The 45,503-nt window shown below is 40.9% G+C and carries 40 protein-coding genes and 1 riboswitch (1 of these 41 running past the window's edge); of the genes, 19 read left to right on the forward strand and 21 right to left on the reverse strand.

Annotated elements, in window-relative coordinates; translation table 11 throughout:
• The 4 genes from JG30_RS07805 to JG30_RS08705 form a co-directional block, all read left to right on the forward strand.
• Positions 1 to 603 carry the 3' portion of a ribulose-phosphate 3-epimerase gene (locus JG30_RS07805; protein ID WP_245626311.1) on the forward strand. 57 nt of this gene lie to the left of the window's left edge, so 603 of the gene's 660 nt are visible here — the last part of the coding sequence; the start codon falls outside the window, past its left edge; its stop codon occupies positions 601 to 603.
• A gap of 19 nt (positions 604 to 622) precedes the next feature.
• Complete coding sequence (locus tag JG30_RS07810; RefSeq protein WP_046317870.1) at positions 623 to 1,084, forward strand: RpiB/LacA/LacB family sugar-phosphate isomerase; 462 nt, start codon at positions 623 to 625, stop codon at positions 1,082 to 1,084.
• Positions 1,085 to 1,249: 165 nt separating this feature from the next.
• Positions 1,250 to 2,458 carry a bifunctional phosphopantothenoylcysteine decarboxylase/phosphopantothenate--cysteine ligase CoaBC gene (coaBC, locus tag JG30_RS07815; RefSeq protein WP_046317872.1) on the forward strand — a complete coding sequence of 403 codons (1,209 nt, stop codon included), beginning with the start codon at positions 1,250 to 1,252 and terminating at the stop codon, positions 2,456 to 2,458.
• A gap of 105 nt (positions 2,459 to 2,563) precedes the next feature.
• On the forward strand, positions 2,564 to 2,851 hold the full coding sequence (locus tag JG30_RS08705; protein ID WP_052725270.1) for a nuclear transport factor 2 family protein: 288 nt from the start codon (positions 2,564 to 2,566) through the stop codon (positions 2,849 to 2,851).
• Positions 2,852 to 3,185: 334 nt separating this feature from the next.
• On the opposite strand, the gene JG30_RS07825 is transcribed toward JG30_RS08705, so the two are convergent.
• The 7 genes from JG30_RS07825 to rsmG are packed head-to-tail and all read right to left on the reverse strand — an operon-like array spanning position 3,186 to position 8,507.
• A complete protein-coding gene (locus tag JG30_RS07825; RefSeq protein ID WP_046317874.1) occupies positions 3,186 to 3,938 on the reverse strand; it encodes a DUF1129 family protein in 753 nt (250 codons plus the stop codon).
• Between the two features lie 16 nt (positions 3,939 to 3,954).
• A complete protein-coding gene (gene ychF, locus JG30_RS07830) occupies positions 3,955 to 5,055 on the reverse strand; it encodes a redox-regulated ATPase YchF (protein ID WP_046317876.1) in 1,101 nt (366 codons plus the stop codon).
• Positions 5,056 to 5,066: 11 nt separating this feature from the next.
• Entirely contained in the window at positions 5,067 to 5,318 is a 252-nt protein-coding gene (locus JG30_RS07835) for a DUF951 domain-containing protein (RefSeq protein ID WP_046317877.1), read from the reverse strand.
• 10 nt (positions 5,319 to 5,328) lie between these two features.
• On the reverse strand, positions 5,329 to 6,192 hold the full coding sequence (locus tag JG30_RS07840; RefSeq protein ID WP_046317879.1) for a ParB/RepB/Spo0J family partition protein: 864 nt from the start codon (positions 6,190 to 6,192) through the stop codon (positions 5,329 to 5,331).
• The gene (locus tag JG30_RS07845) at positions 6,185 to 6,949 is read right to left on the reverse strand and encodes a ParA family protein (RefSeq protein ID WP_046317881.1); all 765 of its coding nucleotides are present in this window, start codon (positions 6,947 to 6,949) and stop codon (positions 6,185 to 6,187) included. The genes JG30_RS07840 and JG30_RS07845 overlap by 8 nt, the downstream gene beginning before the upstream one ends.
• Positions 6,942 to 7,778, reverse strand: coding sequence for a ParB/RepB/Spo0J family partition protein (locus JG30_RS07850; RefSeq protein ID WP_046317883.1), 837 nt, complete (start codon positions 7,776 to 7,778; stop codon positions 6,942 to 6,944). The genes JG30_RS07845 and JG30_RS07850 overlap by 8 nt, the downstream gene beginning before the upstream one ends.
• 12 nt (positions 7,779 to 7,790) lie before the next feature.
• Positions 7,791 to 8,507 carry a 16S rRNA (guanine(527)-N(7))-methyltransferase RsmG gene (gene rsmG / locus JG30_RS07855; protein WP_046317885.1) on the reverse strand — a complete coding sequence of 239 codons (717 nt, stop codon included), beginning with the start codon at positions 8,505 to 8,507 and terminating at the stop codon, positions 7,791 to 7,793.
• Positions 8,508 to 8,722: 215 nt separating this feature from the next.
• Between rsmG and JG30_RS07860 the strand changes: the two genes are divergently transcribed.
• The 3 genes from JG30_RS07860 (at position 8,723) to JG30_RS07870 (ending at position 11,605) form a co-directional block, all read left to right on the forward strand.
• Positions 8,723 to 9,247, forward strand: coding sequence for a GNAT family N-acetyltransferase (locus tag JG30_RS07860; protein ID WP_046317887.1), 525 nt, complete (start codon positions 8,723 to 8,725; stop codon positions 9,245 to 9,247).
• Positions 9,248 to 9,366: 119 nt separating this feature from the next.
• Entirely contained in the window at positions 9,367 to 10,032 is a 666-nt protein-coding gene (locus JG30_RS07865) for a type 1 glutamine amidotransferase (RefSeq protein WP_046317888.1), read from the forward strand.
• A 139-nt stretch (positions 10,033 to 10,171) separates the two neighbouring features.
• Entirely contained in the window at positions 10,172 to 11,605 is a 1,434-nt protein-coding gene (locus tag JG30_RS07870; protein ID WP_046317891.1) for an MFS transporter, read from the forward strand.
• A gap of 51 nt (positions 11,606 to 11,656) precedes the next feature.
• Here JG30_RS07870 and JG30_RS07875 read toward each other — a convergent pair whose 3' ends face one another.
• Together JG30_RS07875 and JG30_RS07880 are read right to left on the reverse strand one after the other, a co-directional pair.
• Positions 11,657 to 13,621 carry a cation:proton antiporter gene (locus JG30_RS07875; RefSeq protein WP_046317893.1) on the reverse strand — a complete coding sequence of 655 codons (1,965 nt, stop codon included), beginning with the start codon at positions 13,619 to 13,621 and terminating at the stop codon, positions 11,657 to 11,659.
• A gap of 28 nt (positions 13,622 to 13,649) precedes the next feature.
• Positions 13,650 to 14,243 carry an ECF transporter S component gene (locus tag JG30_RS07880; RefSeq protein ID WP_046317896.1) on the reverse strand — a complete coding sequence of 198 codons (594 nt, stop codon included), beginning with the start codon at positions 14,241 to 14,243 and terminating at the stop codon, positions 13,650 to 13,652.
• A 196-nt stretch (positions 14,244 to 14,439) separates the two neighbouring features.
• A riboswitch (Lysine riboswitch) is annotated at positions 14,440 to 14,619 on the forward strand.
• A gap of 82 nt (positions 14,620 to 14,701) precedes the next feature.
• On the opposite strand from JG30_RS07880, the gene JG30_RS07885 reads away from it, so the two are divergent.
• A complete protein-coding gene (locus JG30_RS07885; RefSeq protein ID WP_046317898.1) occupies positions 14,702 to 16,135 on the forward strand; it encodes an amino acid permease in 1,434 nt (477 codons plus the stop codon).
• A 374-nt stretch (positions 16,136 to 16,509) separates the two neighbouring features.
• Here the strand turns inward: JG30_RS07885 and JG30_RS07895 are convergent, their stop codons facing one another.
• The 3 genes from JG30_RS07895 to JG30_RS07905 all read right to left on the reverse strand — a co-directional run bounded on the left by JG30_RS07895 (position 16,510) and on the right by JG30_RS07905 (position 20,266).
• Positions 16,510 to 17,250 (reverse strand): amino acid ABC transporter ATP-binding protein, encoded by a 741-nt coding sequence (locus JG30_RS07895; protein ID WP_046317902.1) that lies wholly within the window; start codon positions 17,248 to 17,250, stop codon positions 16,510 to 16,512.
• Positions 17,247 to 18,740 (reverse strand): amino acid ABC transporter substrate-binding protein/permease, encoded by a 1,494-nt coding sequence (locus tag JG30_RS07900; protein WP_046317904.1) that lies wholly within the window; start codon positions 18,738 to 18,740, stop codon positions 17,247 to 17,249. The genes JG30_RS07895 and JG30_RS07900 overlap by 4 nt, the downstream gene beginning before the upstream one ends.
• Before the next feature lie 293 nt (positions 18,741 to 19,033).
• Complete coding sequence (locus tag JG30_RS07905) at positions 19,034 to 20,266, reverse strand: D-alanyl-D-alanine carboxypeptidase family protein (RefSeq protein ID WP_046317906.1); 1,233 nt, start codon at positions 20,264 to 20,266, stop codon at positions 19,034 to 19,036.
• A gap of 602 nt (positions 20,267 to 20,868) precedes the next feature.
• Between JG30_RS07905 and JG30_RS07910 the strand changes: the two genes are divergently transcribed.
• The 4 genes from JG30_RS07910 (at position 20,869) to JG30_RS07925 (ending at position 26,330) form a co-directional block, all read left to right on the forward strand.
• Positions 20,869 to 21,564, forward strand: a complete 696-nt coding sequence (locus tag JG30_RS07910; protein ID WP_046317908.1) for a Bax inhibitor-1/YccA family protein — start codon at positions 20,869 to 20,871, stop codon at positions 21,562 to 21,564.
• 49 nt (positions 21,565 to 21,613) lie between these two features.
• Positions 21,614 to 22,843: an MFS transporter gene (locus JG30_RS07915; RefSeq protein WP_046317909.1), complete on the forward strand. Its 1,230-nt coding sequence runs from the start codon at positions 21,614 to 21,616 to the stop codon at positions 22,841 to 22,843.
• Positions 22,844 to 22,846: 3 nt separating this feature from the next.
• Positions 22,847 to 23,710, forward strand: coding sequence for an NAD(P)-dependent oxidoreductase (locus tag JG30_RS07920; RefSeq protein WP_046317911.1), 864 nt, complete (start codon positions 22,847 to 22,849; stop codon positions 23,708 to 23,710).
• A 286-nt stretch (positions 23,711 to 23,996) separates the two neighbouring features.
• Positions 23,997 to 26,330, forward strand: coding sequence for an ABC transporter ATP-binding protein/permease (locus JG30_RS07925; RefSeq protein ID WP_046317913.1), 2,334 nt, complete (start codon positions 23,997 to 23,999; stop codon positions 26,328 to 26,330).
• A gap of 67 nt (positions 26,331 to 26,397) precedes the next feature.
• Here the strand turns inward: JG30_RS07925 and proC are convergent, their stop codons facing one another.
• Positions 26,398 to 27,168, reverse strand: coding sequence for a pyrroline-5-carboxylate reductase (gene proC / locus JG30_RS07930; protein ID WP_046317915.1), 771 nt, complete (start codon positions 27,166 to 27,168; stop codon positions 26,398 to 26,400).
• 187 nt (positions 27,169 to 27,355) lie between these two features.
• Here proC and JG30_RS07935 point away from each other — a divergent pair, with 187 nt between their 5' ends.
• From JG30_RS07935 to cydC, 5 genes are all read left to right on the forward strand, one after another.
• A complete protein-coding gene (locus tag JG30_RS07935) occupies positions 27,356 to 28,483 on the forward strand; it encodes a hypothetical protein (RefSeq protein ID WP_046317917.1) in 1,128 nt (375 codons plus the stop codon).
• Positions 28,484 to 28,738: 255 nt separating this feature from the next.
• Positions 28,739 to 30,205: a cytochrome ubiquinol oxidase subunit I gene (locus JG30_RS07940; RefSeq protein ID WP_046317920.1), complete on the forward strand. Its 1,467-nt coding sequence runs from the start codon at positions 28,739 to 28,741 to the stop codon at positions 30,203 to 30,205.
• Positions 30,205 to 31,224 (forward strand): cytochrome d ubiquinol oxidase subunit II, encoded by a 1,020-nt coding sequence (gene cydB / locus JG30_RS07945; RefSeq protein WP_046317924.1) that lies wholly within the window; start codon positions 30,205 to 30,207, stop codon positions 31,222 to 31,224. The genes JG30_RS07940 and cydB overlap by 1 nt, the downstream gene beginning before the upstream one ends.
• Complete coding sequence (cydD, locus tag JG30_RS07950) at positions 31,221 to 32,951, forward strand: thiol reductant ABC exporter subunit CydD (RefSeq protein ID WP_046317929.1); 1,731 nt, start codon at positions 31,221 to 31,223, stop codon at positions 32,949 to 32,951. The genes cydB and cydD overlap by 4 nt, the downstream gene beginning before the upstream one ends.
• Positions 32,951 to 34,681, forward strand: coding sequence for a thiol reductant ABC exporter subunit CydC (gene cydC, locus JG30_RS07955; RefSeq protein ID WP_046317930.1), 1,731 nt, complete (start codon positions 32,951 to 32,953; stop codon positions 34,679 to 34,681). Before cydD ends, cydC begins: the two co-directional genes overlap by 1 nt.
• A 72-nt stretch (positions 34,682 to 34,753) precedes the next feature.
• Here the strand turns inward: cydC and JG30_RS07960 are convergent, their stop codons facing one another.
• The gene (locus JG30_RS07960; RefSeq protein WP_046317932.1) at positions 34,754 to 35,731 is read right to left on the reverse strand and encodes a polyprenyl synthetase family protein; all 978 of its coding nucleotides are present in this window, start codon (positions 35,729 to 35,731) and stop codon (positions 34,754 to 34,756) included.
• Between the two features lie 70 nt (positions 35,732 to 35,801).
• On the opposite strand from JG30_RS07960, the gene JG30_RS07965 reads away from it, so the two are divergent.
• Positions 35,802 to 36,701, forward strand: coding sequence for a 1,4-dihydroxy-2-naphthoate polyprenyltransferase (locus JG30_RS07965; protein WP_046317934.1), 900 nt, complete (start codon positions 35,802 to 35,804; stop codon positions 36,699 to 36,701).
• A 63-nt stretch (positions 36,702 to 36,764) separates the two neighbouring features.
• Here the strand turns inward: JG30_RS07965 and JG30_RS07970 are convergent, their stop codons facing one another.
• Complete coding sequence (locus tag JG30_RS07970) at positions 36,765 to 37,964, reverse strand: acetate kinase (protein WP_143443924.1); 1,200 nt, start codon at positions 37,962 to 37,964, stop codon at positions 36,765 to 36,767.
• 189 nt (positions 37,965 to 38,153) lie between these two features.
• Between JG30_RS07970 and JG30_RS07975 the strand changes: the two genes are divergently transcribed.
• The gene (locus tag JG30_RS07975) at positions 38,154 to 39,344 is read left to right on the forward strand and encodes an NAD(P)/FAD-dependent oxidoreductase (RefSeq protein ID WP_046317937.1); all 1,191 of its coding nucleotides are present in this window, start codon (positions 38,154 to 38,156) and stop codon (positions 39,342 to 39,344) included.
• 48 nt (positions 39,345 to 39,392) lie between these two features.
• On the opposite strand, the gene mnmG is transcribed toward JG30_RS07975, so the two are convergent.
• From mnmG to rpmH, 6 genes are all read right to left on the reverse strand, one after another.
• The gene (gene mnmG / locus JG30_RS07980) at positions 39,393 to 41,288 is read right to left on the reverse strand and encodes a tRNA uridine-5-carboxymethylaminomethyl(34) synthesis enzyme MnmG (RefSeq protein WP_046317939.1); all 1,896 of its coding nucleotides are present in this window, start codon (positions 41,286 to 41,288) and stop codon (positions 39,393 to 39,395) included.
• A gap of 15 nt (positions 41,289 to 41,303) precedes the next feature.
• Positions 41,304 to 42,689, reverse strand: a complete 1,386-nt coding sequence (gene mnmE, locus JG30_RS07985; protein WP_046317941.1) for a tRNA uridine-5-carboxymethylaminomethyl(34) synthesis GTPase MnmE — start codon at positions 42,687 to 42,689, stop codon at positions 41,304 to 41,306.
• Between the two features lie 207 nt (positions 42,690 to 42,896).
• Positions 42,897 to 43,559, reverse strand: a complete 663-nt coding sequence (gene jag / locus JG30_RS07990; protein WP_046317943.1) for an RNA-binding cell elongation regulator Jag/EloR — start codon at positions 43,557 to 43,559, stop codon at positions 42,897 to 42,899.
• A gap of 42 nt (positions 43,560 to 43,601) precedes the next feature.
• Positions 43,602 to 44,438, reverse strand: coding sequence for a membrane protein insertase YidC (gene yidC, locus JG30_RS07995; RefSeq protein ID WP_046317945.1), 837 nt, complete (start codon positions 44,436 to 44,438; stop codon positions 43,602 to 43,604).
• 19 nt (positions 44,439 to 44,457) lie between these two features.
• Positions 44,458 to 44,814, reverse strand: a complete 357-nt coding sequence (gene rnpA, locus JG30_RS08000) for a ribonuclease P protein component (RefSeq protein ID WP_046317947.1) — start codon at positions 44,812 to 44,814, stop codon at positions 44,458 to 44,460.
• A gap of 64 nt (positions 44,815 to 44,878) precedes the next feature.
• Complete coding sequence (gene rpmH, locus JG30_RS08005; RefSeq protein ID WP_046317949.1) at positions 44,879 to 45,019, reverse strand: 50S ribosomal protein L34; 141 nt, start codon at positions 45,017 to 45,019, stop codon at positions 44,879 to 44,881.
• Between the last annotated feature and the right edge of the window lie 484 nt (positions 45,020 to 45,503).

Consider the following 45,503-nt stretch of genomic DNA (forward strand, 5'->3'; position numbering starts at 1 on the left):
CAAGAAATCCACGATCTGGAAGCGGCAGGGGCGGACTCTTTTCATTTAGATATGATCGATGGTAATTTTGTCGCCAATTTAGCCTTAGGCTTACAAGACGTGCAAGCTATCCGCGCTTTAACCACCAAACCCTTAGCAGCCCACATGATGATTAATAATACCCATCGTTATATTCAACTGTTTGCCCAACAACTAGGTGTGGATACTTTGTATATTCATCCCGAAGCCGATCCACAAATTGTCAAAAGTTTCATGGAAATCAAAGCTTACCATAAACACTGTGGTGTCGTTATCAGCCCCAACACCTCCATTGCAATGGTAGAAGAATTATTTAATCTAGTTGATTTTGTGTTAGTCATGACCGTTAATCTGGGCTTTGCAGGTCAAACTTATTTAGATTTTGTAACCACTAAAATTAAAAAATTAATTCCTTATAAACAAAAGTATAACTTCCAAATTGTCGTGGATGGCGCGATTTCTCCTGCTAAAATTGCCGAATTAGGGGCTATTGGAGTGGACGGTTTTGTTTTAGGAACTTCGGCGCTGTTTAACAAAAAAGAAGCTTACCAGGATATTTTGCCCCAACTGAGAGAATTGAATTAGAAAGAAGGAACAGATTATTATGAAATTAATTTGTGGATGTGATCCCGCCGCGGTGAGATTTTATAACAAAGTCTTACAAGCTCTCAAAGCAGAAGGCTATGACCTCGAAGATGTCGGTTGTTATTCAGAAAATGCCGGTCATGGTGGCAAGTTTGCGGAAATTGCCACCACTGTCGGTCAGAAAGTTCTAGCTGACGAGGATGCGTTTGGCTTTCTTATGTGTGGTACCGGTCAAGGCATGGCGATGGCCGCTAACAAAATTCCCGGCATTCGCGCCACGCTTTGTTATGATGTCCTACCGGCTGTTTTAGCCAAAAATGATAATAATGGGAATGTCTTATGTACTGGTGCTTGGATGATGGAAAAAAAGGGTCTGGATTATACCATGGCAGTTATTCATGCCTGGTTATTTAGTAACTACACCGGCACTCATGAAAAAGGCATGGCTGCTTTAAAACAGTTAGATGCCGCCAAACAATAAAAGAGACTTGGCTTTGGCAATTGCCAGCTTAATGCCCTTCCCTTGTCACAAGTGGAAGGGCTTTTAGATCTCGCTACTCTTGTCCAGACGAACATCTACTTAGTTTTCCATTTCCAGTTTACTTATGCGATAATATCTACAATAAGTCACCTCAGAGGTTGCAACATGCTGAAAAATAAACATCTTACTTTATACGTCACCGGTAGTATCGCTGCTTATAAAGCTTTACAGCTGACGCGCTTGTTAGTGCAGCACCAGGCACAAGTGCGCGTCGTGCTAACAGCAGCGGCACAAAAATTTATCACCCCTTTAAGTTTTCAAACGTTATCCAAACATTCTGTCCTCACAGATACTTTCGCGAGTGGGAATCCACACACCGTGGAACATATTGAACTCGCCGATTGGACTGAACTGGCCGTGATTGCCCCGGCTAGCGCTGATATCATCGCCAAATTAGCTCATGGACAAGCAAATGATTTAGCCAGTCTGGCGTTAATGGCTACTACCGCCCCTAAATTGATCGCCCCGGCGATGAATAGTCATATGTGGAACAATCCGGCAGTGCAACGTAACGTGGCCCAACTCAAACAGGATGGTTATGCTTTTGTCGATCCCCAAGAGGGTTTTTTGGCAGAAGGCTATACAGGCAAAGGCCGCATGGCCGAACCTGCACAAATTGCTGCCCTGGTCGATGCTCATTTTATAAAACCTAGTCCCAGATTACAAAATCAGCCCATTTTAGTCACTGCTGGCGGGACGCGGGAACGCTTAGATCCGGTGCGCTTTTTAGCTAATGATTCTTCCGGCAAGATGGGCTATGCTTTAGCGCAAGTTTTGCAGCAGCGTGGTGCGCAAGTGACGTTAATTTCTGCACCGACAAAGCTGCAGCCCCCAGCCCAAGTCCACCTGATTCCGGTAACTACGACAGAAGAAATGGCCACCGCAGTAAAGCAGCAATTTCCTCACATGCGGGCCTTAATTATGGCCGCTGCCGTTGCTGATTTTCGTCCACCACAAGTCGCTGCGCAAAAAATTAAAAAACAGCCCGATCAAACTACTTGGCAATTGCCTTTAATTAAAACTGTAGACATTTTACAAATGGTCGCCCACCTGAAACAACCGCACCAAGTTACCATAGGCTTTGCCGCAGAAACATCGGAATTAATTGAGCAGGCAACTGCCAAATTACGCCGGAAACATTTAGATTTAATTGTGGCCAATAATGTCGCCCAACCGGGCGTCGGCTTTAATAGTGATACTAATCAGGTGACTTTTATCAGCCCCCACCAACCGCCCAAAAGCACCCAATTATTATCCAAAACCGCCATCGCTGCTTTAGTCATTGACCAGCTGGAAATGTTGTTACAATCGTGATGTAGTTATCCCTATGATTGGCGGGTATTTCTCATGGCTTACAGCTTACTTGGCAGCTGTAAATTTTTTATAATAAGTGGGAATACTGATAAAAAAGTGAGATTAATGGATAATAAAGCTATTGTGACGAAGTTCTACCAAGAAGTTTTTCAAGCAGGGGATTTATCGCATCTGGATACTTACATGAGAGATGATTATCTTCAACATAATCCCACTGTCAAAGATGGCAAAAAGGGCTTTCGCGAATTTATTACGGGATTTTTAAAAATGCAACCCACCATTGAGATTATTAATTTGAGTGCGGATCACAATATGGTGTATGTCTTCTTTAAATGCACATTAGCCAACGGGCACGTCAATAAAGTGTGTATCGCTTACAAGCTGGTCAATTAGCCGAACACTGGGATATTATTGAACATAATGTCGAAAAGATCCAATCCGTGAATAACAATGGCCTTTTCTAACAGACAGCATGTTTCCGTTCGATACCTATGTCAGCTTTGGAAGTAATTGCCGACTGTAACGTGTGCCTGGGTGATGTTGTCAGTGCCCCCCATTTTGATGCAGACCTATAAAAAACAAGCAGAAACTTTTCTGCTTGTTTTTATTTTATAAAGAATCTGGAAATCCCAGCTAGTGGTTCATAATTGTTTGGTTTTATTCCAGACCGTGTCTTGATATAAAACCCGAATTAAGTATGCCAAAGCTCATTGCAGCAGCTATGATTCTATCGGCCGGTAAAAGAATTATATTTAATGTGGTAATAATGGCGGAATAACCAACGCGCACCATAAGCACAAGCTGCTAGTATAATATAGAGCCACGGATTTAAAATCGGATTAATCACCGGTGGTAAAATTGTAGTAATAAACATAATCGCATACATGACCAACAAGCCGAAAACTAAAATTAACGAAATCCGCCAAATCGGCTGCCGCTTACTCCGGGCTTGTTGCATCTGCTGCGTAAACCACGTAATAAGAATCCCCCATAAAATGGACAATAAAATAATAGTTACAATCCCACTTTGATTACTGCGATCGGGATGCTTGGTTGTAAAACCCACAATCCCATACATGACCGTGAAAAGAGCCCCAAACAATAAAGAATTATCGACGCTGGCTTTCCAAAATTCGGGCATCCGGGAAGTATTTTCCGGTTTTTTATTCAGTAAAGCATTCACTTTTTGATCCACTGTGCCATACAATTGCCGCGCCGGTGTCCCTTGGATTTGCGCTTGAATAATTTCTACGAGTAAATTATCAATTAGCGATTGCGCTTGCGCTGCAGTCTTACCCTGCGCTATGAGCGCTTTTCGCAAGCGAAATAAATAATCTTCATTCCGCTTACTTAATTTAGCCTGCAATTGATCAGTGCTGGCCTGAGCAATTTTTTGTTGCACATCTTTTTGTTGGGCTTTTTTTTGCACTCGCACTTGTTGTTTTTGTTGAGCCGCCTGATTTTTTTTCCTAGGGTCCATTAATTCTAACTACTCCTTAAACGTTAAATCTAAATTCAATAATATCACCGTCTTGCACTTCATAATCTTTGCCTTCCAACCGTAAACGTCCTGCTTCTTTAACGGCCTGAATACTTTGATAGTGATCTAAATCCGCAAAAGAAATAGTTTCCGCTTTAATAAATCCACGTTCAAAATCTGAATGAATCAACCCCGCCACTTGTGGTGCCTTCATGCCGCGGCGAAAAGTCCAAGCCCGGGTCTCCGGACCACCAGCTGTAAAAAAGGTTGCCAAGCCTAATAAATGATAACTAGCCCGGATTAAACGATCTAATCCCGACTCACTAACTCCTTCGGCCTCTAAAAAATCTTGTCGTTCTTCATCCGGTAACTCGGCAATTTCTTCTTCAGTTTTGGCCGAGATGGCCAGCACTTCCGCTTGTTCTTGAGCAGCATAAGCTTTAATTTGTTGATAATAAGCTGATTCTTCGGGGTTGGCCATATCTGCTTCAGCAATATTGGCGACATACAAGACTGGTTTGGAAGTTAATAGAAATAAGCCATGCACAATTTTTTGTTCAGCAGCGGTAAACTCTAAACTACGCACAGCCCCGCCAGCTTCTAAGACTGGTTTGATTTTTTGGAGTACTGCTAATTCAGCCAGTGCGGCTTTATCTTTAGTCTTCGCCACTTTTTCCACTTTGGCATAGCGTTTATTGACGCTATCCAGATCTGCAATGCTTAATTCTAAATTAATTGTCGCAATATCTTCTACGGGATCAATTTGACCATTCACATGCGTGACGTTATCATCATCAAAAGCCCGCACCACGTGCACAATCGCATCCACTTGTCGTATATTTTCCAAAAATTTATTGCCTAAGCCTTCACCTTGGCTAGCACCTTTTACAATGCCGGCAATATCCGTAAATTCAAAAGTAGTGTGCACAATTTTTTTGGCGGGGATTAATTCATCAATTCGCTGTAATCTCGAATCAGGTACTTCTACCATGCCCACATTAGGATCAATGGTGGCAAAAGGATAATTCGCCATTTCGGCGCCCGCTTTAGTAATTGCGTTAAATAACGTTGATTTGCCGACATTAGGTAAACCAACAATTCCTGCTGTTAATGCCATGCGCAAACTCCTTAATCAAAAATTCGTGGTATTTGTAACTTTTGGGGATCCAAATAAAACTCTTCGCTCTCGGCCTTCACTTCATGAGCCTGTGTGATCATCTTTTTAAATTTTTTTTCAAAATACGACCGCTTTAACATCACTTGATGTCCGCAACCCAAGCAGCGCACTTTAATATCGGCACCTAAGCGCACCACTTCCCACCGGTTGACCCCGCAAGCATGCTGTTTTTTCATCATCACAATGTCGCCTAAATTATACATGTTGGCCCCCCTAATCGAGCGAAATATTTAATAATTCTAAAATGCGATTCAAATCTGTCGTCGAGGCAAAATCAATCTGAATTTTGCCCTTGCCACTCTTATCATGCGTTACTTTGACTTGAGTGCCAAATTTATCAATTAATTGCTCTTCGGTGGCTTGAATAAAAGGCGAACGCGTGCCGGTGGTTTTTTTTGTTTTGACGCTTACCGGTTGATTGACTAAGGCCTCTAATTGTCGTACAGTTAATCCCTTGTGAACGGCCGTTTGGGCGACGGCGTCAATTTTTTGCGGATCTTTCAATGTTAAAAGCGTCCGGGCTTGGGCCATGGTCAATTTACCATTGACCAATAATTTTTTAGTTTGCATGGGTAAAGATAGCAAACGTAAATAATTAGCAATATAAGGCCGGCTTTTGCCTAATTTTTCGGAAATTTGTTCTTGAGTCAGATGTAATTTTTCAATCAAAGTCTGATAAGCTTGGGCTTCTTCAATCGGGTTTAAATCTTCGCGTTGCAAATTCTCCAAAACCCCAATCTCCATCATTTGACTTTCATCCAGCGTTCGCACAATTGCAGGCACGGTGTCTTTGTGCGCCAACTTGCTGGCCCGAAAGCGGCGCTCGCCCACCACAATTTGATAACCATTAACACTTTTACGGACAACAATCGGTTGAAACACACCATTTTCGGCAATTGATTGAGCTAATTCTTCCAAGGCCGTTTGATCAAATTCTTTGCGGGGTTGATAAGGATTAGGTCGGATCTCGGTCAATGGAATATCGATCACATTTTCGGCACTAATTTCTTCATTTTCAAAATCGGAAAAAATCGCACCAATTCCGCGGCCTAAACCACTCTTCTTTTTTTCAGGCATTGTTTCGCATGACCTCCTTCGCTAATTGCAAATAAACTGTTGCGCCGCGCGATTTGCGGTCAAAATCAATAATCGGCAATCCATAACTCGGGGCTTCCGCTAAGCGGGTATTGCGGGGAATGATAGTGTGATAGACATGATCGCCAAAATAATTGCGCACCTCATTGACGACTTGATTTCCTAAATTGGTTCGGGCATCATACATCGTCAAAAGAACCCCTTCAATCTTGAGATCCGGATTAAAATGCTTTTGGACTAAGCGAATCGTATTCAGCAATTGGCTTAAACCTTCTAAAGCATAATATTCACTTTGGACTGGAATAATAATCGAATTACTTGCAGTAAAGGCATTGATTGACAATTGGCCTAAAGAAGGCGGACAATCTACTAAAATATAATCATAGCTGTCTGTCACCGTTTGAATGGCTTCTTTCAAACGGGTTTCCCGCGCCATCATCGAGGTGAGCTCAATTTCCGCACCGGCTAACTGAATGGTCGCCGGGACAATATCCAGCCGCGGCCGTTTCGTATGCAAAATAGCGTCCGGCAGGGGCATTTCATTAATAATAACATCATAAATGTCTTGTGCCACATCTACTTTTTTGATTCCCAAACCACTAGTCGTATTGCCTTGGGGATCAATATCGATGACCAACACTCGCTGTCCTAATTCCGCTAAACAAGCCCCTAAATTGATGGTTGTCGTTGTTTTGCCAACGCCGCCTTTTTGGTTAGCTAAAGAAATCACCCTAACCATGTTGATCCTCCTTTTGCACTGTAATAATCATTTGGTACTCCTGGTCTCCATCAGTTTCCTGATACGTAAATTCGGCTCCATTTTTTTGCGCTAATTGGACGGACTCCCGAATGGTATTAATAGATAACTGCGGATCACGAGATTTAAGTGCTGTAATCGAGTGTTGTTTGGGAGTAGCACGTTTAGCTGGTTGCTTGAGCTGTTTAACCAAGCGTTCTGTCGCCGCCACGTTTAGTTGTTGCTGCAAAATTTTGTATAAGGCCGTTTGTTGCTGACTCGCTGTTAAACTGACTAAAGCGCGCCCGTGACGGGAAGTTATTTGACCAGCAATTAAAGCTTGTTGCACGGTAGCATCTAGTTTGAGCAACCGTAATTTATTAGCAATATAAGACTGACTCTTGCCTAATTGGGCTGCTAAGTCTTCTTGGCGCAAATTATTCATTGCCGCTAACTTTTTATAAGCTCGGGCTTCTTCAATCGGGTTTAAATCTTGCCGCTGTAAATTTTCGATCAGTGCCAAAGAGGCGCTTTGTTGATCACTATAATTACGAACCAATGCTGGGATGGTCGTCCATTTTAATTGCTGGGCTGCCCGAAATCGGCGCTCTCCGGCAATAATTTCATATTGTTGGGCGCCTACTTGACGCACGATAATCGGCTGTAATAAACCATTCTTGGCTAATGACTGCGCTAATTCTGTCAGTTGATCAGGTGCAAAGGTGCGCCGTGGTTGGTACTGACTGGGTTTAATTTGGCTTATTTCCAAATCACGGATAGTATTGTCTTCGGATGAAACTTTACGTTCTAAAAATTTATCGAAAAAAGACATCCTGTTCTCCTCCTACAAAGGTTCTCTGCTAGGTGTACCAGGTTTACGAGGATATTTAGTCGGTGTAGTAGAGATTTTATTGATGAGCACTAGCTCGCGTTGCCCCGCATCATGAGGTAGTGAAAAAGCCTGGATTTGGTGAACTTGTCCTCCTAAAATGTGAAGAGCTTTTTGAGCCGCTGCTACCTCTGCTGCGGTTTTAGTGGCTTTTAAAGCAATAAATTGACCGCCTACTTTAACCGTCGGTAAACACAATTCTAATAAAGTCGGTAAGCTAGCTACCGCCCGCGCAGTAGCAAAATCAAAGTGTTCCCGATACTGCTTTTGATGGCCTAAATCTTCGGCGCGTTGATGTATGAGGGTCACATCCGTCAAATGCAGCCGCTGAACCAACGTTTGTAAGAAGTTAATACGCTTGTTTAAAGAATCGACTAGCGTCAATTGCAACTGGGGATTCGCAATTTTTAAAACCAAACCGGGAAAACCAGCGCCGGAGCCGATATCTATTAAACTGACCGGCTGAGCCAATTGTGGTTGCACAAATAGAGGAGTTAAAGAATCATAAAAATGTTTTAAATAAACTTGGTCACTATCTGTGATAGCCGTCAAATTCATAACTTGATTCGCTTCATTTAATAATTGATTATATACTTGTAATTGATGCATCTGCTCCGGAGTTAAAATTACTCCTTGCTGAGCTGCTAAGTGTTGTAGTTCCTCGGGATTCATAAGCCACTCCTCTCGTGAAACAATATTGTTGTTTCACAGTTTATCCTATCTTAAAAAAAGGTCTAACGCAATCATCTACTCTAAAGATTCCTGAGTTTTTAGACCTGCTTTTTTCATTCATAACAGCTGGAAAAGGGTTGGCAAAATTTATCCTAATTATTATAATGTAGCTCAACAGTGGCGTAATTGGATGTCACAAAGTAGGGGGGAAGAATATGCCTTTAATTTATTTACGGCCTAGTCAAAAGACCGATGTACCCGCAATTATGGCTATTTTAACTAAAGCCAAAAAGTTATTAGCTGCCGATCAAATCGATCAATGGCAAAATGGCTATCCCAATGTGGAACAAATTCAAGCTGATATTCAACAACAAATTAGTTGGGTTTTGATGGTTAATCAGACCATTGCAGCGACCGCAGCTTTAATGTTAACGCCGGAACCTACCTATCGAGACATTCGACAGGGTCATTGGCACAATTCGCAACCTTATGCAACGATTCACCGCATCGCCGTGGACCCACAATTACGTGGCCAGCGGCTGAGCACAATTTTATTATCGAACTTAGTCACCGTTGGTTTACAACAGCAACGATTTAATTTTCGAGTTGATACTCATCCGCAAAATTTACGCATGCAACATGTCGTCCAACAAGCCGGTTTTCAAAAACGCGGGGAAATTAAAGTCACGGATGGTTTGCGTTGGGCTTATGAACTCAATTTACCAGTCATAAAAGCTTGAAACCGCTCTAATCGGGTCTTGGCGATGACTAGGAATCCCGTTTTGTCCCAACAAAGAAGCTAGCCTGTACCCAGAGATTTTACACGCGCTAAAGATTCTAATTGATTTAAGGAGACATTATGCCAACTATTAAAATTGCTTATCTATATGAAGACTTAATGAACACTTATGGAGATGCTGGCGATGTCAAAATTATTTGTTATTTTTTAAAACAACGAGGCTTTGACAGCCAAGTAGTGAACGTGAGCTTAGAAGCAGAATTCAATGCTTTTGATTATGATTTTATTTTCTTTGGCGGCGGCCAGGATTTAGAACAAACGGTCGTAGCTCAAGACGTTCAACGGCATCGACAGACGATTGCCGACTATATTGAAGCCAATCGTCCCATGCTGTGTATTTGTGGCGGCTATCAATTTTTAGGCAGTTATTATAAAACCAGTGGTGGTCAGACGATTCAATGTTTAGATATTTTGCCGTTGCATACGATTTTTAATCCTCAAAAACGCATGATCGGCGATACTCACTATACTACGCAATATGGTGAGGTCCGGGCTTTTGAAAATCATAGCGGTCAGACGTTTTTTGATAGTGCGCAGTTGCAGCCTTTTGGCCAGATGATCAGCGGCTATGGGAATAATCCTCATGACGGGGTAGAAGGTTTGCAATACAAACAAACTATTGGCAGCTATTCTCATGGTCCGTTATTAAAAAACGTCAATGTGGCGCAAGCTTTGGTGGATCAGATTATTAACAACTTTCAAACACACCGTCTCGCCCAAAAATAAACGCCCAATGGGCTTAGAGCAGTAGCATTTTATAGAAGCAGGTTTTCACTGCTTCTTTTTTTACGCAATAAAATATGTATAATTAAAGAATATTTTAAGTTATGTCACCTTTTAGGTAACAAAAAAAGGAGTAATGACCATGACAGCTACAGCTTCTAGCTATCAAACTGATCCGCAAGTACAACAACATCGGTGGTTAATTTTGACCGCCATTGGTTTATTAACTTTTATGTCTACACTCGATGGCAGTATTGTCAATATTGCCTTACCAGTCATTAATCGCAGTCTGCATATTCCGATGAACCAGGCAGAATGGATTGTCTCACTTTATTTGATCATTATCTGTTCATTAATTTTATTTTTTGGCAAATTAAGTGATACATGGGGCAAAATCAAAATTTTTCGCCTCGGTAGTCTCCTATTTATCCTCGGTTCTTTACTAGCAGGGTGGCAAGTCAATCTGACTTTTCTTTTAGGAGCACGGGCCATCCAAGCGATCGGGGCTTCAATGACTATGGCCACTAATAACGGCATCATTACGGAAATTTTCCCCACCACCGAACGCGGGCGGGCTTTAGGCTTGATTGGTTCTTTCGTAGCCCTGGGATCCATTGCCGGTCCGGGCATCGGCGGACTGCTGTTAGCCCATTTCAGTTGGAGTTACATTTTTTGGATTAATGTGCCGCTCGGCTGTCTCGCAGTCCTTATCGCTTACTTCGTATTACCGCAAGACATTACTTTTAACAAGGTTCCCATTGATAAAATAGGGGCGTTGAGTTTTGCTATTTTAATTATGACTTTATTTGGCGGTATTTTTTTAGGTCAACAAATTGGTTTTCAAGATCCTAGCGTAGAACTGTTATTTTTGTGGGCGGTCATCAGCGCCATCATTTTCTTGCAAACTGAACGGCACCAACGTTATCCATTATTAGAATTTAAACTCTTTAAAAATCCCAATTTTTCCTTAAGCCTTTTATGTGCGTTACTTATTTTTATTACTAACTTTTTCTTTAACGTGGTGACACCCTTTTATTTGGAAAATGCGCGCCAGCTGGCGCCTAATCAAGCTGGTTACATTTTGATGATCTTTCCTATTATTCAAGTCTTTGCCGCACCGTTGGCCGGGACTGCCTCCGATAAAATTGGTCCGAAATTAATTACTTTTATCGGTTTATTATTTATTTTACTAAGTCAGATTGGTTACTTTTTATGTGGCTTACACACTTCTTTATGGATTTTCATTGGCAGTGTGGCCTGCATGGGCTTAGGGAATGGAATTTTTAGTTCACCCAATAATTCCTTAGTCATGAGCTCCGTCGCACAAAAAGATCTGGGGATTGCCGGCAGCATTAACTCACTCTCCCGGAATCTAGGAATGGTCATTGGAATTGCGAGTGCTACAACGATTTTATTTGCCGCCATGAGCCATAATTATGGCCAACACGTCACCACTTATTTACCGCAACATCCCGGCGTATTTATTTACGGTATGCACGTAGTCTTTTTCATTGCTCTGGGTTTATGTACACTAGCGACTTTGCTGACCGGCTGGCGCCTTTGGCAAAAAAATTAAACATTTCGCTAGCTAGAGGCTGAGTCCACACTGCCTCTACCGTGTTGCGGGTTAATCATCCGACGTCATATATACAAACTGATCGGTAGAAATTTTTTCATTTAAAGCACTGACCAGCTCCGGGGACATCCGCTCCGTTTGCACGGCGTGTTGCACAAAATAGTATTCATATTGAAAAGCTTCAATTAATAATTCACGTTCATTTTCATCCTCTGTGACGGATTGTTGAATTCGATGATGCCGTAATTCATAATATTGCCGGACCACATGAATTTCCGAGCGGTTAGCTTTCGTGCGAATCCGCCGTAAATATTTCATCACGGCATGATACCCCCAATTTTCCATGCGCTGCGCATCTTGTGTATAATCTGCATTGGGTGGCTGCTGTTGTTGTTGCCGTTGGGCCCAGACAATTTTTCGTTTTTTAGAAAAAATTAACCGAATCACCCGCCACCAGAGTTTGAACCGGAGCCAAGGATTAGCTATGACCCGCCGTAAATTCGCCAATTGTTTAAAATTATACCGGCGGGCATTTTCCCGGCTGACTTGATTATTAAGGGCATAATCATTAATAATGGCGACTTCTAAACTTTGTGTTCTTTGAAATAGATGCGCCACTTTGCGCAGATTAGCATGTTCGTGGTGACCACGTTGAGTATTTAATAAAGTAATCACATGGTTTAAGGCTACTGAATTTTGGTGATCATTGGAACGTAATTTATTAATCGCATAATCTACCATTTGTGTGAGCACCCGATTAAATTCATGAATTGTAAAGGCATCTTTTTGGCGATCCAACAAGTGGGGTAGTAAAAAAGTTGGCACTAATAAACTTAAAACAATCACGGTTTCCGCGACAAAAATCAAATCCGTTCGAAAGGGTAACAAATGCTGCCGTACGACTAATGGCAACGAAAAAGCCATTGCTAAAGTAATTGTTCCATGGACCCCACTCAAGGATAGTACCCAACTATTACGCCACCGTTCTGTCGCATTGGCAGCTGGGAGTTTCACCATCCGCCCCCAGGCCCAAACAAAACGCAGTAATATCATAATGATATATAACGCGACGGCAGACCATAACAATACTGAAAAATGCAAACTGCTGGCCTGAGCTAAATCAATCATATTCCGCGGCAAAGTGACTCCTAATAAAACAAAGACAAAGCCGTTTAACAAACTGGATAAAATATCCCACGTGGTAGTTAACACTACCTGATTAGTTGTTGAGGTCAGGCGTAATCTTTTTTTATAAATACCATGCACAATGCCGGCTGCGACCACTGCCAAAATTCCCGATAAATGGCATTCTTCAGCTACTAAATACACTAAAAACGGCGCCATCACATTAAAGGGCAACGTAATCGCGGCTGCATCAAATAAATGCCGCTGAAAAAAAGTTTGGACCACGACCAAAACAATTCCCAAAATCAAACCGACAACGACGCCACCAACAAAAACCACGAGAAAATTTTCGGAACTGGAAATCACAGAAAATTTACCCGTGGAAAAGGCTGCTAAAGCTAAATTTAAAGCAACTAGACCCGAAGCATCGTTAAACAAGGATTCAGTTTCCAATGTTTCCATAACTTTAGGCGGCACTTCAAAATTCGCCGTAATGGACGACACCGCCACTGCATCGGTTGGTGTAATGATCGCTGCCAAACAAAAAGCCAAGGCCAAGGGTAACGCTGACCAAACCCAATTTAAAAACCAACCGACAATCACAATGGTCAAAATAGCCAGGACAATTGCCAAGGAAAAAATTGACTTCATATTTTTCCGCAGACTTAAATAACTGGTATTTTGGCCTTCATTAAACATAAGGGGCGCAATAATTAACAAAAAGAATAACTCGGGATTCAAAGTGAAATTATTAAATTGCGGTAACCAGGAAAGGAGGAAGCCTAAAGCAATCTGATAAAAAGCCAAGGGTATTTGGGAAAATAAGGCATAAATAATATTGGCCGTAATAGTAGCGGCAATTAATAAAAGAATGTTCAAAAACAATTCCATGAATACTTAGACCCTCCTGTTGGCATGATTAATGAGTTAAAAATTGATTGGCTTTGAAAATAGCTTGAACTACTAATGGCACTACCACCAGAGCGACAATTAATTCTGGAATTCCATTAGTTGCGACCACTCCCATTAAAATATGATTTAAGCTCGTGGCCCGCACTTGATAAAAGCTCGCCAAAGCGCCTGCGGATAACCAGCGCATGAGTAATAAAACCAAACTGGTATTAATTATGGAGCCTACGGCGGCGGCTGTTGCCATGGCCACGGTTGCAGAGCGTAATTTGGTTTTGAACCACCGATAACTCCAACCAGCGCCGTAACCCACCAGAATGCGCGGTAAAATCGCAATTACCGGATTGGTAAAAATCAGCGGTTCCAAAGGTGTACGTGGTGCGATATAGGCACGAATCAAAGTGCCTAAGCCCCAAATCAAACCCATTACTGCTCCGTCCTGCGGACCTAAGACTAAGGCCGCCACAATGACGGTTAGATGAACAATGGTCAAATTAATAATACCTAAGGGGATAAAACCTAAAAATGGTGTGACCGATTGAATGATAATAAGCGCAATAAAAATGGCTCGAATCGTTAATCGGTAAGCCCGCGTTGGTTGCATCGACAATCTCCTCAAATAAAAGTCTGTCTACCACTGGACATATCCTAAACGTTAAGGTGGTAGTAAGATATTTACGATCACGCAATCAATGTATAAAATAATTTTACCAAATTTTCGGGATCGATGTCGATGTAATTCCTTGACCCGCGTGCTTTCACTATTGACATTCGCTTAATTTACCTTAGAATAAAAACATAATCTAAGAAGAGGTTGCTTAAGTTATGAGTCGTTAAGGTGAGTTCCAATTCGGACGCTGACCCTTGATTAAAGGAACTTAAGCCGAAATTGTTTAAATGAATTGGTTTAAACAATTGGGACTAGATTGAACAAGTCTAGTACTGTCGCAACTTGACAGTTGCGGGGCGCTATCGACGATTGTGGCAAAAAGTCTATTTTACTTCCACTAAATCACAAAAATCGTTTTTAGGGTCCTTCTTAAATTTAAGGAGGATTTTTTCGTGGCTAAAAATAATCAGGTGCAACGTAAACTCAAAACCCGCCATGTCACTATGATTGCCTTAGGTGGCTGTATTGGCACTGGTCTGTTTATGACTTCCGGTTCGATCATTGCCAAAGCCGGACCCGGGGGCGGATTAGTTGCTTATATTGCGATGGGACTCATGGTTTATTTTTTAATGACCAGTTTAGGGGAGCTTGCAACCAATTTACCCATTTCAGGCTCTTTTGCAGCCTATAATGCCCGTTACGTCGATCCAGCGTTAGGTTTTGCTATGGGTTGGAATTATTGGTTTAATTGGGCGATTACCGTAGCTATTGATATTTCGACAGCCGCCTTATTAATTCAATATTGGCTCCCTCAAACTCCTGGTTGGATCTGGAGTCTCATTATTTTAATTTTAATCTTCACAATTAATGCTTTTAGTGTTTCGGCATTTGGTGAAACCGAGTATTGGCTGTCGATTATTAAAGTAGTAACCGTAATTATCTTTTTAATTATTGGGTTAGCAATGATTGTCGGGATTCTCAATGGCCCGGCGGTGGGTCTGCGGAATTTTACTTATAAAAAGGCTCCCTTTGTGGGTGGCATCCCAGCGATCATTAATGTCTTTTTAATTGCCGGCTTTTCTTTTCAAGGTACAGAATTGATTGGGGTCACTGCCGGGGAATCGGAAAATCCGGAAAAAGCTGTTCCCAAAGCTATCAATGATGTGTTTTGGCGGATTTTATTGTTTTATATTCTATCAATTTTTGTGATTGCTGCCTTAATTCCCTATACTAGTCCTAATTTACTACGAGCCGCTAATGGTAATATTGCAGTGTCGCCTTTTACTTTAGTTTTTAAACGGGCCGGCTTGGCGTTTGCGGCCAGTTTAATGAACGCTGTCGTTTTAACAGCTGTTTTATCTTCAGCCAATTCCGGAGCTTACGCTTCGACTAGAATGCTGTATTCTTTAGCCCAAGACCATTATGCACCCCGTATTTTCGGGCAAACGACCCGCCACGGCATTCCTTTTGTTGCTCTTCTGGCGACTATTTTGGTTTCGTTGGCGACTTTTGCCACCAGTATTTTTGGGCAAAAAATTTATATGTGGTTAGTGGCCGCTTCCGGTTTGACTGGTTTTATTGCTTGGATCGGGATTGCCTTGAGCCATTTTCGTTTTCGCCGTGCTTTTATCAAGCAAGGGCATCAACTCAGTGAATTAAAATATCATGCCAAATTATTTCCGTTAGGACCGATTATTGCCTTAATCTTATGTCTGGTTGTCATTGGCGGTCAAAATATCGACGCTTTTATCCACTGGGATTGGCAACAAATCGGTGTAACTTACATCGGGATTCCATTAGTTTTAATTTTATATTTAGGTTATAAATGGAAACATCACACGAAAATCATTCCTTTAGAAGAAGTGGATGTCTCTCCCGAACGCTAATGTTAACACCAGTCCAACTGTCGTTTAATACGGCAGTTTTTTGCTGGCTTCGACTGTTGCCTTGTCAGCAGTCGTTTGATTTTGTTCTTTTATTTATGGTCGTAATACACTGGTTCATTATTTTTTATCTGGGCGCCATTTGCCAACCTCTTCTTTTCCAATGAACTGGGCGCCGAAATTGTTCTTGGTCTAAACCGTGGTTTTTGAGCGCTGGAGATGTTAAAGCAGCGGTTATAAAGCCGCTGCTTGAGATGAAACTGATATGGCCAATAATTGGTAATAACTGTAATTATCTTCAAATTGCCATGGCTATCCAAAACTACTGCTCATTCACCGCCGGCAGTGCACTAGTGGGCGCAAGAGCGGGAGATTTTTTAAACATTTAACACTTTGTCTAAAAATTCTTGTAAGCGGGGATTTTGGGGATGATCAAAAATCGCTGTCGGAGTCCCTTCTTCTAAAATCTGCCCTTGATCAAAGAACAAAACCCGATCAGCTACTTCTTTGGCAAAACCCATTTCATGAGTCACTACAATCATGGTCATGCCTTGTTGGGCCAACTTTTTCATAACCGCCAAGACATCCCCCACCATCTCAGGATCTAAAGCTGAGGTCGGTTCATCAAATAGCATAATGTCCGGATTCATGGCCAAAGCACGGGCAATGGCCACTCGTTGCTGCTGTCCTCCAGATAACGATTGCACTGAGGCATTCAACTTATCGGCTAAGCCCACTGTCGTCAATAAATGTTGCGCTTGCTCTTGGGCTTGTTCAGTGGACTTGTTTTGTAATTCTTGGGGAGCCAGCATAATATTTTGCGCCACACTGAGATTTTTAAATAAATTAAAATGCTGAAATACCATACCAATATTTTCCCGCACTTGATTCAAGTTAGCGTGCGGTTCGGCAATATCCACCCCATCGATAACAATCGAACCGGAAGTTGGTGTTTCTAAGCGATTTAAAGTTCGCAAAAAAGTACTTTTACCAGAGCCGGAGGGGCCGATGATCACGACGACTTCGTTAGCTTGTACAGTCACATTAATATCTTTTAAAACTTGGTTATTACCAAAGTTTTTGATTAAGTTAGTTACTTGCACTTTTACTTCTGTCATGCGTTTGTTCTCCTTTGTACCCAATTTGAAAGCCATGTTAGTAAAGTAATAATGATCAAGTAAATTACGGCAATGATTGTCCAAACTTTAAAACCTTCCAAATTACGGGCAATAATAATCTTACCGGTTTGTGTCAGTTCAAGCAATCCGATAACAGATAGAATCGAAGTATCCTTTAAGGTAATAATAAATTGATTGATAAACGACGGTACCATAATCCGAATACCTTGCGGTAAAATAACCCGTCGCATCGCTTTACCAAACGGCAATCCGAGACTGCGAGCTGCTTCCATTTGTCCCGGATCTACGGCATCAATGCCGCCTTTGACAAACGCGGCGATATAAGCACCTTCATTCAAAGTCAGCGTAATAATCCCAGCGAGAAAGGCGGGAATTTTTTGACCGGTCAAACTCGGAATGCCGGTATAAATAAATAACGCCAAAACTAATAACGGCAGCCCCCGAAAAATGTAAATCACCGTAGTCGAGAGTCCTTGACAGAATTTATTAGGTACTACTCCGAGCAGACCAAAGATCAGTCCAAAAATGGTAGCAAAAAAGATGGCGGCCACTGTTAACCAGACTGTTTCGCCTAAACCATTTAACAAAGCGGTTTGATTTTGCTTCAGCAACCCCCAAAAACTGCGATCTTCCAGGTTAGATTTACCAGTTTGAGTTTTATTGGCTTGGGCACCTAAATATTTCGCTACAATTTTTTGATAAGTACCATTGGCTTTAATATGCTTTAAACCGACATTAAATTTTGCAATCAGATCGGCATTCCGTCCTTTTTGTACCGCAAAGCCATACTGCCCTTTATTAGCAGGTGCGGTTACTATCTTCAAGGGTGTTTTGTGTTTAATAGCGTACTGCATCACAGGTTGATCTTCAAAGCAGGCTACTGAATTACCGGTTACTACATCTTGATACATATTATTGGAATCATCAAAAGTTACCGTTTTAAAACCATACTTTGCTTTAATACTATTAGCATAAGTAGCGGCAGCAGTTCCCGTCTTGAGCGCCACTCGCTGATGGCGTAATTGGGAAAAGCCCTTAATTTTGCTCTTTTGACTCACGGCCATAATAACGCCCGTTTTAAAATAGGGATCACCAAAATGAAACTTTTGTTTCCGTTCCGGAGTAATGGTCATGCCGGCAATCACTCCATCAATCTGTCCGGCTTCTAAAGACTGCACGGCGGCATTAAAACCTAAGGGTTTAATATTGACCCGGAAATGTTGATCTTTAGCGATAGCCTTTAAAATATCGATATCAATACCAACATATTGATTTTGTTCATTGGCAAATTCAAATGGTGGATAGGTGACATCGGTCCCAATCTGATATGTTTTCTGCGCTTGTGCTGGATGCAAAGGCAGTCCCAGCCATACCAACACCCACAAACATACATAAATAAGCCACTTCTTTTTCACAGACAATGTATTAACCCTCCTCAGCCTTATTAGCAGCAATGGATAACTATTCATTAAATAATTCCTGCTAATATTAATACCTTTTAATTTACCATAATCTTTTTAACTATACAATTCAGATTAATTGAAAAATTAAAATTCTTAATATCTATCAATAAACCTTCATATAATACAAAACTAAAGCAGGAATCGCTATCACAAAAAAGACCTAGACCAATTTTAAAATAATCCTCATTCTGCAGTGATTGTCTTTGCCGATGTAACTTGTTTTCATTCGTCAATAAATTTCGGCCGTTCTCGTGATAACTGAGACTTTAACTGGCTTATTTACCAGTGCAAACAGCAGCTTAGAGTTTAAACCAGTGCTGTAATTGCTGAGACAGTTTTTGATACCACGTCGCCCGCTTAACGGAATAAACAGTTTGGTAACGAATTTGCGGCGTGGTCGTGAGGTAATCATTGTAAATAGGATTTTGTAAGCGGATGGTTTGCTGACTGACCACCTTATTTTTAGCTAACGGTGCTTGTAAGACCGGCGTCACAAAATGCATTTTACTGTTAATGGTGGACTTATCATTTGGTCTGAAAAATAAAGTGACTTTTTTTTGACTGCGCACTAAAATCCGATTATTAGTGGTCTGCGCATTAGCTACATAAATTGACTGCTGAGGACGCAGATTTACTAATTGCGTTTTCCGGGTTGCTTGATTTAAGAGCGCCGTGGTGGCTTTAAATTGCTGTTCTGCAGGTGCATTTAACACTACGGTAATGACCGGTCGACCTTTTAGACGCGTCACCCCGACAAAATTCTGACCATCCACCGCCGTCGTGCCCGTTTTCAATCCTTGAAAATGATACGCGGAAGTTTGTAATAAACTATTAGTATTGTTAATGACTCCAAAATGGCCGTTGGGCTGGGGAAAGGCTGCTTGGGTTTGTTGAGTAATGTGCAAGATTTTGGGGTAATCTTGCAATAAATGCTGCGCCACGATGGCTACTTCCCGCGCCGATAAACAGTTTTCTTGAATAAATTTCCCCTTACGGGCTGGTACCGATGTAGCACCGCGCAGGCCGGAAGCTGTATACCAGTGCGTGCGCGATATCCCCCAGCGCTGCAACAACTGTTCTGCTTGACGGCAGAACTTTTCTTGCGAGCCCGCCAATACTTGGGCTAACGCCATGGCTGCCGAATTAGAGGAAGGCAATAAAGCCGCGGTTTCCAGCTGCCGAATGGTATATTTTTGCTGGGTACTTAGTGAAACATTGGCCACACTATGATCTTGACTCAGTGCTGCAATCTTGGGTGTAATGGTAACAGTCTGTTGTGGTTTCAGTTGCTGGCGAGCTATTTTTTGTTCGATTAAATAAATAACCAGTAATTTAGAAATAGAAGCAATCGGCAAGCGCTGTCGTGAATTTTTTTGTGCCACCACCTGACCAGTTTGTTGATCTACTAGAATAGCTGCCGCCGCTGGCACTTGGGGCTGAAAAAGGGCCGCTTGTGCAGCATTAGTCGCTGTCTGATTCAATACCAAAAACGCGATGAGTACAATTAACCCCTGCTTTATTTGTTTAGCCATGATTTTAAATTTTTCCTACCTTCAGTGTATTTTTGAAGTTTTGCCTACATAGATTACCAGTTAAATTTCATTTGATAAGGGCTTTTATCTACTATCCATCCAAAATGAGCCCCACCTATCTTCACAACAATTCCCAAGTTTCAAATCTAAAATTTTTCTCTAGAATTTAAAAACATTTTTGTCTCAAACCATAATGGACTTTGCTGCCATTTGCAAGTTAGTCTGTTCCGGAGGCTGGTTCAAATATCTTTTTACAAATATTCAGACTTAATAGTACTTATCGATCGAGCGTCTACCCCTGCCGTACCCCAGGGACCGTTAGTGTCATATGGGGCCATTTGCAATCGGCAAGCAATTAGCAAAAAACATTGACAAAAACTGTAACAGTTTTTGTCGACCCAGCGGGTGGGATCGTGACCTTAATATTTTCATTGGAATCTACAATATCGGCATCTCATTGGCTAGTCTGGAGATAATAGGTTAATATTTCCCCGGAAATATTCCAAGGGGGACCACAAGGTGGCTTGGCACAGGCAATTAATGGGAGTTGCTTTTCATGATTTTTTCTTGTAGAGTAGTAGTAATTAATAGGAGGTGGTTAAATGCAATCAATGGAAAAAACCCAAACTAGTGGATTCGCTAAATTTGCTTCGCTGGTTTATTTATATACTGGTTTAGGAATCACCTTTTGGATGCTGTCCGCCTTTGCTTTATCCAAAAATCAAGCTTTTGTTTTCCCTATTTTACAATGGACAGCTCGGCACGGCTTCTTATCCTTTATGGTGATGCTCATCGTTCCGGTAATGCTCATTTATCTTTGTCAGGCCATGGCACAGCGTTCTTATTTCTTAACTTTTGTCTGTTATTTAGCCTTTTTATTTGCCCTGTCCTTTATTGGAGTGCCACTCTTTTTTGCTTATTCCGCAACTGCGATCATGCGGGCTTTAGCTATTTCTTCGGTAACTTTCATTGTAATGGCAGGCTACGGCTATTTAACTAAAACTAATTTAATGTCATGGAATCGAACTCTTACTGTGGGCTTGATTGCCGTTATTGTGGTTTCCTTATTAAATCTGTTGTTATTCAAAAGTTCCCTGGGACAATTGTTAATTAGTGTTGTGACGATTATTTTATTTATGGGTTATATTGCACTGGATTCCCAAAGTCTTAAACGCATCTATCAAACTGTGCCAAGCAGTAGTTTAGGTGCTATTGCGTTAGTGGCTTCCGTCAATTTAGTCTTAGACTTCATCAACATGTTAACGAGCATCTTAGCAATTTTTGGCAATGACAATTAACTAAACCAACGGTATTTCTGGTTACTCCTCGAGTTTGAGGAGTTTTTTTTTGACTAAAATTTTAAAGGAGCGTTTCTTTTTGCAAAAAACAAAGATTAATTCTACTTTGATTGGTATTTTGGGCTTAACAATGGTTACCCGCCTTGATTCGGTTATGGCGCCTTCCATTGTCAAAATTCAACAAACTTTTCCGCAGGCAGATGTGACGCAGGTGGAATCCATCGCTTCCATTGGTGACGTTGCTTCAATGATTGCCTCGTTTATTTTTGGCTTTATCTTGACCAAAATCACTTATAAACACGCTGCTTTAATTGGCCTCAGTCTGTTAGCGGCAGGCGGGTTACTTCCAATATTCATTCATCAAAGCATCGCCCAGCTGCTCTTTTTTGCTTTAATCGTCGGCTTAGGTAGTGGGGTGATTACAACTGTCTTACCCAGCCTTTCTGCGGCCACTTATCAAGGTGAGCGCCGGTCTAAACAATTCGGCTGGAATGTAGCGCTGGAAGACGGCTTTGCCATGGTTTGGATTGTTTTAGGCGGTTTTTTAGCGAATATTAGTTGGCAAGATAATTACTATATCTATGGTATTACACTTGTAGCATGGATCTTAGCGTTATTCTTTGTTCCTAATTTACATCCCAAAGATACAGCCACTACCACCACTTCGGAGGCACAACCTACTAAAAATCGGTGGGGCTTAATTATTAGTTTATTGTTGATCGCGATGATCGTGGAAATGTTAGTGGCGGTTTTATCTAATAAAATGGCTATTTATTTGCATACCTACCATATCGGGGGTCCCAGCACTGCCGGTCAAGCATTAGTTTTCGTCCGGGCGGCTTCCATTGTGACTGGCGTTTTTATCAGTTTTTTCCGGCGTACTTTGCACAACTACCTTCTTGCCGGGGGCTTTGGCTCCATTTTAATTGGTGCTAGTTTATTTATCAAAATCCACACTTTTGTGGCGAGTGCGATTGGTGCCTTTTTGATCGGGACTGGCGGCGCAATTATTTTAATTACAGTGCCCTTTTTGTTGTCTAATTTAACAGCAGCCACTACGTATCCTATTGTTATGGGTAGTTTTTCTGCCTTAACCAGTTTAGGTTTTGCCTTTTCGGCTTGGTTTTTTAAGTATGTCACGGCTTGGTTTACTACAAATAATTTAAGTGGGACTTTTATTTTAACCGCCTTAATTAGTGGTATGATTATGATGTTATTAATTGTCACGAATTTACAAAAGCGGGCAACTTTGCCGAATGAAAAGATTGAGGAGGTATAGGATATGAAAATTGGCTTTATTGGAACGGGCGTAATGGGTAACGCGATTGCCCAGAACTTATTGAAAGCGCACCATCAATTATGGGTTTACAATCGAACCAAATCCAAAACGGACAATTTAGTGGCTTTGGGTGCAACTTGGTGTGCCACGCCCCAAGCCGTCACAGAACAAGCCGAGATAATTTTTACGATGTTAGGCTTCCCGCAAGATGTTGAACAAGTTTATTTCCAAGAAAACGGTATTTTTAAAGCCCAGGTCCAAGGTAAAATTCTCGTAGATATGACTACTTCCAAGCCGACCCTGGCTCAAAAAATTGCCGCCACCGGTCAAGCAGCCGGAGCCCAAGTCTTAGATGCGCCTGTTTCTGGCGGTGATGTGGGCGCTAAAAATGGTACTTTAACGATCATGGTGGGTGGTCAGCAAACAACATTTGACCAGTTACAACCCATCTTTCAAGCTATTGGGTCCCAAGTTAATCTCTTTGGTGGTCCTGGAGCCGGTCAAAATACTAAAATGGCTAACCAAATTATGATTGCGGGTACAATGACCGGCATGTCGGAAATGCTCGTGTACGCAAAAGCCGCAGGGTTAGACTTAAACAAAGTATTAGAAACTGTCGGTGGCGGCAGTGCTGCTAATTGGAGTCTGTCGAATTACGGACCGCGTATTTTGAAAGAGGACTTTCAACCGGGTTTTTATAGTAAACATTTTCTCAAAGATCTTCGCATTGCTTTAGATACCGCAGCCGAGATGCATTTAGATTTGCCCGCTACTCAACAAGCCAAAGACCTTTATGAAAAATTAGTTGATCAAAAACACCTTGGTGATTTAGGAACCCAGGCTCTCATTAAACTGTGGTGGGATTAACTTAATAATTGTTTAATCCATTCGCATCGCTTTTGGCAGTGTCTGGAATGATTAATTCTTGGGAATTAATTGTTTCAGACCTTTTTAATAGCGCTGCCGCTTACATTATTGGACTTGAAAGAGAAAACCTTGGCTTTTTGTACAGATTACTGCTTTTTTCAGCGCGATCTAGCTTCTTGTAATTAGTTATCACAGGTTTAAATCCGGCCACAATAATTCTTTAAATCAGTTCTTTTCCCGGAACTAATCTGCTATGATAAGAAAAAATAAAGCGGAGAAATAGCATATGCTGAGCTTACAACACTTAAAAAAATATTATCAAACAGGCGACACGGTCACTAAAGCACTGGATGATGTGAGCGTTAATTTTCGCGATCGCGAATTTGTCGCGATTCTGGGGACATCCGGTTCCGGCAAAACGACGTTACTGAATATTATCGGTGGCTTGGACCATTATGATTCTGGTGATCTCATTATCAATGGTAAAGCAACTAAAAATTTTCAGGAACAAGATTGGGATGCTTACCGCAATAATACCGTGGGGTTTATTTTCCAAGACTATAACATTATCAGTCATTTAAATATTTTAGATAATGTAACCTTGGGTATGACTTTAAGCGGTGTGGACGCAGCTACTAAAAAAAAGCGTGCGCAGGAAGCTTTGACGCAAGTGGGTTTAAAAGATCACATCCACAAAAAACCCAACCAGCTATCAGGTGGTCAGCTACAACGTGTGGCCATTGCTCGGGCGCTAGCCAATGATCCGCAAATTTTATTAGCAGACGAACCTACTGGAGCTTTAGACACCCAAACCAGCCAAGAAATTATGGAACTGATTAAAAAAGTCGCTCAAGATCGCTTAGTTATTATGGTGACCCATAATCCGCAGCTGGCTGAACAATATGCCGACCGGATTATTAAATTTTCGGATGGGCAAATTACAGCTGATTCTAATCCGGATGAAGAAGCTTTACCCCCGGAAAACTTCCATCCCCGCCGCACTAAAATGGGTTTTGGCACAGCTTTAAAGTTATCTTTTACTAATATCAAAACTAAAAAAGGGCGTACTTTTCTCACCATGTTGGCTTCCAGTATTGGCATTATTAGTATTGGCGTGGTTCTAGCGCTTTCGAATGGTTTTCAAAAACAAATTGATGCGACCCAAACTGAAACTTTGGCGCAGTTTCCCATTTCTATTTCCAAAGTAACTTCCGATCCGCAACAATTACAAGAAGAAAATAGTCACAGTAAGCAAAATTTTGCTAAAGGTCATCAAATTAAAGCTCATGTGGTGCCTGTCAACGCGGCGCAACATCAAAATCACCTCAATGCCAAATATTTACGTTACCTGAAAAAAATCAAAAGTAGTGATGCTGCTAATATTGCTTATACCTATGCTACAGGCTTTAACTTAATTCGTTCTGTGAATGGAAAGTATCGTCCGGTTTCATTTGCCGTTTCAAATAGCGATAATATTAATAATTCCCAAAATTTAATGGCGGCTAGTACCGGCGTGGGCGGCAGTGTATATCCGGTTAAGCGTGATGGTCATTCATCCTTCTTACGTAAAAATTATCGGGTGCTGGCCGGTCGTTACCCACGTAAAGCTAGTGAAATTGTCTTAATTGCTAATAAACAAAACGGGATTAATTTAGATGCTTTGAAAAATCTCGGTTTTCAATTTCATAATAAAGAAGTTCTAGACGCTCCTAAGCTACTTCAAACTGCGATTAAGGTAGTAGCTAATGATGATTACTACACGCAGTTGCCTAATGGCAATTTTATGCCCCAACGTAACTACCAACAAATGGCTCAAGCACCCCATACTCAAACTTTAAAAATTGTAGGTATCTTACGCACCGCTAACAAAAATTCTGATGGTTTATTGGCAGGCGGCATCGCTTATTCGGATCAGTTAACCAAACAAGTCATGCAGACTAATCGCCACTCGGCTATTGTTCGTGCCCAACGAGCTAGTAATGATAACGTGTTAACGAACGGTCAATTAACTGCTACTCAAAAAGAAATGTTCTTGGCTACTTTAGGCGCTGAAAAAATGCCGAGTGCCATTCAAATTTATCCTAAAAGTTTTAATAAAAAAGATCACATTACACATTATTTAGATCAATATAATCGCGGTAAAAAGAAAGCTGATAAAATTATTTATAATGATCTAGCCGGCAATATTACTAACATTACCGGCGGCTTAATGAATGCTATTACCTATGTGTTGGTAGGCTTTGCCGCCATTTCGTTAGTTACTTCCATGATCATGATTGCCATTATTACCTATACTTCCGTGATTGAAAGAACTAAAGAAATTGGGGTCTTGAAAGCGCTCGGGGCGCGTAAAAAAGATATTACTCGTGTGTTCGATGCAGAAACGACCATTTTAGGAGCCGGCTCCGGCATCTTAGGAATTGTCATTGCCTGGTTGTTAACTTTTCCGATCAATGTTCTTCTCAAAGGTATGACTGATTTGACCAATGTGGCCCAATTAAATCCCGTCCATGCCATTTGGTTAGTCATTATCAGTACGGTTTTGACAGTTCTGGGAGGACATATTCCGGCTCGGATGGCTTCGAAAAAAGATGCCGCCAAGGCTTTAAGAACAGATTAAATCCACTCATAAAAAACCTCCCCCAGTATGAACTGGCGAGAGGTTTTTTAATGTTTGATTGTTCATCCTAATCTGCTTGATTGGCAGCTGTGACCGCCTGAATGAGTGCACTGCGAAAACCAGCTTTTTCCAATTGAACAACACCGCGAATGGTTGATCCGCCTGGAGTAGCGACTTCATCTTTTAAAACGCTAGGTTGAACCCTTTGGGACTGAGCTAACATCGCGGTGCCTTTGAGCATTTGATTAGTGATTGCTTGTGCTTGGGTACGTGAAATCCCATATTGGACAGCCACATCTGCCAAGGCTTCCATCAACACTGCTACAAATGCGGGTGTACAACCTGCTACAGTACCATAAATACTGAGCAACGCTTCGGGCACCACATAAACTTGTCCCAATTGTTGGAATAATTGAACAAGCAGTTCTTGATTCTTAGCCGATTCATCGGGAGCAAAGCTTAAAATACTAATACCTTGGTTAATCTGCACCGGCGTATTCGGCACTACTTTGATAAAGCGGGTATCTTTTGGTAATTGGGCATTGATGGTCTGTAAGTCACCCCCTGATGTAGAGACTATTAATCCATGATAAGTTTGACCTAATTGTGCTACTACATGTTCTAACGCTGACCCTGGAACTGCCACGATAACTACATCACAAGCACCCAAGTCAACAGAATGTTGTACTAAAGTTAAATCTTGGGCCGCAGCCAATTTTTGAGCCGTTTGATGTTGTGTTTGTTGCACATAGATATCAGTGCGGGCAATTCCTGCCTGTAGCCAACCTTTAATCAACGCTTGTGCAATGCGGCCGGCACCGATAAAACCAATTTTCATAATTTTTTCTCCTTAATTATTCAATATAATTAATAACCTGGAATTAGAATCATTCTGTTTGTTATTATAGCTTGTCTTTAGTAATTGCGGTAAAATAATTCTGTATACCTAATCCAGATAATAATTCGACACGCTTTAGTCCCACCGCAGAATTTGGTATAGTGGTCATGCAGGAGGTCTCCTTTTTATGAAAATTACAAAATTAATTAGCGGTATTGTTTTAATAATCATGGCGGTCGTCGTCATGTTACAGTATAAATTCGACAGTTTTATCCAAGCACTGATGGGATATGCCGATCTTGGTAGTACTACCAGCGTGCTCGTAGCTTTAGCTTTTATCATTGCAGGCATTATTTATATCATTTGTAATTCCAATGAGAGTATAGTGCCCTACATTATCAGTTTTATTATTTTGATTTTAGGAGGCGCAATGGGCATTTTTAATGCTCTACGTTTTCCCGGTATTATGATTTGGTCTTGGGCGGGCATAGTAGTTGGTTTGATGCTCTTAATTGCCGGAGTCGTTACTAAATATTTCTTAGAACCCACGGTTGATAAGTATGGTAATGCTTATAGTAACAGTTATTATGACAATAATAATCAAGGTATGCAAAATACTGGTAATAATTACCAACAACCGGAACAATTTATCCCTAATGCGAATCCGGCAGCACCCACTAACAAGCAACAGCCTAATGTTAATCCTAATCCTGCCAACTATGCCGGACCAGCCAATAATTTTGCACCGAATCCCACTAACAATAACAATTACTATAATCAACCTCCAGCACAATCACCGCAACCTGGATCTAATCAGCAATGGAATCAACCGAATCCACCTGTGAATAATCCCAACGCTAATTTGAATTATAATAATAAGCAGGCCCCTTTGAACGCACAACCACAAACTAATGTTCAATCTCCTACTTCCGGACCAACCGCTAATAATGCTCCCTTACCTAACAACTCGGCCAACTCTGCAGTCAATCCCGCGCCAACTTCCATACCGCCTACTAATAATTATCGTCCTGTAACTAATTCCAATGCTAATTCGAACCCACAGGCACAACCATACAATTCATCTGCTAATAATTTTAACAATCAACCAACGGCCCAACCAAAAACCACAAATCCTCAGCCCTCACAGCGCAGACAACCGCAACCACCGCAAAACCAAACTGTTACGCCGCAGTCACCGCAACCCAATAGGGCCGGCAATGCTAATTATCAATCCAATCCTGCGCCCGATTATTCGGCTAACAATACCAATAACAGAAAACGGCGCTTTAAAACTAAGCAGCGCCCGCCTTATTAACAAGTGATTTGGCTGAAGTATTAATAATTAAAAAACATGGTTTCTTCACAATTTTGTCACATTTTTTCATTACTATAAAATCATAGTCAATTGTGAGATTGATTATATATATAAATTGTATTCACATCCTTACTCCTCCGAGAAGCGACTACTTGAAAAAGTTGTCGCTTCTTTTTTATTAAATTAGTGTAAATAATGCACAAATTAGAGTATTATAATGATGAATAGTAGTTTTTAGCAAGGAGTGTGAACAGGATGTTGTACAGTCTCGGGATATCGGTACTGTCATTGGCACGACTACAGTTTGCCATCACAACTGTTTTTCATTTCTTCTTTGTGCCGTTTTCCATTGGAATGGGGTTTGTAGTTGCTATCTTGGAAACGGTTTACGCAATTCGCAAAGAAGAAATATACAAAAAGATGGCACAATTTTGGGGTAAAATTTTCCTCTTAAGTTTTGCCGTGGGAATCGTCACCGGTTTAATTCAGGAATTTCAATTCGGCATGAATTGGTCAAATTATTCTCGTTTTATGGGTGATATTTTTGGAGCCCCGTTGGCTATTGAAGCTCTTTTAGCCTTCTTCTTAGAATCAACTTTTGTAGGCGTTTGGATGTTCACTTGGGATCGTTTCAAACCGGGAATCCACGCCTTATTCATTTGGCTCACCAGCATTGGCACCATGTTATCTGCCATTTGGATTTTGGCCGCTAATAGTTTTATGCAGCATCCTACCGGCTTTACGATCAATGGCCACACTCACCGAGCAGAAATGACCAATTTTGGTCAAATTGTCGGCAATCCTCAACTGTGGCGGGTCTTTCCCCATGTCATTTTAGGGGCTTTTGTGACCGCGGCATTTGTTATTGCCGGCATGAGCGCTTGGGCTTTATTACGCAAGCAAAAAGATGAAATCTTTTTCAAAAAATCTTTACGTTTTGGTTTATGGATCGGTCTTGTGGCAGCTTTTGGAGTGATAATTGCAGGTGATTTCCAAACACAACAAATTATTAAAGATCAACCTATGAAGTTTGCCGCAACTGAAGGTGAATATAAAGACACTAGTTCTCCGGCTTCTTGGAAGATTGTTGCCACTTTTGATACCAAAAATCATCAAGTAAAAAATGAAATCTCTGTTCCGTATTTATTGAGCCTTTTGACTTACCATCAACCTACGGGGGCCGTTAAAGGTATGAATACGGTCAATCAAGAATTGAAGCAAAAATTTAATCATAATAAAAGTAAAAGTATTCGAAATATTAAAAACTACTATGTACCCACAACGACTCTGTTCTGGAGTTTCCGATTTATGGCTGGCTTTGGGGTTTTATTATTCTTAATTGCGGCCTTAGGACTTTTCTGGTCACGGCCAAAAAAAGATACGCTGGCACGGCAAAAGTGGCTGATGTACTTAATTGGTCTGAGTGTCTGGATCCCATTTATTGCCAATACTTGCGGTTGGTTGATTACAGAATTAGGGCGGTATCCATGGATCGTTTATGGTCTATATACGATTGCTGACGCCGTTTCCCCAACTACAACTGTTGGTCAATTAATTTTCAGTAATTTATTATATTTAGTCTTATTCACCACTTTAGGCGGTGTCATGATTTATTATGCACGACAAACCTTGCACAAGGGCTTGGATGCGATTGGTGGTCCGACTGCGACTGCTAAATCACCTGTAACTTCTGACCCATTCGCAAAGGAGGCGTTCAGCTAATGTCCGCTTTACAATTTGTTTGGTTTTTACTAATTTGTATACTTTTTGTGGGCTTTTTCTTCTTAGAAGGCTTTGATTTTGGAGTGGGCATGGCCTCGGGACTAATCGCTCGGACAGATTCAGAAAAAAATACAATGTTAGATATTATTGGACCGCACTGGGTCGTGAACGAAACTTGGCTGGTGACCGCCGGAGGAGCTATGTTTGCTTCTTTTCCCATGTGGTACGCCAGTTTGTTTTCGGGATACTACATTTTATTCATGTTGGTCTTAACAGGATTAATTTTACGTGGAGTGTCTTTTGAATTTGCGAACCATGCCGAAACCAGCCGGGGCCGGCATATTTGGTATAACTTCTTTGTTTTTGGGAGTTTGTTAGCTCCTTTAATGTTATGTATCATTTTCTTTAGCATGATTCAAGGAGTTCCGATTGACGCTAACGGGGATGCACGGTTGCATTTCTTTGATATTATTAACTGGTTATCTTTGGTCGGCGGTATTGCCGGTGTGTTAATGTCCCTTATTCATGGACTTAATTACACCCGTTTAACGACAAGTGGTGTTTTACGTGATCGGGCCCGTAAATTAAATCGTTATTTATATCCTTTGTTATTTGTCGGTGAAGTTGTTTTTGCTTTACTGGTTATTTTCCAAACTGATTTCTTTACAAACAAACCGGTTTCCAGCGCCATTATTACCTTGTTAATTGTCCTCATGTCGTTATTAGGAGCTTGGGGCGTTTATCAAGATCACGAAGCGCTGAGCTTGGTGGGTAGTGGTTTATCGCTAGCCTTTGTGGTGATTCTCATTTTTAATGGCTTATTCCCACGGGTCATGATTGCTACTAATCCGGCTCATAGTATTTTAATTAAAAATGCTTCTTCTTCGCCTACAGCGTTATCCATTATGACAATTGTAGTTTGCGTTCTGTTACCAATTGTTTTAATTTATTTCATTTGGTCTTATATTATTTTTGCAAAACGCATTCCTTCGAGTAAGAAAGTAGCCGAATCCCGATGATTGATAAACGTTTATTTAAATTGCCGGGGATTAAACCGCTCTTTAAAATGCTTGCAGGACTAACAGTCTTGCAAGCATTTATGATCTTATTCCAAGCTATTTTCTTAGCCAAAGTTCTCGTACTGTCTTGGCAGCGCAAAGGCCTATCACAATTAGGTTGGTTGGCAGGTGCTTTTTTTCTCGCTTTTTTGGGACGTCATGGGTTAACTTGGATCAAAAATCGTCTCCTGGATCGCTATGCCACTAAAACCACCGAAGACTTGCGCCAAAAACTCCTAGCTCAAGTGTATACAACCGGAGCTGCCATGATTGCGCAAAAGGGCTCGGGCAATATCGTCACCAATGCCTTAGATGGGATGGATGAGGTAAATAATTATTTTAATTTAATTTTGTCCAAATTTATGAATATGATGATTATTCCGTGGATTTTGTTGGTTTACATTTTTTGGCAAAATTTGACTTCCGGAATTGTGTTAGTTTTAGTTTTTCCGATTATCATTTTATTCATGATTATTTTAGGATACGCTGCGAAAGATAAAGCCAGTTCGCAATATGCGGAATATGTAGTTTTATCGAATCATTTTTTAGATGCTTTGCGGGGGTTAACCACCTTAAAAATGCTGGGCTTGAGTAAAGAATACACTCATAACATCTACCAGGTGAGCGAAAATTACCGTAAAAAAACCTTAAGCACGCTGCGAATTGCGATTTTATCGACTTTTGCTTTAGATTGGTTTACTACACTGTCCATTGCTATTCTGGCGGTCTTTTTAGGGCTGGCTTTAATGAATGGCACACTGCCGTTGTATCCGGCTTTAGTGACGCTTATTTTAGCACCGGAGTATTTTTTGCCTTTACGTGATTTCGCTAGTGATTATCATGCCACTTTGAACGGCAAGAATGCATTTCAGCAAACCCTAGACATCCTTACTATTCCGACGGTTACCGATCGAACGTTACTGCCAGCTTTTACTTGGAATGAACAAAGCCGCCTCACAATTCAACATCTGAACTTTCAATACGATAACACAACGGATCAAGTCAATTTAAAAGATCTGAATTTAACACTGCAAGGTTATGAACGGGTCGCCATCATTGGACAATCAGGCGCGGGCAAATCGACCCTGTTAGAAGCTTTGAGTGGATTTGTCATCCCCCAAACCGGCAATATTCAACTCAATGGTCACCAACTGCCTCATTTGGCTCAAGACCAGTGGCAACAACAATTTACTTATTTGCCCCAAAAACCCTATTTATTTAGTGATACGATTGCTAACAATATTCGTTTCTATCAACCGACGGCTTCGAACGAAGAAGTCCAACAAGCCACGGAGCAAGCAGGCTTAGCAAAATTTATTGCCACCTTGCCACAAGGATTACAAACTCGAGTCGGCGAGGCTGGTCGGGGTATTTCCGGGGGGCAAGCGCAACGGATTATGCTGGCGCGGGCTTTTCTAGTGCAACAACGGCATATTTTAATCTTTGATGAACCCACGGCCCATTTAGATATTGAAACCGAATATGCTTTGAAAAAAACTATGATGCAATTATTTAAACATCATTTAGTGTTATTTGCGACCCATCGTTTACATTGGTTAGAACAAATGGATTATGTCCTCGTATTAGATAATGGCAAAATTGCTGAACAAGGACCTGTCAAGCAATTACTCCAAAAACAGCACGGGCCATTTTTTGAATTAACGTCGCATATGCGAGGTGTAAATTAATGTGGAAACATGATACCTGGGTTAAGCCCTATCTGAAACAATATAAGTTCCTTTTAGCTACCGTATTATTTTTAGGCGTTTTAACTACTTTTTGTGGTGGCGCTTTAATGTTTACTTCGGGTTATACCATTGATAAATCTGCCACTCGTCCGTATAACATTTTAATGATTTATCCGGCGATTTTATTGACACGGGCTTTTGGGATCGGCCGTCCCACTTTTAAATATATTGAACGGCTCCGTAGTCATAATTGGGTTTTGCGGGTGACCTCGAATTTAAGAACCCGTTTATATCAAACTGTGGAACAGGATGCCGCCTTTTTTAGTGAAAAATATCAAAGTGGCAATATTTTAGGTTTATTGTCTGAAGACATCGATCATTTACAAAATCTCTATTTGCGAACTGTTTTTCCGACAGTTGTTGGCATCTTACTAGTAGTTATCATTACCATCGGTATCGGCTATTTTGATTGGTGGTTTGGGTTATTCATTCTTTTGCTTTTACTCATTGAAGTTTTATGGGCTCCCTTATTATCTACCAGCATTGAAGCTGCCCGAAGAGAACGGCAAAAAACGTTAAAGGACCAATTATATACCGAATTAACGGATAATATCTTAGGGGCCAATGATTGGGTATTATCCGGTCGAAAAGCCGATTTTCAAAAAACGACCCAAACGACCATTAATCAACTCAATGCTTCGAAATTGATCAGCAAAAAATTTGGTTGGCAACGTGATTTTTATTTACAACTGGTCTTAGGGGTTATTTTTCTGGTGTTGATTGTTTTTACCAATCTCCACTTTACTAGTACTCAGGCCCAGGCCAATTATGTGGCTGCTTTTGTTTTGGCCATTGCCCCGGTAGACGAAACCATTATCCCGATTAGCCAAGGTTTCGAAGAATATCCCATGTATCGCGATTCCGTGAAACGGTTGAACCAATTACATCCTACGCCCCAAAAATTACCTCCCCAGCAGCAGTTGGCGCCAGCTGATTTTCAAACCTTAACTATTCAAAATTTACAATTTGAATATGACGCAACCACCCCCGTTTTGGTTCGCAATTTTAATCAAACCATTCAACGCGGCGAAAAATTAGCTTTAATTGGACCTAGCGGCAGCGGCAAAACTACTTTACTGCAATTAATTAATGGCGACCTAGCCCCGCAAAAGGGCGCAGTATTGGTCAATCAGATCAATGTGCGCGCTTTACAAAATAACCGGCAGCAGTTGTTTGCTTTTTTGAATCAACAACCGTTTTTATTCAATACTTCAATTTTGAATAATGTGCGCTTAGGTAACGAAAATAAAAGTGATCAACAAGTCCGTGATGCCATTGCTGCAGTTAAAATGCAGGATTTGGTAGAATCTTTGCCCCAAGGTTATGATACTTCTGTCCAAGAAGCGGGGGCGCGTTTTTCAGGCGGCGAACAACAGCGATTATCCCTAGCGCGTATTTTATTGCAAGATGCCCCGATCGTGCTCTTGGATGAACCAACGGTGGGGTTAGATCCCATTACCGAACATGATTTATTACAAACGATTTTTACGGTCTTACAAGATAAAACGATCATTTGGGTCACTCATCATTTACAAGGCATTAATCATGTAGATCAAGTGATTTTTTGGAATCAGGGCCAAATTGAAATGGCAGGAAATCCTCAGCACCTTTATCAAACTAACGCCCATTTCCAAGAACTTTATCGCATGGACCAAGGCATTATCCATTAATTGCAGCCAGTATGCTTCTTGCTTTGGTCTTGTGACAAGTTGCTTTCTTTTTTCGAGGTCTTTTAAATAGGGCTAGACTTGGCGTTGCAATAAGTACGGGATCAGAACTTGCAGCAATTTTTGAGCATGCGTAGGGGGCAATTGTTCAATTAACGCTTGCGCTTTGTGGGTATACTTGTGGGCCAAGTGCTGAGCCGCAGTAATGCCACCGTTTAATATAACCTGGTGGACAATTTGTTGTATCTGCATGGCAGTCAAGGGCGGGGTGGTTTGTAATAATTGCCGTAAATGTCCGTTGGGATCGGTTTGTAATGCATAAATTAAGGGAAGTGTATACACCCCGTTAGTTAAATCTTCAAATTGGGGTTTGCCGGTCCGTTCATCGCCTACGTAATCTAAAATATCATCTTGAATCTGAAAAGCCATCCCTACATTATGACCGATAAAGCGGGCCTGGTGAATGATCTGCGGCTCAGCTTGCGCTAAAGTAGCCCCTAATTGGGAACTTAATTCAATCAACTGGGCGGTTTTGCCGGCAATTTCACGCAAATACATTTTGACAGTCGCATTTACATTGGCATTAATTTGTAGTTGGTCTAATTCCCCTTGTAAAATTTTTTGCAGACCACGGGCTTGCTGTAATATTTGCGCTTGATTGGTGGTGACGCGGGCGATTAATTCAAAATAGACTGTTAATAAATAATCACCGGCATAAATCGCGTTGCGATCACCTACCTGCGTTTGTACAGTGGCCGAATGGCGGCGGGTCGGAGAATTATCAATAACGTCATCATGCATGAGCGTCGCCAAATGTAAAATTTCCATGGCGGCAGCGGCTTCAATCAATTGATCTTCTTGGGGCTGTGGTCCAAATTGACTAAAAATGAGCAAAAAAGCTGGCCGCAGCATTTTACCACCGTTTAAGATTTGTTGACGAATCAAGGGCGCTAAGGGTGCCTTGAGCTGATCTACTTGGTGCAAAATTAATGTCTGAACTGCAGTTAATTGCTGTTGCAAGTGGGGAGTTCGATTCCAAAATGAATTTATCATCGGCAGACACCTTTTCATATACTATAATCAATAATAGTATAGCAAAAACTTTAAAAGGATTTGAATTAAATTGGAATTAAAAGTATTTTTAGAACTAATCGAAATCAAAGCCAAAACAGCCAGTATCTTTCCTTTCCTGATGGGCGTTTTTTACGCTTATTATCATTTTCATCAGTTGGATTGGCTGAATTTGGTAATTTTCTTTGTGGCAATGTTTTTATTTAATATGTCCGTAGATATCAATGATAACTATTGGGATTATCAAAACGCTCCGGCCGATTTAGCCTATCGTCGCGCCACTAATGTCATTGGTGTCAATCATTTAGATATTAAAAAAATTGGCCGGCTGGATTTTATTTTTGCAGGCATCGCTGCCCTTTTAGGTCTGATTTTAGTAGCCCGCGTCGGCTGGATCGTTTTAGCTTTGGGGTTGTTTTGTTTTGCCGTTGGCTTTTTTTATGCCGGTGGACCCTGGCCCTTAGATGCTTTACCAGTGGGAGAATTTTTTTCCGGCTTTACCATGGGCTTTATGATTTTTTTGTTAGCGGTTTATGTTAATGTCTATCAAGTTGTGGCCTTTAACTGGCAACTGATCGGACCTATTTTCTTAGCCGCTGGCTTATCGATGTGTGCCATTGCTTCATTGTTATTAGCCAATAATATTTGTGACTATCAAGAAGACTTAAATTTAAACCGGCACACCATTGTGCGTTATCTGGGGGTTCAGCGGAGTTTATGGTTTTACGCCAGCTTATTAATCGTGGGCTATTTATTATTAATTGTATCTGTGATCTGTCGGATTTTACCTTTCTCCGTTTTATTAGCGCTCTTAGTCATTCCGTTAGTGTATCGGAACACCCGCCACTTTTTTGCCGTCCATGTAAAAAAAGAAACCTTCAAATTAGCGGTGCAAAATTTGTTTGTCATCACTTTAACCCAAGTAGTGGGCTTTGGTCTAGGTCTTTTATAATTTTTTGAGTACTATAGGTAAAAAAAGCCCTTCAATCAAAAGATTGAAGGGCTTTAATTGAATTTAATGTTTTTGCGTGAGCTGATAAGTATCCCGTGCAATCATTAATTCTTCATTAGTTGGAATAATATAAACTTTGACGGCGGAATCCGGTTGACTAATTAACCGCTCTTGACCGCGTACTTGATTGGCCTGATCATCTAATTGCACTCCTAAATGACGCAACGCGTGGCAAACATCGGCACGCACTAAAGCATCATTTTCGCCAATACCGGCGGTAAATACTAATGCATCCGGCTGAACTCCTAATAAGGCCCAGTAAGAACCAACATACTTCACGATGCGATTAGCAAACATTTGTTGCGCTAATTGCGCACGTTGGTCGCCGGCCGCCGCAGCATCATCAATATCACGCTTATCATTGGAAATGCCGGAAACTCCTAGTAATCCTGATTCTTTATTTAGAACCCGGATAATCTCTTTGACATCCTTAATCTGTTCTTTTTCCATCATATAAGGAATAATCGAAGGATCAACATCGCCTGACCGCGTGCCCATCATAATTCCGGCTAACGGCGTGAAACCCATCGAAGTATCAATGGCTTGACCATTTTTAATCGCGGAAATAGAAGCTCCACTGCCTAAATGTAACGTAATTAAATTAGTTTGGGCTTGCGGTTTTTGCAGCAACTCTGCTGCTCTTTGCGTTACATAACGATGACTGGTTCCATGAGCGCCGTATTTACGAATACCATAATTATCATAATATTTTTTATCAATAGGATATAAATAATTTGCCGGACTCAAATGGCTGAAGAAAGAATTATCAAAAACTGCTACTTGCGGTACCTCAGGTAAGAGCTTTTGAAAAACATTCATAAAATAAGCTTCTACACGATTATGTAACGGCGCTAATTCCGCTAAATTTTCAATTTTCAAAAGTACTTGATCATCAACTAACGTAGATTCATGAAAAATTTCTCCTCCTGAAACCACGCGATGCCCGATACCCTTGATATCTTCGAGGTGCTTGACAATCTTTAAATTTTTGAGCCGCGTTAAAATGAGGGTGGCTGCTGCTTCTTTGGTGAGAATCGCTTCAGTTTTTTTAAAGTGCTCTTGGCCATTATAAGTCGCGCTAAAAACGGCATCTTTTGTCCCGAGACGGTCAATCATTCCCTTTGCAACTTGTTTTTCTTGTGGCATATCATATATTTGCCATTTCAAACTGGAACTCCCAGCATTAACTGACATAAACAACATCTTATACAGACACTCCATTTCTTTGTAAGTTAATTAAATTATACGCTACCGCAATCGGTTACACAAAATCAATCTTTAAAAGAAAATTCTTAAAAAGAAGCTAGTTTTTATAATTATTTTAGTTTTCAGAATCTTAGTTTAAGTCTATAATAAGAGTGATGATACTTCGAAGAAAGAAGGACTGGGTTTATGGCTCATATTGTTATTTTAGGCGCGGGTTATGCTGGTTTGGGTACAGCACGGAAACTGGCAAAAATTGCTCCCTCAGATACCAAAATTGATTTGATTGATCGTAACGTGCAACATGTCGAGTCAATCAAACTCTATCAAGTTGCCGCCGGCACGGCACAACCTGATGAAATTAGTTTTGATATTCAATCAGTACTTCCTGCGAATGTTAACTTTATTCAAGCAACTGTTACAAAAGTTGATTACGAAAATAAAAAAGTAGAATTTTCGGATCATGAAGATTTAACTTATGATTACGTAGTTTTAGGTTTAGGATTTCGTTCCGAAAACTTTGGGATGAGCGGCGCCGATAATTATTCTTATAAATTACAAGACATCCCAACGGCACAAAAAATTTATCAAGTAATTAATTCTAATATCCGCAATTACAAACAATCACAAGATCCCAATGATTTAAATATTGCCGTTTGTGGTGCAGGTTTTACCGGGATTGAATTACTAGGCGAATTAATTGAAACGGTTAAAATTTTAAAAGCTAAATATAGTGTGCCAAAAATCAATATCACTTGTTTAGAAATGGCTCCGCAAATTTTACCGATGTTTGATTCCAAGTTAGCGCAATATGCCTTGGATTTCTTGACTAAAAATGGCATTAAAATTATGACCGGCGCGAAAATTCAAAAGATTGAACCTAATGCGGTGGTTTATACTCAAGGCGAAAGCGACACCGAGCAACGGGTTTATGCTAATTCAATTATTTGGACGGTAGGCGTCAGTGGGAGCGATGTCATTAAAGATTCCGGGTTTGATGCTAAAAGAAACCGCATCGTGGTGACCGATTATCTCAACATTGCCGATCATCCGGAAATTTATGTCGTTGGTGATGATTCAGCCTCAATGGATCCTAAGTCGGGTAGACCGTTACCGACAACAGGACAATTAGCATTGGCCCAAGCCAATGTGGCTGCTCAAAATATCGTCGCAGATATTAAACAACAAGCACAAAAGAAATTTGTTTACAAATCTAAGGGGACAGTGGCTTCCTTAGGTCCAAATAGCGGTATTGCAGAAATTCAAATGACTAATCCGCATGTGAAATTAAAAGGCAAGATGGCAGCCTTAGCCAAGAAATTCTCGTTCGAACAAGTTTTGTTTGAAGTTGGTGGTCTCAAAGGGATCAAAAATAATTAAAAAAAAAAGATTTCTATTTAAAATAGAAATCTTTTTTTATCGCCCTAGTTATTCCGCGCGTTTCGCAATTCTGCCCCGTTGAATATAGATCATTAAAATACTGAGATCCGCAGGATTAACTCCGGAAATACGACTAGCTTGAGCAATCGTGGTGGGGTTAATCTTTTTTAATTTTTGCAAAGCTTCCGTCGCTAGGCCTTGGACGTCATCATAATCCAAATTGGCGGGAATCTTTTTGGCTTCTAATTTTTTCAGATGAGCTATTTGCGCTTCCTGCTTTTTAATATAACCGGCATACTTAATAGAAATTTCCACTTGTTCAATTACCGGCAATGGCAACTCCGGTCCACCAATTAAATCTTGGATATCAGAATAGTGAATCTGCGGCCGTTTTAAAAAGTCAGACGCTAACACCCCATCTTGTAACGGTGCCATTTGATATTGTGCCAACAACTCATTAACTTGAGCGCTCGGTTTAATTCGCACCTTTTGCAGACGATCTATTTCCTGGGAAATTTGTTGCGCTTTGTGCTGAAATTGTTGATATCGCTGTGCAGAAATCAGTCCTAATTGATGGCCATATTCCGTTAAGCGTAAATCTGCATTATCGTGCCGCAAAACTAACCGATATTCTGCTCGGCTGGTTAGCAAACGGTACGGTTCAGTCGTGCCTTTCGTTACTAAATCATCGATCATAACCCCAATATAAGCTTCATTACGTTTTAAGATCAAAGGTGCTTGCTGTTTTACTTGTAAGGCCGCATTAATGCCGGCAATAATTCCTTGACCTGCAGCTTCTTCATAACCCGAAGTGCCATTCATTTGTCCTGCCGTATACAAATGGGCAATGAGTTTTGTTTCTAAGGTTTGTTTGAGCTGCCAAGGTTCCACAATATCGTATTCAATTGCATAACCTGGACGCATCATTTGCGCATGTTCCAACCCCGCAACAGAGTGCAACATTTGTTGTTGTACTTCTTCGGGCATCGAAGTCGAAAAGTCTCCAACATAATATTCTTCTGTATCGCGGCCTTCAGGCTCCATAAAAATTTGATGCCGCGGTTTGTCGGCAAACCGGACAATTTTGTCCTCAATCGAAGGACAGTACCGTGGTCCCACACCTTGAATAACTCCCGAAAACATCGGCGCCCGATCTAAGTTGTCACGAATAATCTGATGCGTATGCGCATTGGTGTAAGTCATCCAACAAGAAATTTGATCTTTTAAGTACGATTGCGGCAAGGTCTCATAGGAAAACGCATGTGGGGTGGTATCACCAGGCTGCTCTTCCATTTTGGAAAAATCTACAGTATTTTTGGCTACACGCGGTGGCGTTCCGGTTTTAAAACGCTGTAATTGAAAACCGTGTTTTTCTAAATCTTCCGATAATTTAATGGAGGGCAATGAATTATTGGGACCTGATGAATACATTAATTCTCCAATAATAATTTTACCGCGCGAAGAAGTGCCCGCTGTCAAAACCACTGCCTGCGCGCGATAGCGGGCGCCCGTATTTGTTACCACTCCTTGGCACACTTTATTGTGGACGATGAGCCGCTCCACCAAGCCTTGACGTAAAGTTAAATTCGGTTCTTGCTCCAAGGTTGCCTTCATTAACCGATGATAAGCATTTTTATCAGCTTGCGCCCGTAAAGCACGGACTGCCGGGCCCTTACCCGTATTCAACATCCGCATTTGAATATAGGTGGCATCAATATTCTTACCCATTTGGCCTCCTAGGGCGTCAATTTCTCGTACCACAATTCCTTTGGCCGGACCACCAATGGAGGGATTACAAGGCATAAAAGCCACCATATCTAAGTTAATGGTCAATAACAAAGTTTTTTCGCCCATCCGCGCTGCCGCCAGTGCGGCTTCACAACCAGCATGACCTGCGCCAACGACTATCACATCATATTTTTCGGGGGCATCATATTCTTGCATTAATATCTCCTTTCCTTATTTACCCAAACAAAATTGGCTAAATAATTGGGTAATGAGTTCATCAGGAGCGGTTTCTCCGGTAATTTCTCCTAAAGTATTCCAACAATTAGTCATATCAATTTGCACTAAATCAATCGGCATCTGGGCTTGGATACCGGACATGACATCTGCTAAAGATTGTTGAGCTTGTTGCAGCAGCCCCACTTGCCGTGCGTTGGTCACAACAGCTGTCGTTTGGCTGGTTTCGATCCCTTGAAAGAAAAGTTGTTTGATCTGTGCGGCGATTTGGTCAATTCCGGATTTTTGGGTAGCAGATATTATGACGGGAGTTAAATCATCGGCGGTTAACGGTAACGCTGCAGAGTCCCAAGCTGGTGCTAAATCTTGTTTATTCACAATCACAAGTCGTTTTTGTTCTTGGGTTAACTGAAATAGCCGTTGATCGGTGGCATCCAAGGGGCGACTACTGTCGACAACTAATAAAATCAAATCCGCGGTTTGCAGTGATTGCAAACTGCGATCTACACCTAATTGTTCAATTTGATCCGTGGTTTCATGAATGCCTGCGGTATCAATTAATTGTAAGGGAATCCCTGCGACATTAGCCGTTTGTTCGATAACATCACGCGTGGTGCCCGCAATATCTGTAACAATAGCTCGTTGCTTTTGCGCCAAAACGTTTAACAGACTGGATTTGCCGACATTAGGTTTGCCAATAATAGCGGTTTTTAAACCACTATTCATAATTTGACCAGCTTGCGCCGTTTGTAATAATTGTTCAATTTGTTGGGAGACAGCTTGGGCTTTTTCTAATAGCATTTGGGTCGTAATCTCATCTGTATCATATTCCGGATAATCAATATTAACCTCGACTTGGCCCAAAACATCCATGATTTCTTGGCGTAAATGCTTAATTAAATGTTGCAGGGAGCCATCTAACTGTTGCACGGCTTGGTGCATGGCTTTATCCGTTTTAGCCCGAATCAAATCCATAACCGATTCCGCTTGTGTCAAATCAATCCGACCGTTCAAAAATGCACGTTTGGTAAACTCCCCTGGCTCTGCTAAACGCGCTCCTTGACCGATAAGCGTTTGCAAAACGAGATTAGTGGCCATTATGCCACCATGTGTGTTAATTTCCACCACGTCTTCTCGAGTAAAGGTTTTGGGTGCCCGCATTACAGAAATCATTACTTCATCGAGTACTTGTTGGGATTTGGGATCCATCACATGCCCATAATTAATCGTATGTGAAGCTACTTGCGTGAGGTCTACCCCGCTTGTGACCTGATTAGCAATTGTGATCGCTTCGCTCCCTGATAAGCGGACAATAGAAATTGCTCCTTCTCCTACTGGTGTGGAAATAGCAGCAATCGTATCAAATTCAGTAATGTTTGGCATTTTACGCTCCTTAACCACAAAAAAAGTGCCCCTTACATCAAACCTAAATTAACTTTAGTTTTGATAAAAAGCACTTTGACTACTTTTTAATTATTTTATTCAGTCATCGAATATAGCATCTTGTTGACTATTTGTCAAAAGCAACTCTTCTCAACTGCCGACGAGTGGGATAGTTATTCCATCGAGCGGTGCTTTTAAGAAAGTGACTTAATGATGTCCGACTGGACGAATAATCAGATGTTTTTGTAATCCTTGACCACGCGTTCGCACTGCTACTTCAGGATTATCTGCTAAGTTTTGATAAACAATTTTGCGTTCAATAGCGGGCATCGGATCTAAATAAACTGGTTTATGGGTAGCGGCCACTTGCTGTGATTTAAAATTAGATAGGGCAATTAACGCGGTTTTGCGGCGTTGCCGATAGCCACCGGAATCGATCATCACCGGTTGTTCTCGATAACCTAAACGATAAGCATATTCTTGAATCAAAGTTTGGAGAGCATTGACATTTTTTCCATGATGACCAATTAAGCGCGATTGATAACTTTCGGCAATTTGGACGTCGAACACTAAACTATCACTCGCTTGGGCTTCTAAAATCTGATGTTCTAAGTGCATCGCCGTTAAAATTTGATCTAAATACTGCTTGATTGCTTCAATTTGCTGGGTTTGGCTTTCTGTTTCGGCAACTAAGTTTTTTATACTACTGATGGGTTTAATATCTACTATCGCGGGCTTTTTGCCAAAACCTAAAAAACCGCTGCGTCCCTCACTAATTACATCCACAGAAACCTGTTCACGTTCTACTTGTAATTGATTTAATCCTACAGCAATTGCTTTTTGAATGGTCGATCCTTGAAATTGCGTCATGCTTACTCCCAAACTCCTTAATTAAAATTGCTTTCTATCAAATCAACGCCGCTTAAAGGCTTTTTTACGTGCTTTACGTAAGGCTTTTTGGCGCTGTTTTTCTTGCTGCATTTTGGCTTCTTGTTCTCGACGATACTTAATGGGATTTTGCAATAACAACGTTTGTACTACTTGAAAAGCATTAGAAACTACCCAATAAACACTGATTGCCGATGCAATACTAATCGCCGGAATCAAAATCATTAGCGGCATTAACCACATCATCATTTTAGTCGCTTGTGGCTGTTCTGGCTGCGACAGATTAGCAATCCACGTACTTAAAAAAGTAAAGACTGCCGCTAAAATCGGTAAAATATAAATCGGATCAGGTTTCCCTAATTCCATCCATAAAAAACTACCGTTCCGCAATTGTGTCGTGCGATAAATTGCTTGATATAAGGCATACATTACGGGTAATTGAATCAGCAGCGGCAAACAACCCGCAATCGGATTAATTCCGGCTTCCGCATATAACTTTTTAGTTTCCGTTTGTAACTTTTGTTGAGTATCCATATCTTTGGCGGAATACTTTTCTTGCAAAGCCTTCATTTGCGGTTGAATAGCCATTTGCTTTTTCATACTTTTGGTTTGCCACCAGTTTAATGGTAACAAAATAATCCGCACAATGATGGTAAAAAGCACAATGGCCCAGCCGTAACTATGATTAACTAAGCTGGCTAACCATAAAATAAAGCGGGAACATTGATATAAAACATAGTGATTCCAAAAACCGGAACTATTTTTGGTAATGGGCTCATTTAGATTTGTACAGCCACTGAGTACCACTACGCTCATCAGCAAGAGCCCCAATAATAACCAACGCTTCGTTTTTTTTGACATAGAATTTTCCTTTAATAATCTAGTTAGGATCAGCTTCTGACAACATTTTACCTAATTTTAAAACGTGTATCAGATTTTTTTTTATTTCCCAAAAATTCATCGTAGTGGCAGGAACCCGCGCAATAATTAGAAAATCGACTGTAGGCGGTAATTGCGGCTGCAATTCCCACAAAGCCTGTCGAATATAGCGTTTAATTTGATTACGTAAAACCGCAGTGTGCGCCACTTTTTTGCCGACGGAAATTCCTACTCGAAAATGAGTTTGATTCAAATGTGGCTTTTGATATAAGACAAAAGCCCGGTTGGCCACCGATTGGTGATAATCAAAGACGGCTTGAAATTCTGCCTCTTTTTTAATGCGATAACTCTTTCTCATGCATCAACCTTATCCTAAATTGAGTCCATCCGTAATAAAAAAACCACTGAACTATATCAGTGGCTTAGGCAGATAAAACTTTTCTACCTTTTTTACGACGACGTGCTAAAACTTTGCGACCGTTGCTCGTACTCATTCGTTTCATAAAGCCATGGACACGTTCACGATGACGCTTTTTCGGTTGATAAGTTCTTTTTGTAGACATGCATTAACACCTCCATAACTACTTATCAAAAAATAAATTTCATTATTCTTAGACAATCACTTATCTAGTTTATCATAAACCGATTTGAAAGCAACTAATATTTCTGCAACCAAGAGAATTTTTTAGTTATGCACCTGTGCAAATCTTGGGGTTAACTGTTGGTTTCCACTCTGGTTCTCTAACTTTTTCCACAGGGAAAATCCCGGAATATCAACAGATCACAGATTTGTTAACAGCTTTTCCACAATTGGGGATAACCTACTAAAATCTTTGGTCAAACAGCCACTTCTCACGAGGTTAACTGGTGGAAAAATCAGCGTAAAAACATTATAATTGAATTTATCAACAAACACTACGACTTTTCTTCCCCTAGTGGTGGAAAAAGTTAATAAATTTTACTAATCCTTGTGGAAAACTTATTCTAATAATGCTAGAATGTTACAGTTGCTCTCTTAGATCAGAACAAGTTGATGGAGGTTCCTTT

This window comes from Bombilactobacillus mellifer (genome assembly GCF_000970795.1).
Taxonomy (GTDB): Bacteria; Bacillota; Bacilli; order Lactobacillales; family Lactobacillaceae; genus Bombilactobacillus; species Bombilactobacillus mellifer.

Coding starts and splice junctions, on each gene's coding strand:
- JG30_RS07880 (WP_046317896.1), bottom strand. CDS start 14,243: ATGCAACCAACGCGGGCTTACCGATTAACGATTCGAGCCATTTTTATT.
- JG30_RS07865 (WP_046317888.1), top strand. CDS start 9,367: ATGCCAACTATTAAAATTGCTTATCTATATGAAGACTTAATGAACACT.
- JG30_RS07875 (WP_046317893.1), bottom strand. CDS start 13,621: ATGGAATTGTTTTTGAACATTCTTTTATTAATTGCCGCTACTATTACG.
- JG30_RS07825 (WP_046317874.1), bottom strand. CDS start 3,938: ATGGACCCTAGGAAAAAAAATCAGGCGGCTCAACAAAAACAACAAGTG.
- JG30_RS07895 (WP_046317902.1), bottom strand. CDS start 17,250: ATGACAGAAGTAAAAGTGCAAGTAACTAACTTAATCAAAAACTTTGGT.
- JG30_RS07860 (WP_046317887.1), top strand. CDS start 8,723: ATGCCTTTAATTTATTTACGGCCTAGTCAAAAGACCGATGTACCCGCA.
- ychF (WP_046317876.1), bottom strand. CDS start 5,055: ATGGCATTAACAGCAGGAATTGTTGGTTTACCTAATGTCGGCAAATCA.
- JG30_RS07960 (WP_046317932.1), bottom strand. CDS start 35,731: ATGATAAATTCATTTTGGAATCGAACTCCCCACTTGCAACAGCAATTA.
- JG30_RS07835 (WP_046317877.1), bottom strand. CDS start 5,318: ATGTATAATTTAGGCGACATTGTGATGATGAAAAAACAGCATGCTTGC.
- JG30_RS07935 (WP_046317917.1), top strand. CDS start 27,356: ATGAAAATTACAAAATTAATTAGCGGTATTGTTTTAATAATCATGGCG.
- JG30_RS07850 (WP_046317883.1), bottom strand. CDS start 7,778: ATGTCTTTTTTCGATAAATTTTTAGAACGTAAAGTTTCATCCGAAGAC.
- mnmE (WP_046317941.1), bottom strand. CDS start 42,689: ATGCCAAACATTACTGAATTTGATACGATTGCTGCTATTTCCACACCA.
- proC (WP_046317915.1), bottom strand. CDS start 27,168: ATGAAAATTGGTTTTATCGGTGCCGGCCGCATTGCACAAGCGTTGATT.
- JG30_RS07940 (WP_046317920.1), top strand. CDS start 28,739: ATGTTGTACAGTCTCGGGATATCGGTACTGTCATTGGCACGACTACAG.
- JG30_RS07925 (WP_046317913.1), top strand. CDS start 23,997: ATGCTGAGCTTACAACACTTAAAAAAATATTATCAAACAGGCGACACG.
- cydD (WP_046317929.1), top strand. CDS start 31,221: ATGATTGATAAACGTTTATTTAAATTGCCGGGGATTAAACCGCTCTTT.
- JG30_RS07975 (WP_046317937.1), top strand. CDS start 38,154: ATGGCTCATATTGTTATTTTAGGCGCGGGTTATGCTGGTTTGGGTACA.
- JG30_RS07920 (WP_046317911.1), top strand. CDS start 22,847: ATGAAAATTGGCTTTATTGGAACGGGCGTAATGGGTAACGCGATTGCC.
- JG30_RS07910 (WP_046317908.1), top strand. CDS start 20,869: ATGCAATCAATGGAAAAAACCCAAACTAGTGGATTCGCTAAATTTGCT.
- JG30_RS07870 (WP_046317891.1), top strand. CDS start 10,172: ATGACAGCTACAGCTTCTAGCTATCAAACTGATCCGCAAGTACAACAA.
- yidC (WP_046317945.1), bottom strand. CDS start 44,438: ATGTCAAAAAAAACGAAGCGTTGGTTATTATTGGGGCTCTTGCTGATG.
- cydC (WP_046317930.1), top strand. CDS start 32,951: ATGTGGAAACATGATACCTGGGTTAAGCCCTATCTGAAACAATATAAG.
- jag (WP_046317943.1), bottom strand. CDS start 43,559: ATGACGCAATTTCAAGGATCGACCATTCAAAAAGCAATTGCTGTAGGA.
- JG30_RS07900 (WP_046317904.1), bottom strand. CDS start 18,740: ATGAATAGTTATCCATTGCTGCTAATAAGGCTGAGGAGGGTTAATACA.
- JG30_RS07845 (WP_046317881.1), bottom strand. CDS start 6,949: ATGGTTAGGGTGATTTCTTTAGCTAACCAAAAAGGCGGCGTTGGCAAA.
- JG30_RS07905 (WP_046317906.1), bottom strand. CDS start 20,266: ATGGCTAAACAAATAAAGCAGGGGTTAATTGTACTCATCGCGTTTTTG.
- rnpA (WP_046317947.1), bottom strand. CDS start 44,814: ATGAGAAAGAGTTATCGCATTAAAAAAGAGGCAGAATTTCAAGCCGTC.
- coaBC (WP_046317872.1), top strand. CDS start 1,250: ATGCTGAAAAATAAACATCTTACTTTATACGTCACCGGTAGTATCGCT.
- JG30_RS07810 (WP_046317870.1), top strand. CDS start 623: ATGAAATTAATTTGTGGATGTGATCCCGCCGCGGTGAGATTTTATAAC.
- cydB (WP_046317924.1), top strand. CDS start 30,205: ATGTCCGCTTTACAATTTGTTTGGTTTTTACTAATTTGTATACTTTTT.
- rsmG (WP_046317885.1), bottom strand. CDS start 8,507: ATGAATCCCGAGGAACTACAACACTTAGCAGCTCAGCAAGGAGTAATT.
- JG30_RS07840 (WP_046317879.1), bottom strand. CDS start 6,192: ATGCCTGAAAAAAAGAAGAGTGGTTTAGGCCGCGGAATTGGTGCGATT.
- mnmG (WP_046317939.1), bottom strand. CDS start 41,288: ATGCAAGAATATGATGCCCCCGAAAAATATGATGTGATAGTCGTTGGC.
- rpmH (WP_046317949.1), bottom strand. CDS start 45,019: ATGTCTACAAAAAGAACTTATCAACCGAAAAAGCGTCATCGTGAACGT.
- JG30_RS07970 (WP_143443924.1), bottom strand. CDS start 37,964: ATGTTGTTTATGTCAGTTAATGCTGGGAGTTCCAGTTTGAAATGGCAA.
- JG30_RS08705 (WP_052725270.1), top strand. CDS start 2,564: ATGGATAATAAAGCTATTGTGACGAAGTTCTACCAAGAAGTTTTTCAA.